Origin of the sequence: Acinetobacter sp. NBRC 110496, assembly GCF_000876115.1 — a bacterium.
Classification (GTDB): domain Bacteria; phylum Pseudomonadota; class Gammaproteobacteria; order Pseudomonadales; family Moraxellaceae; genus Acinetobacter.
Genome location: NZ_BBTF01000008.1, coordinates 1 through 57671, shown reverse-complemented (window position 1 = coordinate 57671; position 57671 = coordinate 1). Strand labels below are relative to the sequence as shown.

Sequence of the window (57671 nt, the reverse complement as noted above, 5' to 3'; positions counted from 1 at the left end):
TATAACGTGATTTTTGAAGGTAACACCGCACTGGCACAAACGGTTTTGACTGATCCTGCACATGGTTTTTATGACCTGTTGGCGCAATATCCGGGCTTTGCCTTTATTGCGGGTGTGGCCACGATTACCGGTTTGCTGTTCTATGTGACGTCTGCCGATTCAGGTGCTTTGGTACTCGGTAACTTTACCACCAAGTTCTCCAATGTTGACAATGACGCACCGCGTTGGCTGAGAATTTTCTGGGCAACTGCAATTGGTTTACTCACGATCGCGATGTTGATGGCGAACGGGATTACAGCTCTGCAAAGCGCCACGGTGATCATGGGTTTGCCGTTTAGTTTTGTGATGTTATTGGTGATGGCGGGCTTATATAAATCCTTGCGTTTAGAGGATTATCGTAAAGCCAGTCGCAGCTTAAATGCGGCACCTGTGGTCGGAAACGTGGACATTCTGAACTGGAAGCAGCGCTTATCCCGTGTCATGCATCATCCGGGCAGTAGTGAAACTCAACGTATGCTCGACAGTGTATGTAAGCCAGCGGTACAGACCGTGGCGGATGAGTTGATCAAGCGTGGCATGAATGTGGAAGTGACGCAGGGCGAGGTCGATGAAAGCGACAGCCTGTACCATCTGGATCTCACCATCTACATCGAAGAAGAGCATAACTTCGTGTACCAGATCTGGCCGGTACGTTATATCGCACCGACCTTTAGTGAGCGTGGTAAACGTGGTAAGCAGTTCTACTACCGTTTAGAGACTTTCTTGTATGAAGGTTCTCAGGACAATGACTTGGTGGGATACACCAAAGAACAGGTGATTAATGACATTCTGGATAAGTATGAACGTCATATGACTTTCTTGCATATCAATCGGATTAGTCCTGGTAACCGTCCTTTGTATCCAGATTCACAAGACTAAACCTTCCATAAAAAAAACCTCACTGCTTGTGAGGTTTTTTTTATGGGCTGAATTATAAGGCGCCGTATTTTTGCCATGTTTCACCCGTTTCATAAGGTGCGTAATGGCTTTTTAGTTCATGCAAGGACTGGCTTTGATAGATGGCGAAGATAATCATGATTAAAAATAAACTGATCAGTTTGATCGCGCGTTTATGTTTATATTCGCCAGAATACAGGTAGAAAATACAATAGAAGGCAATCATCAGATAAGTACAAAACAGCGAGTTAAACAGCAGATAGACCAGTAATACGGCGGTGATGGCCAAGGCAATTCGATTTTTTAAAATATTGGGGCGCAAGCTGAGTACATTCAGGATCAACAGACCCAAAGAGGTCCAGAACAGATAGGCTTGCCCACCAATCACCACAATATAGGTGGACTGTAGCCACAAGAGTACGAGCCATACAAAAACGGAAAAAATGATAAATTTAGATAGGCCAGAAGTGGGCGGCAAAGTATGTTTCATATTACATTGGTTTTTTAAATAGCAGTTTGTTTGGGAAACTAAAAGCGAAAATTCAATAAATCTTTGGTTTTGATCTTTGTTAATACAACACAGAGCAAAGAAAGTGATCCACCAATCAACATTGCAGGCACCACGCTGAAAAAGCGTGTCATCACACTAGACTGCAAGGCGCCCAGTTCATTACTTGAGGTGACAAAGATGCCATTAATGGCAGCAATGCGTCCAAGCATGTCCTTGGGGGGGATCAGTTGCAGTATGGTTTGACGAATAACAATGTTGATGCTGTCACAGGCACCCATAATAATGAGAACTGCGACAGAAAAATAGAGTTGTCTGGTAACAGCAAATAACAGAGTGCATAGTGCAAAGCCTGCCACGGCAATCAACATGATTTGCCATGGTCTGGACTTGGGTGGATAGCGGACTAAAACCACCATCATCAGCAAGCCGCCAAACGCAGGTGCAGCGCGTAATAAACCAAAACCATCGGCACCGACATGCAAAATATCTTGGGCAAAAATGGGGAGCAGCGCGATAATTCCACCAAAGAAAACGGAACCAAGATCGAGAAATATGGCCCAGAAAATAATTTTGGTTTTAAAAATAAATTGTAGTGCTTCTTTCAGGCTTTGTGTGATCGACTCGGTTTGCAGTTGCGGAAACGCTCGTTTTTGTAAACACCACAGCGCGATACAACCGATCAGAAAAAGTGCCACGATCACGGCAAAGGTAATCTCTAAATCGAGATGAGCCAGCAAAAAGCCGCCGATTACAGGGGCAAGAATGCCGCAGGCCTGCCAGCATATACTGGTCCATGTTGCCGCATTGGCATACAGATGTTCGGGAATCACAAAGGGGCGTAAGGAGTTAAAGCAGGGGCTATAAATACCGCGAATACAGCCAAATAAAAACAGGATACTGAAGGTTGCAATCAGTAAGAGGTTGGAACTGATTTTATCCGCCTGAAACAGATCAAAGCAGATCCATAAGCCAAGCGACAGGGGAATGGCTAAACTAAAACTGATTTGCAAAATACGCTGACGGTTAAAGCGGTCAGCAATATACCCTCCCCATAAAGACAGGGCGAGAAAAGGCAAAAAATCCATGATCCCGACCAAGCCGAGAATCAGCGGGTTTTTGGTGATTTGATACAGATGAAACGCCACCAGCACTTCTTGAATCAGTACCGCAAAGGTCAGACAGCATTGATTGAGGGTCAATAACCTAAAGTCACGACTGGCAAATGCAGCAAAAGCAGAATCGGGTACAGCAGAAGGCATAGGGTGAAAAATATAAAAGGCAGAATGAGAAAAGGGAAGAGCCGAAACTCCTCCCTTTTGATTTAGGCTTGGCCTTGCTTATTGTGCAACAGCTTCCGCTTTTTCGACTTTCTTGGCAGGAACCAAGTTTGCAGGTGTCGTATAGTTCAAGCCCAACGTTGAACTTGAATAATGACGGATTTGATCTAACAACGCAGGATCAGTTGAAAGGTCTTTGCCATAAGAACGAACGATCTCATGCAATTTCTCATTCCAAACACCTTTGGTTTGCTCTGGGAATGCTTTTTCAAGCAAGTTGAGCATGATGTAAGGAGAGGTTGATGCACCCGGAGAAGCACCTAATAACGCCGTTACAGACTTGTCTTTAGATGCAAAGATTTCTGTACCGAATTGCAATTTCGCAGGTTTACCCGGCTCTTTTTTGATGATCTGAACGCGTTGACCACCTTGTTGTAAATGCCAGTCTTTTGGATCAGCTTCAGGGTAGTATTTTTTCAACTCGTTGAAACGATCAGCATCAGACATCAACACTTGGCTGACGAGGTACTGAACAAGGTCAGCATTTTGTAGACCAATTGCAGCCATCGGCAAGACGTTGTTTTTGTTGGTTGATGCAAGCAAATCAAGTTGTGAACCATTTTTCAGGAACTTGTTTGAATAGGTTGCGAATGGGCCAAACAACACATATTTTTTACCGTCGATATAACGGGTATCAATATGTGGAACAGACATTGGAGGCGCACCAAGATCAGCACGGCCATAGACTTTGGCTGTGTGTTTTGCAGTGACCGCAGGGTTGTCAGTCACAAGGAACTCACCACCTACAGGGAAGCCTGCATATTGTTGTGCTTCTGGTAAGCCAGTCATTTGCAATAATTTAATTGCAGCACCGCCCGCACCAATAAATACGAAACGTGTTTTAACATGATCAACTTTGCCAGATTTCAAATCTTTGAATGCAACAGACCAAGTGTTGTCGTCATTCTTGCTGATACCAGTTACTTCAGTTGAAGTGCTGAGTTTGAAGTTTGGACTCTTTTCGAGGTGGTTGATCAACTGAGTGGTGATTGCACCGTAGTTCACGTCAGAACCAACGTCCATACGGGTTGCTGCCACTTTTTGTTGAGGATCACGACCATCCATCACCAAAGGTGCCCATTTCTGAATTTCAGCTTTATCTTCGCTCATTTTCATGCCCGCGAATAACGGGTTTTGAACCATGGCAGCATAACGCTTTTCCATGAAGTTCACGTTATCGCCCCACACAAATGCAATATGTGGTACTGGGTTAATGAACGTATTTGGTGTTTCTAACACACCTTGTTTCACTTGGTAAGCCCAGAATTGCTTGGCAATTTCAAACTGGCCAGCCACGTTGATGGCTTTAGAAATGTCCATTTTACCGTCTTTTTCTTCGGTATAGTTCATTTCCATAAAGCCAGAGTGGCCTGTACCCGCATTGTTAAAACCGTTTGAACTTTCTTGTGCAACAGCATCAAGACGTTCATACATGCGGATGTTCCAGTCTGGTTGTAATTCGTTGAGGTAAGTACCTAAAGTGGCACTCATGATCCCGCCACCGATCAGTACAACATCGACAGTAGGTTCGTTGTTGGTGGTTTTAATTGCCTTAGACGCAACTGGTCTAAAAAGAAAGGCAATTGCAATAATAATCAGTACCACGATCAGTACTAATAAATATTTCCAAAATTTTTTCATTCAATTTACCTTAAAAATTAAATGACGCTCTATATGACAAGCGATATAGAGAGAAAGAATTTAAATGATGATACAGACGCAATAAAGGTACATCAGCAAAGGGTTGGCCTTTACACTGATGTCAGAGAGGTTAGTTCATGAATTTTACTTTAATTTAGATGGTGTTTTGGTTGAACTAGTGTTTCAAAATGTACAAATCAAGTCGCTTTAGATTAAATATTGTATTTTTATTGTGTAAAGTTCTAGTAAATCTGAGGTTTATAGTTTAGAGAGATGAGTCACATTTTGACCAGATACGATGATGTGCACAATAAAAAATTGGCTCAGCTATGCATAATGGTGTAAAAATTTTCACAACACTGCCTGATTTATTCCTAGCTACCGCGATCCAATGCATATACCCGATAAGATGGCTACGATAGGCTTATTTTACTCATATTCATGAATATGTTGGATTGGCCTAAATGGTTTAAATTTGAGTTTTAAAGTCTATTATTTGATTGTAAAAATACACTTATATCATAATTTAAAATTAATAAATAATATAGATATTTGAAAAATAACAATAAAATTTCTTTGGCCTGAAGTGTAACATTGACACCCTTAAACCCACCGATTATTCTTTAAGCGCTGGCCTACATCGCCAGCCGGTTTTGACAGACCGTTTCCTAAGTGCATTGAAAAACCTTGTTTTTTTGATGTAGACTCGTTCGTCCCCCTTTTGTAGCGGTAGGGCGAAAGGGGGACGCCTTCGGGCGTGCTGATTCTTAGGTTCAGTCTGTCAACCCTCTTTCTCCCTGCCACCATAATCTTTATGTCTTGGCAGTATTCCGAATTTTGTAGGAGTTGGCCATGCACTGTATTTTTATTCTTCTTCATTAGTCTTTGACGCCGTTTGATTGCCTTTAGGCTTTTCAAGCGCTGCTTTGTCACGACTAAAAAATCATATCAACAATAAAACTTGAGATGCGCTCAAGCCGTCTTAGCGGGTCTTTGCATGCCTTTTTTTGCTTATTGCAGCATAAATGGCTGCTTGATCGGGTTGAGCAACAACAAAAAATTATTCAATCATGGAAATGATATGCCACCTTTTGCTTTGACTTATCGTGCTTTAAAAGTCTTGGATACCTCGCAAACACTGTTTAACCAAGATGGCTTTCATCATGTTGGGGTCGACCTGATTATTGAGGCGTCACAAGTTGCCAAAGGCACATTTTATAAATATTTTCACTCCAAAGAACAGTTGATCGAAATGGTGCTGAATGTACAGAGAACGGCACTCAAAAAAGAAGTGCGTTCAATTATTTATGCCGATAAAAACTTATCAGAACGCGAAAAACTAAAACAGATTTTCTGTCTACATACCGATCTGGAAGGGCTGTACCATTTATTGTTTCGGGCGGTTTTTGAAATTAAAACACGTTATCCAAAGGCATATGAGATCGTGGTGGAGTACCGAAACTGGCTGATTCGTGAAATTTATATGTTGTTGGTAAGAGTGGATATTAATGCTGCAAAAGTAGATGCGCAGATGTTCTTGTTTATGGTGGATGGGGCAATGGTGCGGTTGTTGAGTGGTCATACAGAGGATAAAGACAAGTTGCTGGAAGGGTGGATGGTGGGGATAGGATAAGGGTTGCTTAGTTGTAGCCTTATAGAAACACATTGATGGTGTTGAATGATAGAACAGCGGTCATTTTTAATTTTCCAAAATTTGAATGTTGCCCAATCATATTGGCATGATTATAAAATGGCATCCTACTGTTCCTGTGAAACGGAGGTATCAATGACCAGCTTTAGGAGAACATCTGTTTTTACTTGGGAATGGAAAACCCAAAGCAATACAGCCCTGCAAGACAAACTCTTGTGATCACCTTGATTGATTTTGATCAGACATTATCAAGTGCATCAGATTGCGTTTGCTTAAATGGCTCCTGTTTTGTTTGTTGTCCTGTTCTTGAACTCTTTAAGTATTACGTTTATCCAGTAGATGTATCTGTCAACGATTTTACTGATGGATATCGACTTGCTATCACCATAAATGGCATGAATTGAATGTACGTGGCAGCAACGGAATTTCAAAGCCTGATTTAATGAAGAAAACTCTTTTGCATAGTCGTGATTTCCATGCTCCAGAAGCGCGTATCAGACTAGCCAAAGTTCACTTCATTACATGCACAAAGTATGACAGGAGTCAGGATATGAATGGCAAGGTTCCACTACCCATTGAGCAGAAATCTGCAAAAGATCCCTATCAAGACCCTAAACGCTATCTATGGCTATTTAGTCCTGGTTTGCCTGTCATTGGTCTTGCTGCTGTAACAGGATATGTGCTCGCACCCAAGAAATTAAGATTTCTGGCCGCGGCTGGGCCAGCAATTATTCATGGACTGATTCCTGTTTTGGAAAAAATCATCGGAGAGGATGGCGGTAATGTTCCCGATGAGGCAATTAAAGCGTTGGAGCAAGACCCTTATTATATGCAGCTTGTTGCAGCGTTTATTCCATTACAATATTTGACTACACTGGTCGCGGCTTATGCCGTCAGTCGTAAAGGTACTCCGCTGATTGACCAAATCATGATGGGTGCTACGTTAGGTGCTGTGAACGGTACTGCAGTGGGTACGGCACATGAGCTATGTCATAAGCCGCAGAAAAAATACCACCATCTATCTCACATGGCATTAGCCCCTTCGTGCTATACCCATTTTCGGGTAGAGCATCCATTTGGACATCATAAGCATGTTGCGACCCCAGAAGATGCGGCCTCGGCCCAGCTTGGTGAGTCTTTCTGGCGCTTTCTGCCGCGCTCAGTGATTGGTAGTGTTAAGTCGGCTATCCAGATTGAGAGCGCACGGTTGGCAAGAAAAGGCAAAGGCTGGTGGTCTATGGAGAATGAACTATTACAGGGTTGGGCCATGTCCACAGCTTTCCACGCCAGCTTAATTGCCTTGTTTGGTCGTCGTGTCATTCCATTCCAGATTACTCAGGCGGTATATAGTGTGACTTTATTTGAGGCCATCAACTATGTAGAGCACTATGGCTTGTTGCGGCAGAAACTGCCAAACGGCCAGTATGAGCGCACTATGCCACAGCATAGCTGGAACAATAATAGCTTGATAACGAACCTATTGCTGTATCAGATCCAACGTCACTCCGATCATCATGCGTATCCCACACGTCCTTTTCAGACCTTACGTCATTATAACAATATCCCAGAGCTTCCTGGTGGCTATGCCGGGCTACTTTTACCTACGATTATTCCGGTCTGGTGGTTTAAACTCATGGATCAGCGCGTAGTTGATCATTATCAGGGTGATCTAAGCAAAGCCAATATTTACCCCAAGGCTCGTGCACGAATTTTTGCCAAGTTTGGCAAGAAAGATAGTTTGGCGCTGGAAAGCCAGTAATACGGGCATTGATTAGCCCATCTAGCATGGGTTAAGTTAAATTTTAGATGATCTGTATCCTTAGGTTGACGCCATGATGGTACCGTTAAAGTCCTTACAGTTTCCTATACAGTATCTGGATGTATGCGAGGCACTCATTTGTCCGCACGAAGAGGATCTAAAGGATTTTCATCGGCAATGCGGTGTTCGGTATGAAGAGCGACGCAATCACGGCGGAATGATTGATGGGGAGCAATTTATGCGAGCTTATACCCTGACTCAGCAATACTGCATGTCTGATCGTCCGGCTTTATTCCAGATCCTTGATGCTTTCCCTGTCACGGCACATGGTAAGCTGGGCTTGTTGGCACTTGCATCACGTACGCTTGAAGATGCGCTGAATGCTGCAATTGAGTTCTTCCCGCTAGTGATGCCAGCGTTTGAAGTCAGTCGTCAGAATTTTGGCAATCAGGTTCATGTGAACTTTGAGCGGGTGACTGATTTTGGCGAGCACAATGCATTTTTCACAGAAATGGTAATGGGTGCTCTGCATAGCTTCTTACCATTCATACTCACACCCTTGGATGGCGTGTATGTCAAGTTTGCGCATGCCTCAGTCTATCCAGATGCCTTATATGAAGAGTTCTTCCATCTTTACGTACAGCATGAGGCCGATAAAAATAGCATTGTGATCCCGCGGGCGCTGCTAGAAACTCCACTTTTGACGCAAAACCAAACCTTGCAACGTCAGATGGTGGAGGAACTCCGTATACGGTTCCAAAGAAATCATAATAAATCCGTGAGTTTGCAAGTCAGGCGATTGCTGTATCTTAATCTGGATGAACAGCGAATCATCAATACTGAATCTGTGGCTCAAAGCTTGAAGATGTCATATCGGACATTGGTGCGTAGATTGTCACAGGAAGGTACAACATTCCGGCAACTGTTGGATGAGGTGTGCATAGCCTATGCAAAAGAATTGCTTGAGCACTCACAAAAACCGATCGCGGAGATTGCGCAGCATCTCGGATTCAGTAGTTCGGCAAACTTTGCACGTACGTTCAAACGTCTTACTGGAAAAACGCCTTCAGAGTTCCGCCTGCCACCCCAAATCCCATCTAATGTGAAGAGCATGTCATGACCAAGATCGCCGTTGTACAGCCTACCTTAACGCTCGGTGACGTGGATGCCAATCTGCTCCGTGTCGAAGCGCTGATTCGTGATGCTTATCGTGAGCACGCCCCTGAAATCATTGTCTTACCTGAAGCATTTACTTCACCGAATGTCTATTCACCGATTTTACGTACAACGCCTGAGCCTATTGATGGCAGACCATTTCAACTCATGCGACGTCTAGCCAGAGAACTTGGCATTGTCTTGGCTGGTGGCTTTCTATCTATACGAGGTAAGCATAGCTACGGGACTTATCTGCTGGCAGAGCCTACAGGTCTGGTGCATTTGCATGACAAGGATATTCCCACGGCGTGGGAGCAGAATTTTTATGTGGGTGGCAATGATCATGGCGTTGTTACATGTCAAAGTCTTGGGTGTAAAGTCGGCCTTATGTCTGGCTGGGAGTGGGCTCGTACCGGCACTGCGGCACGTGTGCATGCCGAAAATGTACAGTTGATACTGGGAGGAATGTGCTGGTGGTCATTGCCTCTTAATTGGCACGGTCCTGTAGGTTGGCTCATGCGACGTGAACATGCCCTTTATCAAAGGCAGCAATATGAATTGCCTGGGCAGGTTGCAAGATTGACAGGAGTGCCGATTGCTCATGCTGCGCATGTTGGCAAGATACGATGTAACACTCCGATGCTGCCTGGTATCCGCTGGGAAACCGAAATGATTGGTGAATCGCAAATCTGCGATCGTGAGGGACATATTCTCGCACGACTCAGTTTTGAGGATGGTGAGGGGCATGTAGCTGCAGACGTCACGCTGAATACACCCAAACCGATCGATCCAATCCCAGATCAATACTGGATTTTTGATGTCACGCCGATGACTCATTTAGGCTGGCACGCGGCTAATCTTCATGGCACCTTGGCGTACCAACTGCGTCACAGACTGGGCTGTTTTCCATGGCAAGCATTAGAGTCACATGACTTGCCAAATTTAGTTGCACCAGATTTATAAGTTGCACTGCATGCTAAAGACAAACGGCATACATGGGCTTTTCTCGCTAGAGAGGAAGCAGCAGAATCTCCACTATCAATGTATCACCCTTATCCTTTTGGAGCAGACATGGCTTTTTGGTTTAATTTAAACAAACCGCAAGACGATTCAATATTTGAAACAGCGACGTATCACTATAGCTACGTGATGAGGCTTCCTGTAGATGCTGATCAGGTCTGGGCTGGGCTGACGGCCGACCGTCCTCTGGCGTGGTGCAAAATGCTGAATGGTCAATATACGTCAGAACGTCCCTTTGCAGTCGGCACTACGAGGGCCGTTGGTGTGGTGTTCAACGCCGTGAAATTACGGGAGCGTTTTTTTATTTGGGATGAGGTCAATCGTCGTCATGCGTTTTACGTGGAACAAATGAACACTCCATTTTTGGCGATGTTTGCCGAAGATTATCGGGTCACACCAACTGAAGAAGGTTGTGAGTTCATCTGGCGCTTTGCATTTGAGCCGCGCAAAGGTTTAAAAATGCTGTTTGATCTGGTTGAGCTTCCGAACAAGCTATTTTTGTTTGATAGTTTCAAGCGTGATACGGAGAAGCATTTTAAATCGGGACGGTATTAGTCAGCCCTGATTTGATATCAGGCCTTAACCGTCTTAACTGTTTCCTAGGTGTCCTGTAGTTGAATTAAAACTAGATTCTTTGGAGAACCCATTGTTTTCTCAATATATATTTTTGAGCAATGCTTATGGGTAAACCTGTAATGCTGATTAGTTTGTTCAGCCAGCACTAGATCGGTTGGAGAGGGGTAAATTGATGAGTTTTCTCGGGCTTGTAGTCTGTGCAGTAGATGTAACACTGCCGATGATAAGATTGTTATCTTGCATTTTGTGGTAGTTATTTTGGATGTTCATGCATAGGTCATATCTAAAACAATGCTAGAACTGAAAAAAGTGTTTCTTGCTTGATCTAGGTAAAGCACTGCTTTAAAAACAGTTTTGTTAGAAAACTAGCTGAAAGATCATGGATACCAATAATGGAAATATTGGTATCCATGATTAAGTAGTTCAATCAAATGTCTACTTATTTTATTTCAATGGATAACGTTAAATTCTACCAGCTTAACGCACCACCAGTTTGGTAATCTGTTACACGCGTTTCAAAGAAGTTTTTCTCTTTACGCAAGTCCATCATCTCAGACATCCACGCAAACGGGTTAGTTACACCAGCAAACTGCTCAGGTAAACCAAGTTGCGCTAAACGACGGTTACAGATGAACTTCAAGTATTCTTCCATCATGCTTGCATTCATACCCAATACACCACGTGGCATGGTGTCACGCGCATATTCGATCTCAAGCATGGTACCTTCAAGAATCATTTGAATCACTTCTTCTTGGAACTCAGCCGTCCACAAGTGCGGGTTCTCGATCTTGATTTGGTTGATCATGTCGATACCGAAGTTCAAGTGCATCGACTCATCACGCAAGATATACTGGAACTGCTCAGCAACACCATTCATCTTGTTACGACGACCCATACTCAAGATTTGAGTAAAGCCACAGTAGAAGAAGATCCCTTCAAGAACACAATAGAATGCAATCAAGTTACGCAATAAACGTTGGTCGTTTTCAGGTGTGCCTGTATGGAAAGTAGGGTCACTTAACGATTGAGTGTACTTCAAGCCCCATGATGCTTTACGTGCAACACTTGGAATCTCGCGGTACATGTTGAAGACTTCGCCTTCGTCCATACCCAAAGATTCGATACAGTATTGATAAGCATGGGTGTGAATTGCTTCTTCAAATGCTTGACGCAAGATGTACTGACGGCATTCTGGGTTGGTAATGTGACGGTAGATCGCCAACACCAAGTTGTTTGCAACCAATGAGTCTGCAGTCGAGAAGAAACCCAAAGAACGCATGATGATGGTACGCTCATCTTCAGTTAAGCCATTTTCAGACTTCCAAAGCGCGATATCATGGTTCATGTTGACTTCTTGCGGCATCCAGTGGTTTGCACACCCGTCAAGATACTTCTGCCAAGCCCACTCGTATTTAAATGGAACAAGCTGGTTCAAGTCTGCGCGGCAGTTGATCATTGCTTTATCATCCACCTGAACACGCTGTGCACCCATTTCAAGCTCTTCCAAGCCTGGTGCAACATCGAGGTGTTCTAAGGCAGCAGATGCTCGTGCCAACGAATCGGTGGGATCTGTTGATCGCACGGTATTGGTTCCAGCGGGTTGTGCAGTTGCCATGCGCGGCGATGATTGCTCTGAATCAGATACCACTTGCGTATTAGTCGTTTTTTGCGAGTCGATGGTCGCAGACTTGTGTTCAGGTGTAGTCGGTTTTTGCGAATCATCTTCAAAATCGTCCCAACTAAGGATAGACATATCAATTCTCTCTTCGTTGCTTTATATCTTTTATTTAGACATCTCAAGCAAGGAGATGTCCTACTATACGCTCAATTTGTGTAAGCAAAATTAAGTTTTATTGATTGAGTTTTAAAAAGTGACCAATGGCACCGACAATCCCTAAGACTTATTTTGATTACGCTGTTGTCTACGTATTTTAAAAAACGCGTAAACGAGGGGGATATAAAACACTAGAAAGGCACAAATCAGAACAATCACACCAAATTGATAATTATGACTGAGATGGAACATGATCGATGCCTCTATAGCAACCTCTCTTGCGGAGCTTTAGTTGCTCCTCACCTCTCCTAAACGGAGAGGGAGTTTGTTAAGAGAGGAATAAAATTACTGACAAGCTTCGCAGTCTGGGTTGTCAATTGAACACGCCATTGGCACTGGAGCCGCAGTGGTAAAACCATCTTCTTCAACCGCAGTTTCAGGTTTCTTCTCTGCAACCACTGCTGCTGGTGCTGCAACTACAGGTGCTTCAACCGATGCTGGTTTAACTGCATTGAGTGCGCCAGTATTGATCGTTGATTTCTCTGCTGAAGTTGCACCTAAAGCTCGGAGGTAATAGGTGGTTTTAAGACCACGTAACCATGCCATCTTATAGGTGATGTCCAGTTTCTTACCGTTCGCGCCAGCGATGTAAAGGTTCAATGACTGTGCTTGGTCGATCCACTTTTGACGACGTGATGCAGCATCCACGATCCAGCGAGTATCCACTTCAAACGCAGTCGCGAAGATTGCTTTTAATTCATCAGGAATACGCGCAATCTTTTGTACTGAGCCTTCGAAGTGTTTCAGGTCATTAACCATCACGGTATCCCACAGACCACGTTGTTTTAATGCACGAACGAGGTAAGGGTTGATCACGGTGAATTCACCAGAAAGGTTTGATTTCACATACAAGTTCTGGAACGTCGGCTCAATCGATTGAGATACGCCACAAATGTTAGAGATGGTTGCAGTCGGTGCAATCGCCATCACATTTGAGTTACGCATACCGTCTTTTTGAACTTTGGTACGTAATGAATCCCAGTCTAAACGTTGTGTACGATCAACTTCGAACATACGCTCTGGACGTGATTTCGCAACGATTTCTAAAGAGTCGATTGGCAAGATCCCTTGATCCCACAATGAACCTTTGAATGTTGAGTAAGCACCACGTTCGATTGCAAGGTTGCTTGACGTTTCGATTGCGTAGTAGCTGATCACTTCCATTGATTCATCAGCGAAATCAACCGCTGCATCTGAACCATAAGCAAGATTCATTTCATACAATGCATCTTGGAAGCCCATGATCCCCATACCCACAGGGCGGTGTTTCAAGTTTGAGTTCTTCGCTTGTGGCACGGCATAGTAGTTAATGTCGATCACGTTATCGAGCATGCGAACTGCTGTTTTTACAGTACGGGCAAGCTTCTCACGATCTAACACACCACCTTGAACGTGTTGTACAAGGTTGATCGAACCTAAGTTACAGACCGCGATTTCGTCTTGGTTGGTATTTAAGGTAATTTCTGTACACAAGTTAGATGAGTGAACCACACCCACGTGTTGTTGTGGTGAACGTAAGTTACATACGTCTTTGAATGTGATCCACGGATGGCCTGTTTCGAACAACATCGAAAGCATTTTGCGCCATAAATCTTTCGCACGGACTTTCTTGTGCAACATGTTTTCTTGTTTTGCGACCGCTTCGTAGTGTGCATAACGCTCAGCAAATTCAGCACCCGTTAAATCATGCAGGTCTGGTGTTTCAGAAGGCGTGAACAATGTCCACTCAGCATCTTCAAATACACGTTGCATGAACAGGTCAGGCACCCAGTTCGCTGTGTTCATGTCATGGGTACGACGACGGTCATCACCGGTGTTCTTACGTAGCTCTAGGAATTCTTCAACATCCAAGTGCCAAGTTTCCAGGTATGCACAAACTGCACCTTTACGCTTACCACCTTGGTTCACCGCAACGGCAGTATCGTTGGCAACTTTAAGGAATGGAACCACACCTTGTGATTTACCGTTGGTGCCTTTGATATAAGAGTTCAAGGCACGTACTGGTGTCCAGTCATTACCGAGACCGCCTGCCCATTTAGACAACATTGCGTTATCACGCATTGCGCCATAAATGTCGTACAGGTCATCACCAATGGTGGTCAAGTAACAGCTTGATAATTGCGGACGCAAAGTACCTGAGTTAAACAGGGTAGGCGTAGATGCCATGTAGTCGAAGCTAGACAATAAGTCATAGAACTCGATCGCACGATCTTCTCTGTTTTCTTCATTGAGCGAAAGACCCATTGATACACGCATAAAGAATAATTGTGGTAATTCAAAACGCACGCCATTTGAATGGATGAAGTAACGGTCAAATAAAGTTTGTAGACCTAAGTAAGTAAACTGGTTTGAGCGTTCTGGTTTGATCGCCGCAGCCAATTTCGCAAGGTCGAAGTCAAGCAGGTCTTTAGAAAGCAGATCAAGCTCAATACCTTTCTTCAAGAAGGTTTCTAAAGCATCGCCTTCTAAAGTGTCTGTTGGCAGACCCAAGAACTCTAAACCTGTGCTAACCAATTCGTTACGAAGTAAACGAGCAGTCACATAGGTGTAGTTTGGCTCTTGTTCAATACGGGTACGCGTTGCCATCATCATGGTGGTTGCGATATCGCTTTCTTTTACGCCGTTGTAGAGGTTCTTAACGGTTTCATCCACGATCGCTTGAACATCAATCCCTTCTAAGCCTTCACTTGCAGTTGCAATCGTGGCTGTTAATGCGTCCAAATCCAATGGTTGGAGCTGACCATTGGTATCTGTAATTTGCAGGGTAGGATGATGGTTCGCACCAGTTTGCTGACGAGCGCTTGCGCGTTGGTCGCGATAAATCACATAGGCACGGGCAACTTTCTGTTCGCCCGTACGCATCAGTGCCAATTCAACTTGGTCTTGGATTTCTTCGATATGAATCGTACCACCAGATGGTAAACGACGGTTAAACGTGTTCATTACCATTTCTGTGAGTTGTGTAATACGGTCATGGATACGACTAGAGTCAGTACCTTGTTGACCTTCAACAGCTAAAAATGCTTTCCCAATCGCAACAGAAATTTTCTCGGCATTAAATGTCGCAATCTCACCAGTGCGCTTAATGACCTGAAGTTGGCCAGGAGTAGAAGTGATGATGCTCATGTCAGCATAGCTCCATTATCATCTATTTTTATGTTCATGGACCGTTTGAATCGAGCAAAAAGTATGCCACGATGTTTGAGGGATAAACACAATACTTAGTGGTTAAAGTTTATTTTCAACACAAGATACGGGATTTTTTCCAGCAGATCAATCCTTGACATTTTACTAATTTTTTTTTCATGTCTTAACTGCTGAATTCACAGGGACATAGCATAACAAAGCCATGAAAAAAGGCTTATAGATAACTCTGTGGATAACTCAAAAAACAGACACTTAAACGGCTTTGGGTGAATAAAGAAACAAATTGTTTAACATTGGCACAAAATCTATACTAAATGTTCATCCTGTCGGAAAAAGCATGCAAAACTGAAAAATATATTAAAATTCATAATTTTAATAAAAAGATAACAAAAGGGGCTAGGCGTGTATCAGTTTGGTGAACGCCTACTTGTTTACAATGTAAACGTGTGTATATTGCAAAACATAAACCAATGTATCTGTCAGGTTTTTGATAGGCGGATTCACTCAGATTTTAGGGGCAAACAAATGAGCCAAGAAGAAAAGTTACCGAAGATTTTGATCGTAGAAGATGATGAGCGCTTAGCACGTTTAACACAAGAGTATTTGATCCGTAACGGTTTGGAAGTTGGGGTTGAAACAGACGGTAATCGTGCAATTCGTCGTATTATCAGCGAGCAGCCAGATCTGGTTGTCCTCGATGTCATGTTACCAGGCGCAGATGGTTTAACCGTTTGTCGTGAAGTACGTCCACATTATCACCAACCAATCTTGATGCTGACTGCGCGTACAGAAGATATGGATCAGGTGCTTGGTTTGGAAATGGGTGCCGATGACTATGTGGCTAAACCTGTTCAGCCACGTGTGTTACTAGCGCGTATTCGTGCTTTATTACGTCGCACTGACAAAACCGTAGAAGACGAAGTGGCACAACGTATCGAGTTTGATGATCTGGTGATTGATAATGGCGGTCGTTCAGTGACTTTAAATGGTGAGTTGGTTGACTTCACTAGCGCTGAATATGATTTGTTGTGGTTATTGGCTTCGAATGCAGGTCGTATCCTGTCTCGTGAAGATATTTTCGAGCGCCTACGCGGTATTGAATATGATGGTCAAGATCGTTCAATCGATGTACGGATTTCTCGTATTCGTCCAAAAATTGGTGATGATCCGGAAAATCCAAAACGTATTAAAACTGTACGTAGTAAAGGTTATTTATTCGTTAAAGAAACCAACGGAATCTAAATACTCTAAAGCCTCCTGATCTCAGGGGGCTTTTCCCTTGATAGAAGGGGCCTTGTGCAGCGTAGCTGTTCAGGGGAGATGTTCACTAGCTTGGAATTATTTACCCTATGGTAAGTCGAGTACTGAAAAACAGCATATTTTTGCGTATTTATGCTGGTTTGGTCGTTTTGGTCGTTGTGGTTGCCGCATTTTGTTATTTGCTGGTGCAGATCATTAACTATCAACGTGCGCAAGAATATCGTGAATCTCTTACTGATGGTATTTCCTATGTCATTAGTGAAGGTGTATCTCGTCAGCCAGAAAAACAGCAGAAGTTAGATTGGATTTCCGATGCTTCTGATTTGCTGGAATTGCCGATCTACTATGTCGATGCAGAACGGGTAGAACTGTCTCGCACCGAAAAAAAGCGCATCGCAGAACAAAAATCAGTGGTTCGTTATGATGCCAATAATGGTATAGGTTATATCATTATCGGTTTAAAAGACGATTCTAAGCATTACCTGTATATCAAAGTCGATAAAATTGGCGAACGCCAGATGAAAGCGCTACCGATTTTTGTACTGGATTATTTGATTTTCTATCCAGGGCAGGAGCGTGAGTACTTAGATAAAATCAAAAAGCATTTCTATTATCCGATTGAAATTGCAGATATTAAAGATATCAATCTGGATTCAGAGCAAATTGGTCGTTTGCGCCAAGATCAGAGTGTATTGTTGTATAAAGACAGTGCAACGGTGCGTGGAACCACCATTTCGATTGTTTCTCCTATGCCGAACCATCCTGCGCAAGTGCTGATTTTAGGGCCTGTGCCGATGTTTAACTGGATGCCGTTCCAACTGTCTGCAGGCATTACTTTATTTAGCTTGTTCCTGTTGAGCTTGGGGGTATACGGTCTGATTTTGCCATTGGAGCGAAAAATCCGTCAGGTTCGTTATGCTCTGAACAAGATGAAATCAGGTGATTTGTCCTTACGTGTCCCGATTGAAGGGAGCGATGAAATGGCCAACTTGGCTTCAAGCTATAACAACATGTCGGATCATATTCAGCGTTTGATTGAAGCGCAGCGTGAGTTGATGCGTGCGGTGTCACATGAGTTGAGAACACCTGTAGCGCGAATCCGCTTTGGTATGGAAATGCTGGCAGAAGAAGATGATTATAATTATCGTATTCAACAGGTCGATATGATTGATAAGGATATTGAGGCATTGAATACCTTGATTGACGAGATCATGACCTATGCCAAACTGGAACAGGGCACGCCGTCTTTAGATTTTGAAGACATTGTTCTGGTCGAGGTGCTGGATCAGGTGGCGATGGAAACCGAGGCACTGAAGACGCAAAAAGAAATTGAACTGATTGCACCAGCGTTGTCTTTAAAGGTAGATGCAGAGCGTCGTTACCTGCATCGTGTGGTACAAAATCTGGTCGGCAATGCGGTACGTTACTGTGATCATAAGGTGCGTATCAGCGGTGGGATTCATGCTGATGGCAATGCCTATGTTTGTGTCGAAGATGACGGGCCGGGGATTCTAGAGCAAGAACGCAGTCGTATTTTTGAAGCTTTTGCGCGTCTAGATGACAGTCGTACCCGTGCTTCGGGTGGTTATGGTCTGGGCTTGTCAATTGTCAGCCGGATTGCGTACTGGTTCGGTGGCACCATTCAAGTCGATCAAAGTCCAAACTTGGGCGGTGCGCGCTTTATCATGACTTGGCCTGCCAAGCGTTATAAACAAGTGATTAAAAAATAGAATGAAAAGACAGTTGCTCTTTTTGATGTAATAAAAAGCCAAGGGATATTGCCTTGGCTTTTTTTATAGCAAAATTTTAAGCCCATTCACTTGCTTTTGCATAGCGAGATGCATTGGCAGGAACGGAGGGGGTGCATGGGGCAATTATGCCCATGTTTTTGACCAGTAAGCCTGATGTTCTGTACTGTTCCACTGACCTTTAATTTGGGCAGCCTGAAAAGAGTCTAATGCCTGAACACGCTGCATGTAATTTAAAGTGGCAGGAAATCTTTGCTTGTCTGGAATTAAATTTAACAGGGCTTCTACTAAAAAGACCATCATGATGTCGGCAGCTGAGAAAGCTTCTCCTGCAAACCATGTGTGTGTTGCAAGATGCTGTTCTATCAATGTCATCTGCTGATAAAGGGTTGGATTGAGAAACTGTCGGTCAAAGGATCGCTTTATTATTCTGATTAAAGGTCGTGCAAAAAAAGGTGACCGATCTACCATTCGAGAAAAAATCTGCTTGAGTGCTAAATTCGGCATCAGCGTTGCATCTGCAAAATTTTTCCAATAAAAATATTGCTGTTTATTTACTGAGTTTGTTGGTTGGAGCTGATGAGGCAATCCATTCGCTAGTAGGCTATCTAAGATGGCGGAAGTCTCTGCTAACACTTGGGGCGGGCTATACATATCATCCACCAAAATTGGAACTTTACCCAAAGGATGAATGTCTTTGAGCCACTCAGGTGCCTCGCCATTGGGGGTACGCTCACAAAAAATAAGCGCATAATCGAGTTGTAAGACTTCAAGCAGCCACACGATGCGCTGTGAGCGAGAGTTACTTAAATGGTAGAGTTTTAACATGGATTTTAATCAGTTCTAGTTCATCGTGTCCGCCAGTTGGGGAATGTGGCCCTGGTGTCCAGTTGTAAAGGCTTGCTCTACGGTGTTGGCTGAGGCTGCCGTCGTCAATGTGAGTGACATCGTGATGATGATACTTTGGGTTTGCTGTTTGATTTGCATCATTTATCCTCCGAATGAGAGTGTTATTGTTAGGCTGTCTGTTGTTCTGCATATCGTTGCTGACAAGAAAAAAGCAGCAAGGTTGCTGCTTTTTATAAATAGAGTGAAAAAGAATCGTAATCTAAAGTGTTGGGCGCCGCTTGGTATGAGCTGAATGATTTTTACTCATGCAGAGAGGGATCAGGTTCAATCAGGGGTTTACCTGAGCGTAGACCTTGCAATGCATCAGCATTGAAGTCAATCAGCAGGGCATTATTTTTAATATCGATTTTATAGCCTTTGATGAGTGCTTGATCGCCATTTAAGGTTTCAACTTTATAGCTGTCCGCAATATTCAGAATACTTTCTAGGTTGGTCGTGGTTGCGGCAAAATCTTCTCTAAATACTTCGTAGATGTCTCTTAAATCAAAAATTGCATTATCAGCATCTGGATGTTTTCGAACATAACTTTCGATATGACGCATCAGAAGTTGTGAAAAAAAGAAGTAATCTGAGTCGTGTGTATATTCTAGATGCATGTTTTTCTCCTTTTGTGCTCATTCTAGAATACTCATCTATTACGCGAACTGTGTATAAAGATAATTAAAGTATTTAGCTGAATTGCAACATATTATGTCGAAATGACAACTTGATTGCGGCCCTGACGTTTGGCTTGATACAGTACATCATCGGCCTGTTTGAATAATTGCTCGATGGAGTGCTGATTTTCAGGCTCACAAATACAAATACCGATACTGATTTGGATCGAAAAGCTCTGTTGTGTTGCATATTCAATCGGGGTTTTACTGATTTGTAAGCGAATTTTTTCTGCACAGAGATAAGCTGCATCGGCATCGGTATTGGACATGAAAATAGCAAACTCTTCACCGCCTAAACGCCCGAGCAGGTCTTGGGGTCTGAGCAGGCTTTGAATGGTATGTACACAGCTTTGCAAGGCACGATCACCCATTTGGTGTCCATAGCTGTCATTCACCTGTTTGAAATGATCAATATCAAGCATCAGGAAAGCCGTGGTTTGTCCTGAACTGGTGGCTTGCTGCTGTAATAATTGTACGGACTGCAGAAATTGACGTCGGGTCAGGCTAGAGGTGAGTTCGTCGTGGGCAATGGTGTGCTGTAGTTCTTGAATCAGTTTGGATCTCAAGATATTGATGCTGGAAACAGTGAGCGGTGCAATGGTCATCATAATCAATCCAAGGCGGATCGAAATGGCGTTGTTTAAAAAGTGTTCTGGATAAAGTAGTAGGTAGTTTTGTGAAACATGATAAATCACAAAGGCGCAACTGATTGAGGTGATGATGGCGACTGAGAAATGGCGATAGCTCAGGGCGCACCAGATGAGTGCTGCAATCGGATACAGCAGTGAACCGGGGCCTGCATCGTAATAGCCAATCGCAATCGAAAAAATAACTGCAAACAAGGGCAAGCTTTGTTGCACGGTCTGGGTTTTAAATTCTTTGAGTTGTTGTTTAAACTCAGAGAAATGCGGCGCGCTGATAATTGCGGGGAGCAGTAACAGCGCATTTTGAATCTCTGCGGTAAACCAGTAGCCAAAATCTGTCCAGAAAGAGCCCAGAGCAAATTTGGTATTGAATAAGGGGAGGGTCAGTGCCGCAAATAAAGAGCTGGCCAAAGCACCAATACAGCAAAAGCTAAACAGAAATAGATAGAAATAGCCCTGATGCATGGAACGGATAAAGGCATTAAATCTGATATATAAAGTCAATGTGGTTAAAACATAGAATAGATTGGCAGAGTTCAGGCAGATATTGAGTAAGAACGGGGTGCCTTGTAAGGTGTCCGCCAGCAAATATCCTACGATTGCACCAATAAAACTGATCGGGTGGCGGGTATGCGGAAAGCGAATCAGCAGCCCGAGCAGAACTGAATTGGCAGGCCAGAAAGAGGCGAGAAAAGTCAGGTGTCTGGTGGCGATGCCAATGAGGCAGCACAGCAGAATTACCCCAGTAAAGAATGCGAATAATTGTAAAAGCGAGCGTGGTTTGAGTACTGCATGGGCTTGAGGCATAGAGACGTGTTTCTATGGCGAGATGAGGTCGCGCTATTATATAAATTCTGTTTAAATTTTCACCATAAAACTACGCCAATGCAATGGTTTAGTTTGTGCTGCAATATATTGGGGCATGTTGATTAAAATACGAATGTTTTTGATTCATCCATAAAGAAAAAAATGATCAATATGCTCTTCTTGATTAGATAATTCGATTTTTAGGGGTGAATTAACCGTGATCTTGGATATATCCGTAAATTTGAGGACAAAATCATCCGAAAGACTAAAGCGCTTCAACTAGCATGAGAAATTAGAAATCAGGTACAATTGGCGGGATTAATTTTGTGTTTGGTGTATTTGAAGGCCAATACATACATTCTTTGTTAAAAATAGGCCTGCCAGGAGTTATCCCCGCATGAGTGCCATTACTCCATACGATTGGGCAATAATTGCCTTCGTGATCGGCGTTACATTTCTTTGCGTTTTTATGCTGACAGTTCCCTTACTCCTCGGGGGTAAAGCATGGGGACGTGCAAAGCAAGAGCAGTTTGAGTCAGGTGTCGTAGGTGCGGGCGGTGCTCGTATCCGCCTGTCAGCCAAATTCTATTTAGTTGCAATTTTCTTTGTGGTTTTCGATCTGGAAGCCCTCTATCTCTACGCTTGGGCAACTTCGGTTCGTGAAGTCGGCTGGGTGGGTTTTGCAACGGCTGCCGTGTTTATTTTAGTTTTATTGATCGGTTTGATTTATGAGCTTTCGACTGGCGCACTTAACTGGGCTCCTTCGGATCGTCGTAAAGCAGCGGGTGTTAAAACCAAAATTGGTTCGCCAAATATGAATATTGCTGACATTACGCGATTCAATAACATTGAAGAGTTAGTTGTCGATCCTACTGGTCATATTCCAGCACAGTCTTCTGGTCGTGTTAAATCAAAAACACCGACTACATCATCATTTGAACAGGAGTAAGTCGGGATGAAATATACTTTAACCCGTGCGAATCCGGATGCCGATCAATATCCATTACAAGATCGTCAAATCGTCACTGATCCACTTGAGGAAGAAGTGAATAAAAGTGTGATGATGACACGTCTTGAGGATGTGTTGCATACAGCCGTGAACTGGGGGCGTAAAAACTCTTTGTGGCCATTTAACTTTGGTACGTCATGCTGCTACGTTGAATATGCAACCACATTAACAGGTGTGCATGACTTGTCACGTTTTGGTGCCGAGGTGATTCGAGCTTCACCACGTCAAGCGGATTTGATGATTGTTGCAGGGACTTGCTTTGTCAAAATGGCGCCTGTAATCCAACGTTTGTATGAACAAATGCTTGAGCCTAAATGGGTCATCTCGATGGGTGCTTGTGCTAACTCAGGTGGTATGTACGACATCTATTCAGTGGTTCAAGGTGTAGACAAAATTATTCCTGTTGATGTGTACATCCCAGGTTGTCCGCCACGTCCAGAAGCATTGATCCAAGCATTGATGTTATTGCAAGACCAAATTCAGCTTGAGCGCCGTCCACTTTCAGCGGTTATTGGTGATGATCTTCAGCCTGTGTATAAGCCAAAGATGATGCCAGAACGTGACCGTAAAAATGCGGAACGTATTGCGGTGAAAAACCTACGCTCTATGGATGACATTAAATAATTTTAACGATGAGTTTTTGACATATTCCATGATGAATATGGTCGTCGGGAAAATTGACAAAATTTGTATTAAATAGGAAGCCAAGCCAATGGCTGAAACTGACATTGCTATGCCAGAATCAACTCCAGTTGATTCACGCCCAGCATTTGCAATCGTAGAAGAGCTCAAAACCAAATTTGGTGAGAACTTCTATGTGCAGGCGACTTTTGAAGAGTTTCCAACAGTCTGGGTTGAGCGCGCACGCGTGCAAGAAGTCCTTATGTTCCTCCGTAAAGTGGAACGTCCTTATGTAATGTTGTTTGACTTGTCTGCGGTCGATGAGCGTTTACGTGTTCACCGTGACGGTTTGCCAGCATCTGACTTTACTGTGTTCTATCACTTGTTATCGCTTGAGCGTAATAGTGATATTCGTATTAAAGTTGCATTGAATGAAAATGATTTAAGCATCCCAACCGCAACCAATATCTGGCCAAATGCCAACTGGTACGAGCGTGAAGCTTACGATATGTTTGGTATCGATTTCGCAGGGCACCCAATGCTCCGTCGTATCTTGTTGCCGACGTATTGGGAAGGTCATCCATTGCGTAAAGAATATTCTGCTCGTGCGACAGAATATACCCCGTACATGCAAGACCAAGCGAAGCAAGATTTCGAACAAGAACACTTACGCTTTGTGCCAGAAGACTGGGGGCTAAAACGCGGTAATGATGACGAAGACTTCATGTTCCTGAACTTGGGTCCTAACCATCCATCTGCGCATGGTGCGTTCCGTGTGGTATTACAGTTAGATGGTGAAGAAGTCAAAGACTGTGTGCCTGATATCGGTTATCACCACCGTGGTGTGGAAAAGATGGCTGAACGTCAAACTTGGCATTCATTCATTCCGTATACCGATCGTGTCGACTACTTGGGTGGTTGTGCGCAAAACATGCCATACGTGATGGCTGTTGAGCAAATGGCAGGGATTCAAGTCCCTGAGCGTGCACAAGTCATTCGTGTGATGTTGAACGAGTTATTCCGTATCAATAACCACTTATTATTCTGTGGTACCGCGATTCAGGATGCGGGCGGTATGACCCCTGTATTCTATATGTTCGCAGACCGTCAGAAAGTCTATGACATCGTTGAAGCGATTACCGGTTACCGTATGCATCCGGCATGGTTCCGTATCGGCGGAACAGCACACGACCTTCCAAACAACTGGCAAAAACTTGTTAAAGAATTGCTAGAGTGGATGCCGAAGCGTTTGAACGAGTACTACACTGCTGCGCTTAAAAACTCAGTCTTTATCGGTCGTACCCGCAACGTTGCGCAATACGATGCGAAATCTGCATTGGCTTGGGGTGTGACAGGGACAGGTTTACGTGCAACGGGTATTGATTTCGACGTGCGTAAATATCGTCCATACAGTGGTTATGAAAACTTCGACTTTGATATTCCAGTGGAATACGAAGGCGATGCCTATGCACGTGTACTGGTTCACTTCCGTGAAATTACTGAATCATTGAAAATCATTCAGCAGTGCTTGGACAACATGCCATCTGGTCCATATAAAGCGGATCATCCATTGGCTGTTCCGCCACCGAAAGATAAGACATTACAAGATATTGAAACCTTGATTACGCACTTCTTAAGCGTATCTTGGGGTCCTGTAATGCCAGCGGGCGAGTCTTCATTTATGACTGAAGTTGTGAAGGGTGCGAGTACCTATTACCTCACTTCTGACAAGTCTACCATGAGTTACCGTACCCGTATTCGTACACCAACGTTCACGCATTTACAGCAAATGCCTTCAGTGATTAACGGCAGTTTGGTTTCTGACTTGATCATTTATTTGGCAACCATTGACGTGGTTATGGCTGACGTGGATCGCTAGGGGTAAACGATTATGATGATTTTGACTGATAAAAAACCACGTGTGAATGTTGAAGGGATTTTGACTGCGGACGAAATTCATGACATCGAACATCACATTGGTCATTACCCGTACCCACGTGCAGCATCTTTGGATGCCTTGAAGTGTGTACAACGCCGTAATGGCTGGGTAGATGATGCACAGATGAATGCGATTGCACAGCTATTGACCATGAGCGTAGCGGATCTGGAAGGTGTTGCAACTTTCTATAACCGTATCTACCGTCAACCTGTTGGCCGTCATGTGATTCTATTGTGTGACTCAATTGCATGCTTCTTGATGGGTGCAGAAACTTTGGCAGAAGCGTTCCAGCGCGAGTTGGGTATCCAGTATGGACAAACCACAGCAGATGGTCGTTTTACCTTGCTCCCAATTTGCTGTTTAGGCAACTGCGATAAAGGTCCAACTTTAATGATTGATGAAGATACTCACGGTCTCGTGGACGTTTCATCGGTTAAACAGTTATTGGAGAAGTATGTATGAATACTGAACCAAAACCAATCTATGGCGACGGTAACCCAGAAACGCATCCATTGACTTGGCGTTTGAGCAAACAAGAATTTGTTCGTGCGGCAGATGAGTACGAAGCACTAGAAGGCTATGCTGGCTTTAAAAAAGCCTTGAGCATGCCACCAAAAGATGTACTTGAAGTCATTAAAGCTGCGACTGTTAAAGGTCGTGGTGGTGCAGGTTTCCCAGCAGGGATTAAATGGTCATTGATGGCGCCAAATGATGGCGGGCCACGCTATTTGATCTGTAATGCCGATGAAATGGAACCAGGTACCTTTAAAGACCGTTTGTTGATGGAAAAACTTCCTCATCAATTGATCGAAGGCATGTTGATTGCAGGTTACACCTTAGAAGCAACTCAAGGTTATATCTTCATCCGTGGTGAATATGTTGAAGCGGCTCAATACTTAAATGAAGCATTAGAGCAAATCCGTGCCAAAGGTTACTTGGGTGACAACATCCTTGGAACAGGCTGGAACTTTGATATGCACGTTCACACAGGCGCAGGTCGTTATATCTGTGGTGAAGAAACTGCATTGATCAACTCGCTTGAAGGTCGCCGCGCCAATCCGCGTACCAAACCGCCATTCCCGCAGGTAGCAGGGGCATGGGGTCGTCCAACGATTGTCAACAACGTTGAAACCTACAATAACTTGCCAGCGATCATGTTGCGTGGCCCAGAGTGGTATATCAACCTGTCTGCGGGTAAATCAAAAGATCCAGGCACCAAAATTTATGGTGCATCAGGCAAAGTTAAATTCCCAGGCCTTTGGGAACTACCATTTGGTACAACTGCGCGTGAAGTGATTGAAGAGCATGCGGGTGGTATGCGCGACGGTCTAACCCTGAAAGCATGGTTACCAGGTGGTGCATCAACCGACTTCTTGGCTGCCGAACACATTGATTTGCCAATGGATTCAGAAACGATCATGAAAGCAGGTTCTCGTTTGGGAACGTGTTTACTCATGGTGGTGGATGAAACCCAATGTATGGTTTCTGCAACACGTAATTTAGAAGAATTCTTTGCGCGTGAATCATGTGGTTTCTGTACACCATGCCGTGATGGTTTACCTTGGGCAGTGAAAGCGCTTAAAGCACTGGAAGCAGGCGAAGGTAAGAAAGAAGATATCGATCATTTACAAGAACTGACGCGTAAATTATGGATCGGTAAAACTTTCTGTGCTCACGCACCAGGTGCGATGGAGCCGCTTATGGGCGCACTTAAATATTTCCGTAACGAGTTCGAAGCTAAGGTTAAAACCCATGCTCCAGCTCTAGACGTAGAACAAGCTTAAGGAATTCGACTATGGCTACAATTCATGTCGATGGAAAATCGTATGAAGTTAACGGCTCAGAAAACTTGCTTCAAGCATGTCTCAGCCTTGGCATCGACATCCCGTATTTTTGTTGGCACCCATCCTTAGGTTCTGTTGGTTCTTGTCGTCAATGTGCGGTGACCCAGTATGCAAATCCTGAGGACACACGTGGACGCTTGGTGATGTCATGTATGACACCTGCTGCCGACAATACCTATATTTCGATTGAAGACAAAGAAGCAACGGATTTCCGTGCGTCGATCGTTGAATTCTTGATGACCAACCACCCACACGACTGTCCAGTCTGTGAAGAAGGTGGTCACTGTCATTTACAAGATATGACGGTGATGACGCAACACGATCGCCGTCGTTATCGCTTTACTAAACGGACTCACTATAACCAAGAGTTGGGTTCGTTTATTGCGCATGAGATGAACCGTTGTATCGCGTGCTATCGTTGTGTGCGTTATTACAAAGACTATGCTGGTGGTACCGACTTTGGTGTCTATGCCAATGCGTCACGTGTTTATTTCGGTCGTCCAGAATCAGGTACTTTAGAATCTGAATTTTCGGGTAACTTGACTGAAGTGTGTCCAACAGGTGTATTTACCGACAAGACCCATTCAGCACGCTATAACCGTAAATGGGACATGCAATATGCGCCAAGCGTATGTTTCGGCTGTTCTTCAGGTTGTAACATCTCTCCGGGTGAGCGTTATGGCGAAATCCGTCGTGTTGAAAACCGTTTCAATGGTTCTGTGAACCAATACTTCCTGTGTGATAAAGGTCGTTTCGGTACAGGCTATGTCAATCGTGAAGATCGTCCACGTCAACCACAGTTCCGCAATGGTGAAACTGTTGCAACCGTAAGCGTTGATCAGGCGCTTGATCAAGTGATTGCACAGCTGAAAGGCAAAAAAGTGTTAGGAATTGGTTCTCCACGCGCAAGCTTGGAATCAAACTACGCACTGCGTGAATTGGTTGGACAAGACAACTACTCAACAGGGATGTCTCAAAAAGAGCAGAACTTGGTTGAGTTAGCCGCATCAATCATGCAAACACAGGGTATCTATAACCCGAACATGCGTGAAATTGAAAGCTATGATGCAGTATTGATCTTGGGTGAAGACTTAACTCAAACTGCACCACGTATGGCCTTGTCTGTGCGCCAAGCTGCGAAAAATAAAGCCAAAGAAATGGCTGCTGCAACACGTACGCCAGACTGGTTGGCTGAACCGGTACAACGTATCGGTCAAGATGCAAAATCACCAATCTATATCCTTGCTGCAACGCAAACGCGTTTAGCGGATGTGGCAACAGGTGAAGTGGTTGCATCGCCAAATGATATCGCACGTTTAGGTTTTGCAGTTGCTGCTGCGGTGAAAGGTGAAGCACTCTCTGGTTTAGCGGATGATGCCAAAGCATTTGCGCAAACCATTGCGGACACCTTGAAAGCTGCGAAAAAGCCATTGATTATTTCGGGCACCAGCTTACAAGATCCTGCCATCATGGAAGCTGCGGCACAAGTTGCGCAGAACCTCGGTGCAAATGCAGGCTTGTCATTGACTGTTCCTGAAGTGAACTCAATGGGCTTGGCATTATTTGGTGGATTAAGTCTAGAACAAGCATTTGCAAAAGACTTTGATACTGTGGTTGTGGTTGAAAATGACTTAACCCGTCGTTTACCAGTGGCACAAGTCAAAGCTGCACTGGATAAAGCTGAAACTGTGATTGTATTGGATCATAGCGAAACTGAAACCTTGAAACTTGCAGATATCGTACTTTCAGCAGCAAGTTTTGCCGAAGGTGATGGTACTGTCGTGAGCCAAGAAGGCCGTGCACAACGTTTCTACCAAGTGTATGACCCAAGCTACTACACGCCAGAATATGCGATCAAAGAATCTTGGCGCTGGTTACATGCCATTGAGACAGGTCTCAAAGGCAAAGCAGTAGACTGGACATTGCTGGATGATGTGATTGAAGACATCGTGAAGAATGTACCAGTACTTGCAGCAATCGAAGATGTTGCACCAGATGCGGGTTACCGTATCCATGGCTTGAAGATTGCACGTGAACCACGTCGTTATTCAGGTCGTACTGCAATTCGTGCGCCGTTATCGATTCACGAACCGAAACAGCCGACTGATCCGGATTCAGCATTAACGTTCTCGATGGAAGGTTATGTCGGAACTCAGACTGCATCTTCATTGGTACCTTTCGCATGGTCTGCGGGCTGGAACTCACCACAAGCTTGGAACAAATACCAAGATGAAGTGGGTGGTCATTTAAAAGGTGGTGATTCTGGTATCCGTCTATTCGATCGTTTAGCTAAACGTCCTGCACGTAGCTATGTTGCACCAACCGCTGTGGTGGTGAACCCTGAAAGTTTCCGTCTTGTGCCAATGCACCATATCTTTGGTTCTGGTGAATTCACTATCAAAACACCTGCAATGGAATCTCGTATTCCTGAAGCGATGTTTGCGGTGGGTGAGCAAGATGCGACTCGCTTGAATGTTCAGGATGGTCAACGAATTACCGTGCAAGCGGGTGAAACCAGCATCAGCTTACCTGTACAAGTGATCGAATATTTACCAACAGGCTATATCGGTTATCCAATTGGTTTAGCACCAACAGTTTCATTGGCAGAGCCTGTGTCTGTGGCGGTAGGAGTGTAATTCATGAATCAAGAAATTATACGTCAAACGCCACTTTGGGCTGAGAACTGGCCAATCGCTTATTCAGTGATTCAAGCCGTGGTGATCTTGCTGGTGGTGGTTTTGGTTGCTGCGTTAATGTCATTTATTGAGCGTCGTCTCTTGGCATTATGGCAAGATCGTTACGGTCCAAACCGTGTTGGTCCTGGCGGTATGTTCCAGATTGTTGCCGACATGCTCAAGATCATGTTCAAAGAAGACTGGACACCAAAGTTTGCTGATAAGCTCACGTTCCGTTTAGCACCAGCCGTTGCGATGGCAACTGCGGTACTTTCGTTTATGGTCATTCCAGTAAGCCCTACACTGGGCGTTGCGGATATGAGTATCGGTCTATTGTTCTTTATGGCAATGGCGGGTATTGCAGTCTATGCAGTGTTATTTGGTGGCTGGGCGTCTAACAACAAATACTCATTACTTGGTGGTCTTCGTTCTGCCGCTCAAACCATTTCTTATGAAGTGTTCTTGGGTATCTCGTTGATGGGTGTGGTTGCAATTGCAGGCTCATTCAACCTTCGTGAAATCGTTGAAGCACAACGTGATATGTGGTTCATCATTCCTCAATTCTTAGGTTTCTTGATCTTTGTGGTTGCGGGTGTTGCCGTTACGCATCGTCATCCATTTGACCAACCAGAAGCTGAGCAAGAATTGGCCGAAGGTTACCATGTCGAATATGGTGGTATGAAGTGGGGGATGTTCTTCGTTGCGGAATATGTCAACGTGGTATTGATCTCTGCCTTGATCGTCACCTTATTCTTCGGCGGATGGCTTGCACCATTCAACTTGGAAATTCCATTTGTTCCACCATTATTCTGGTTCGTGATTAAAACAGCATTCTTTGTAATGATGTTTGTCTTGGCACGTGGTTCGTTAATGCGTCCTCGTTATGACCAAGTGATGAACTTTGGTTGGAAAGTTTGTTTGCCATTGGCGTTGGTCAACTTGTTAGTGACTGGTGCTGTGATTCTGATGAATCAGGCCTAGGACAGCAGGGAGTACAAAATGTATAAAATTCTAGCTGGCTTTGGATCGATTGTACGTTCGTTATGGATGGTGTTCAGCCATGTCACACGTAAACGTGACACGATCTTATATCCAGAAGTACCAGGTGAACAAATTGCACCTCCACGCTATCGTGGTCGTATCGTATTAACACGTGACCCGGATGGTGAAGAGCGTTGTGTGGCATGTAACCTGTGTGCGGTTGCTTGTCCTGTTGGCTGTATTTCATTACAGAAAGCGGAAAAAGAAGATGGACGTTGGTATCCAGAATTTTTCCGTATCAACTTCTCACGCTGCATTTTCTGCGGGATGTGTGAAGAAGCATGTCCAACGACTGCCATTCAGTTGACCCCGGATTTCGAACTGGGTGAATATGTACGTCAAGACTTGGTTTATGAAAAAGAAAACTTACTCATTTCTGGACCGGGTAAATATCCTGACTACAACTTCTACCGTGTTACCGGTATGGCGGTAAGTGGCAAAGAAAAAGGTCAAGCACAGAAAGAAAGTGCACCAGTAGATGTACGGAGCTTATTACCATGATGTGGCCATTTTATTTGATGGCACTTGTGGCCATCGTTTCGACGATTCGTGTTGTAACCAATACGAATCCAGTGCATGCACTGTTAAGTTTGATCGTTTCTCTTCTAGCGGTTGCTGGTATTTTCATGATCGTGGGTGCGCCGTTCGCGGCTGCCCTTGAGATCATCGTTTATGCTGGTGCCATCATGGTCTTGTTCGTTTTTGTTGTAATGATGCTGAATCTTGGACAAGAAACCATTGAACAAGAGCGTAAATGGTTGAGTTCAGACGCTTGGGCTTTTCCTGCACTGATGAGCTTTTTATTGGCTTTGATCTTGGTGTGGATGCTGGGTGGTGAATACACCACAATTTCTGCACCTATGGGGACAGAAATTGTAGGTCCGAAAGCTGTCGGTCAAGCGCTATTTACTCACTATCTATTATTGGTAGAAGTTGCCGCGATGTTATTGCTTGCAGCACTGGTTGCAGCATTCCACTTAGGCAAACGTGAACCAGGTGCAGAAGAGGATAAAGAATAATGGGACACATCCCTTTAGAACATGGTTTGATCGTTGCAACCATCCTTTTTGCACTGGGTTTTTACGGTGTAATGGTGCGACGTAACCTTTTATTTATGCTAATGAGCCTTGAAGTGATGATGAATGCCGCTGCGCTGGCATTCGTTTTAGCGGGTAGCGTTTGGGCGCAGCCAGATGGACAGATCATGTTCATTCTGATTTTGACGCTTGCTGCAGCAGAGGCATGTATCGGTCTTGCGATCGTCCTTCAGTTTTATCATCGCTTCCATCATCTGGATGTGGATGCTGCTAGTGAGATGCGCGGATGAGTACATTATATTTAACCATTTTATTTCCGCTCATTGGTTTTATCCTCTTGGCGGCAGGGCGTAATAAACTGTCTGAAAACCTGGCAGCTATTATTGGTGTTGGTTCAGTCGGTTTGTCTGCGTTATTCGCTTTAATTGCGGGTCTTGCATTTACCAGCAGCGGCCAAACTGTTTTTGTTCAACATTTATGGACATGGTTCAGTGTTGGCGGTTTTGAGCCAGGTATCAGCTTGCACCTTGATGGTTTGTCATTACTGATGACAGGCATGATCACGGGTGTTGGTTTCCTGATTCACATCTTCGCATCTTGGTATATGCGTGGTGAAGAAGATTACGCACGTTTCTTCTCTTATTTCAACCTGTTCGTTGCCAGCATGTTGTTGTTGGTACTCGGCGATAACCTGGCGTTATTGTTCTTGGGTTGGGAAGGTGTAGGTCTGTGTTCATACCTGTTGATTGGTTTCTACTACTCGAACCCTGCAAATGGTTGGGCAGCAATCAAGGCATTTACCGTAACACGTGTGGGTGACGTTTTCTTACTCATCGCACTGTTCTTGCTCTATCAACAGTTTGGTACGTTGAATACCCAGTACATTGTTGAAAATGCAGCGACTGTGATGACACAAAGTTCATCATTGTCGATCTGGACAGCATTGATGTTGTTCTTGGGTGCGGCAGGTAAATCAGCGCAAATTCCATTACAAACTTGGTTAGCCGATGCGATGGCTGGTCCTACACCAGTATCTGCATTGATCCACGCTGCGACCATGGTCACAGCAGGTGTGTACTTATGCTGCCGTATGTTCTCTGTGATGGAAATGGCGCCAGCAGTGATGCAGTTCATTTCGATTACTGGTGCTGTGACTTTGCTGGTTGCTGGCTTTGCGGCCTTGGTTCAAACCGATATCAAACGTATCTTGGCTTACTCAACCATGAGTCAGCTCGGTTATATGTTTATGGCGGTGGGTGCGGAAGCATACCAAGCGGGCTTATTCCACATGTTGGCTCACGCATTCTTCAAAGCGTTATTGTTCCTTTCTTCAGGTGCCGTAATTCTTGCATGTCATCATGAACAAAACATTTTCAAAATGGGTGGATTACGTCATAAGATTCCATTTGTATTCTGGTGTTTCGTGATCGGTGGTGGCGCATTGGCAGCACTTCCAATCGTGACGGTTGGCTTCTTCTCTAAAGATGCGATCTTGGGTGCAGTCTATGCACAGTCGGCTATTGCCAATCTTCCGCTTTACCATACCTTGTACTGGGTGGGTGTAGCAGGTGCATTCTTAACCTCTATTTATACCTTCCGTTTAATCTGGGTGGTGTTCTTTGGTGAAGAGAAAACCCATGCACATGCGATTCATGGTGTGACTTACTGGGCGCCGCTTGCAATCCTTGCTGCGTTGTCAACAGGTATTGGTTACTTCCTGCAAGCGCCAGTTGCAAAATTGTTGACTGCTGCAAGCATTCCAAGTTTTGTGATTCCTGAAAGCTTAGAAGCGGCTGTTGCACATGCTGAACATTTAGCAAGTGGTGTTGCCCTTGTTGGTTTAGCTGTCGGTATCTTCTTATTTGCCTTTGCGTATGGTGCAGTTAAATCATTTGCTCAGACCTCTCTGGGTTCAGGTTTAGCACATATTTGCCGTACTGCATTTGGTTTCGATGCTTTGTATAACATCGTATTTGTAAAACCTTATTTATTGATTGCGAAAATTTTAGGTCGTGATCCTGTTGACGGGTTATGGTTGTTACTGCCTGCCATTGTGAAGGGTGGGAATAGCTTTACCAGTTCGCGTCAAACTGGTTCATTACGTGAATACGCATCAAGCATGTCACTCGGTGTAGTGGTGTTATTGATGATCTTGATCGTGATTCAGGTTGTGGGGAAATAAAATGGAAAACAATTTAATTTTACCCGCACTGATTTTAGTTCCTTTCATTGCTGGTTTTATTTGTTGGTTGGTTGATAAATACGACCAACATTTACCGCGTTGGATTGCCTTGATTGGTATGCTCATTACCTTTGGTTTGGGCATTGCACTTTGGCAAAGTGGTACATTTAGCTACGAGTTGGGCAGTAAAGTTCCGACTTGGGCGGCTGAATTCCATCTTCCTTGGATTCAGACTTTAGGCATCAGCATTCACTTGGCAGTGGATGGTTTATCTCTGCTTATGGTGTTGCTGACTGCATTACTGGGTGTACTTGCAGTAGGCTGTTCATGGGGCGAGATCCAAAAGAACGTAGGTTTCTTCCATTTAAACCTCCTGTGGAGTTTAGGTGGGGTCATCGGTGTATTCTTGGCGATTGACTTATTCCTGTTCTTCTTCTTCTGGGAGATGATGCTGGTACCAATCTACTTCCTGATTGCGTTATGGGGTCATAAAGGTTCGAATGGTCGTTCACGTGTTTACGCTGCAACCAAGTTCTTCCTCTATACACAAATCGCGGGTTTGATCATGTTGATCGGTATCTTAGGCTTAGTGGTCTATGGATACATGATGACCGGTATGATCGGCTTCGATTACAACTACCTTTTGGCCGTTGCGAACCACTTACCACCTGAAGTTGCTTATGCATTCATGCTGTGTTTCTTCATCGGTTTTGCGGTGAAATTACCTGTCTTCCCATTACACGGTTGGTTGCCTGATGCGCATGCGCAAGCACCAACAGCGGGTTCTGTGGATTTAGCGGGTATTTTGATTAAGACAGCAGCATACGGTTTGATTCGTTTCGTGATTCCATTCTTCCCGGCAGCTTCAGCGCAGTTCGCTGACATTGCCATTATTTTGGGCTTGATTGGTATTTTCTACGGTGCATTCCTTGCGTACCAGCAAACAGACATGAAACGTTTACTTGCGTACACGTCGATTTCACACATGGGTTTCATCTTACTTGCAATTTATGCAGGTAATATCCTGACCTTCCAAGGCTTAATGATCATGATGTTGGCACATGGCTTGTCATCTGCGGCATTGTTCATTATGTCGGGTCAAGTGTATGAGCGTGTACATACCCGTGACTTGCGCTTGATGGGCGGTCTTCGTGGTCAACTGCAATACCTGCCATTCTTCTTGATGTTCTTTGTTGCAGCACTCGTGGGTGTACCAGGTTTAGGTAACTTTATTGGTGAATTCCTGATCCTGATGGGTTCATTCAAAGCCTATCCAGCCTTCACCATTATTGCTGCAGTAAGTTTGGTGTTTGCAGGTCTTTATGGTCTGATTCTGATTCACAAAGCGTTATTTGGTGAACCAAATTCAGAACAAAAGCAGCACTACACGACACCATTGAAAGATTTATCTGCACGTGAAGTCAGCATTTTGATGGTCTGTGCGATCGGTTTGCTTTGGTTAGGTCTTTATCCACAAACTTTCTTGGATATGTCTCATTCAAGCATGCAGTGGTTGGTCAATAGTTATTTGCCAGTACAAGAAGTTGTTGAAACTGTTCAACAGGCTACAACCCAACTAGAACATGTGGAGATGCAATAAATCATGAACTTCACAATTTCTTTTTCTGAGCTTATGCCGCTAGCGCCAGTGATGATTGTGGCTTTGACTGCAATCGTAGTGATGTTGTTGACTGCGATTAAACGCAATCACAACCTTATTGCGACAACTTCGGTTGTCGGTTTAAACCTTGCTGCGATTTATATCGGCTATACCGTATTTAGCGGACACTTTGTGCCGGTTAACGTGATGGGCATGTTTATGGTTGATCCATTTACCATGCTCTATCAATTCCTGATTTTGATTGCTGCTTTGGCGTGCTGCACCTTGTCTCATGCTTATATTGAGACTTATAAGGAAAACCGCGAAGAACTGTATATCTTGTTACTGTGTTCAGTGACAGGTGCAATGTTATTGGTGGCAAGTTCGCATTATGCAGCTTTCTTCATCAGCTTGGAGTTGATGTCGATTCCTGTATACGGCATGTTGGCCTATACCTATCAACGTGGTCAGTCTTTGGAAGCAGGGATTAAATACCTAGTGCTTTCAGCAACTGCTTCTGCTATGTTGTTGATGGGTATGGCATACATCTATGCTTATACAGGTTCCTTGTCATTCTATGATTCGGTACAAGCCTTGTTTACGGCAATCCAGCAACCCATGGTGTTGTTGGGCCTTGGCTTAATTATTTTTGCGGTTGCGTTTAAACTTTCACTTGCGCCATTCCATAAATGGACGCCAGATGTGTATGCGGGTGCACCAGCACCAATGGCAACCTTTTTGGCAACAGTTGCGAAAGTGGCAACGATTGGTCTATTTGTACGCTACCTACTGACTTCTGGTGCAATTCTGGTTGAATCATTAGTAACTGTGTTAACCATTATCGCGGTATTGTCGATTGTGGTAGGTAACTTACTTGCAGTACGTCAAGTGAATTTGAAGCGTATCTTGGGTTATTCATCAATTGCGCACTTTGGTTACTTGTTGATTGCTTTAATCAGCATGACTTATGCAAGCTTAGGCAGTGTAACAGTTTATGTGATTACTTATGTGCTCACCACAATCGGTGCGTTTGGTGCTGTGGCATTAATGTCGAGCCCATATAACAACGTAGATGAAGCACAAAGTCTTGCAGACTATCGTGGTTTGTTCTGGCGCCGTCCGATCTTGACTGCAACTTTAACCGTGATGATGTTGTCTTTAGCGGGTATCCCATTAACAGCGGGCTTTATTGGTAAGTTCCTTGTGGTGATGGCTGCAGTAACAACACAACACTGGTTCTTGGCTGCGATGATCGTGGTGGGTAGTGGTATCGGTTTGTACTATTACTTGCGTGTGATGGTGGTGATGTATATGACCCCACCAGACGTACCTCGTATTGATGCTGATGCGCATTGGGGAACCAAAGTCGGTGGTCTGATGGTACTTGCTGCTGCGTTATTGGTATTCGTACTCGGTGTCTATCCAGACCCAATGATTAACTTGGCATTGAAGTCAGAGATTCTTTCTCCATTGCACTTTATGATGTCTCAACAACAGTAATCGTCGGATTTGTACAAAAAAGCCTCCAAAGTTGGGGGCTTTTTTATTGATGAGTAAAAAAACACTTTATAATAGAACGAGATTAACATTACCTAGGTACTCACTCGTGTCGATTCAAGAAATTCGTCATCCGCTTATTCGCCATAAACTTGGTTTACTACGTCGCTCTGACATCAGTACCAAGAATTTTCGTGAATTAGCGCAAGAAGTCACGATGTTACTGACTTATGAAGCAACAAAGGATCTTCCTGTTGTTGATCATGAAATTGATGGGTGGGCAGGGAAAGTCTCAACTCAACGTATCGCAGGGAAAAAAATCACCATTGTACCGATTCTACGTGCAGGTATTGGTATGCTCGAAGGTGTACTAAGCTTGATTCCAAGTGCTAAGGTCAGTGTCTTGGGGTTGGAACGTGATGAAGCGACTTTAGAAGTGCGCACCTACTACAAAAAGTTAGTGCCTGATGTTGCTAATCGTTTAGCCATGATCATTGATCCAATGCTGGCAACAGGAAATTCTTTAATTGCAGCAATTGATGTCTTGAAAGCAAGTGGCTGTAAAGATATCCGTGTCATGATTTTGGTCGCTGCACCAGAGGGCATTGCCAAAGTTGAAGCTGCGCATCCAGATGTCCGTATTTATACCGCTTCGGTTGACCAAGGTCTGAATGAAGAAGGTTATATTGTTCCTGGTTTGGGCGATGCTGGTGACAAAATTTTTGGTAGCGTGCAAAAAGACTAATTTTTGTCATATTGAGAAAAAGAGACTGAGTCCAACCGTAGAGCATTTCAGGAAGGATTGAAAGTCTCTTTTTTATTTCTATATACTGTAATGATTGCATTGAGAACGTAGGATAAAGGTCATGGCACAAGAGTTCTATCAAGGAAAAGTCAAACAATATAATCCTGATAAAGGATTTGGTTTTATTGCAACTTCTGAAGGAGATATCTTTTTTCATATCTCAGATTTTCCTGCAGAAGAAGGCGAGCCGAAAAGAAATGAAAAAGTGAAATTTGTCGCGCTGGAAAATGATGGAAAGTTTAAAGCAACACAAATTGAGCGTATTGATCCTAATCCAGCGAAAACCAAGAAGACCAAAATTGCCAATCACAATAAGTCGATTACCACAGAGTTGCTGTCAAATTTTCGACGCTAATTGTGATGATTGATATTTTTCAATCTTAGAATTTGGTTTAGGTACATGATAAAAGGGGCTTTCTAGCCTCTTTTTGATTAGAATAGGGTGCAATATAAAAATAGAGTGTTGATGATGTTTCTTGAGGGAAAAATTAAAAAATATAATGCAGAGAGAGGTTTTGGTTTTATTGAATTAGACGGGGATCAAAAGGATCTATTCTTCCATATTGGTGATTTTCCACAAGCAGCGGGTGAGCCTCGACTGGGAGAAAAACTTAAATTTATTATGGTGGAGGACAGGGGAAAATTTAAAGCAGCCAATATTGTTCGTTTGGATTTAAAACCAGCACCAGTCAAGTATGCTTCTCCATCTAGCAGTATTTTGATGAAAACCGTTAAGTTAGATCGTACTCAGTCAGCGACCAAAGCTGGAAAGCTATTTACGGTTGTTGGCTTAATTGTCATTGTGATTTTAGCGGCTTTGGTATTTCAGAAATATCAGTCTTATCAGCAATCAAAAAAATTAAGAGCAGCACAACTGATCGAGGAACAAAAGCAGATTATTGCAGAACAACGCAACGCAGTTAGTGACCTACCTGAAGTAAAGCTGTCAGCAAAAACAGAGAGAGCTTTGCAACATGATCAGAGACAGCCGACCCAAGCAGCACCAGCAACAACTGCTGTAGCTACTCAGTTTAGCTGTGATGGGCGTGAACATTGTTCGCAAATGCGATCTTATGAAGAGGCTGTCTTCTTCTTAAGAAATTGTCCGAATACCAAGATGGATGGAGATGGTGACGGTATACCTTGTGAGCGTCAATTTGGACACTAAGCATGCAAACCATGATATTTAACGATATGCTGCCGATATCTTTGAATTCTGATCATGAGATTTTGGAGATTCAATAAATAATAGTTATTATTTTGTTAATGATTTTTATTATCATTTGTAAATTTGTCTTATATACTGTGGTCAAATTTTTATCGGGGTTTGATCAATTGAAAAAGAACATATTATTTCTATCTCTCATTGCTTTACCAATGTTCGCGGTTGCTGATGATGGTACCGTGTTACCGACCATTACCGTGAAAGCTGATTCACAGGCAACAGATGCAACAGGCAAACTCAAAAAAGACACAACCTTAGGTATCCTTGGTGAGAAAGCAGTATTGGATACACCTTTTAGTATCCAGTCTTACACAGAACAGGCGATTAAGGATAAACAAGCTGACTCGATCGCAGGCATTTTGAAAAATGACCCAAGTATTCGTACCACCACCAACAGTGGCCATTTAAACGAAAACTTTATGATTCGTGGTTTTCCTGTGACATGGGAAGATGCCAATATCAATGGTTCTTATGGGATGTCACCGAGTGGTCGTACTCCGACTGATATTTTGAGCTCTGCCAGTGTACTCAAAGGTCCCAATGCATTAATTGCAGGGATGGCACCGGGCGGTAGTATTGGTGGTGTGGTAATGGCCACCACTAAGCGTGCCGATCGAGATTTGACCCAAGTTTCGGCCATGTATGAAGATGGCGGCTATTATAAATCAGGTTTTGATGTTGCCCGCCGTTTTGGTGAAAACAAGGAGTTCGGAGCACGCGTCAGTGCGACTTATGGACAAGGTGAACATATTGTTGATGGCCTAGAAGATAAAAATACTGCAGCAGTTTTGGCTCTCGACTACACCACGGACCAAGCTAAAATTAACTTTGATGCCTATACCACACGAGATAGCCGTGAGGGTGGCTCACCTGCCATGATCTCTTTTTCAACTTTGAAACGTGTTTTAGCTGCACCAGATGGCAAACTGAATTATTTCCCGCATTTAGAAGGTATGCAAAGTGCTAACTATGTAGGTTTATCGGGTGAATATAAGCTTCTACCTAATTTAAAAGCATTTGCAGGCGCTGGTTTTAATGAACGTGAGTATCGTGGACATTTATTTGGTACGCGTATGGTTGTGCGTGATCTGCCAGCCAACTCAATGGGAATGAAGAATCCTGCTTTGGTTGGGGCGAATGGTGATGCACTGGCACAATATTATCGTGTTGGTTCAAAGGAACATAACACGACCTTTAATGCGGGTTTAGAAGGTCAAATTTTCACAGGTGATATTTCTCATACTTTGGCATTCCGTGCTGATTATCTCAAACGTAAATACAGCCAACATAAAGGGCGGGGGGCAACAGAGGTTTATTTCCCAACTAATATTTACAATCCAAGCAATGAAGGGCATATGCCAAATACGTGGCCAGAGATTGTTCCTACTGCGGATGATGTGTATGTCAGTTATAGCCTAAGTGATCAAATCTCTATGCTGGATGACAAGCTACAGTTTATTTTAGGTGTGCGTTATCAAGATATGAATTTAAAGGCACTCACGACGAATCTACCACCACTGAAGGCTGATAAAGTATCTCCAAGTGCAGCTATTGTTGTGAAACCTTTTGGTGAAGAAACCTCGTTCTATGTGAGCTATGTTGAAGGTTTGGTTCGAGGTGCAAAGGTATCTAATGAGGCAGATGCGAATTACAGTAAAACCTTTGCGCCATTTGAAAGTAAGCAATATGAAGTAGGTGCGAAATATCAAGGAGATCGTTGGTTACACACTTTAGCGTTATATCAAATTAAAAAACCAAGCACGATGATAGATACAAGCTATCGCGACCCAAATAATAAAGCCATTACCCAAATCACAACCGATGGTGCGAAGACCGAATCCAAAGGGGTTGAATACGGCTTTTCAGGTAAAGTTACGGATGATCTAATTGTTTACGGTAATTTGGCTTATATCGATACCGAATATAAAAAAGGGATTTCAGGCGGTGTGAATCTTTCAGGTAAAACGATTGAAGGTACACCTGAATTTACTGCTGGTGTTGGGGTTGACTACCAAATTCCAGTGGTTGAAGGCTTAAGTGTCAATGCTTTCGTGACTTATGTGGATGACCAATATTTAACGGCTGATAACACACTCAAGTTATCTGATTATACGCTGGTTGATTTAGGCGCGAAGTATGCGACTAAACTCGGAGGTGTAAACACAACTTTCCGTGCGAATGTTGATAATGTTGCAGATAAAAAATATTGGGATGGTGTATTCACTAGCGGTTTTACCACAGTAGGAGCAGGCCGGACTTATAAGTTAGGGGTGAGTTTCGATTTCTAAATCGAGCTGTAATAAAAAACGCTTCTGACTAGAAGCGTTTTTTATATATTCGAAACAATTAAACTTTATTTTCACAAAACTGCAAAAAAGCTTTCAGTCCTGGTCCTTGATATTTCTGGCGATGCACTAGCATATATAGCGGTCGTGTTAGTTCCCAGAAAGGTGTATCCAGTATCACCAGTTGGCCTTTTTCTTGCAGCGGTTCAATCGCTAATCTTGATACACAAGACATGCCTAAACCACCTGCGACGATTTTTAGAATCGCTTCATTATGACCTAGGGTTAAGCGGATGTTGGCGTCGGGAAGGTCTTGTAAAATGGCATTATCAAATACTTCACGAGTACCCGAACCTTCTTCACGCAAGATCCATTCCACATGATGAAAATCAGTTGGGCTGAGAGGGCGATTCAACTTGGCTAGTGGGTGATCCGGCGCACAGCAAACTGCAAGCTCATCATCACGCCAGTGAATGCATTGTAATTGTGGCAGATGACAAGAGCCTTCGATTAAAGCCAAATCCAACTGGAATTGATTGACTGCTTCAATCATTTGACGGGTATTGCCCACTTGTAACTGTAAATGTGCTTGTGGATGGCATTGTAAAAAATTAGCCATCAGATCAGGCATTAAATAATCACTGATTGTTAAAGTTGCACCAAGGCGTAAATCAATACTTTGTAGCTCACCTTTTGCTGCCTGTTCAAAAGCATCGCAACGACCGAGGATCTCTAAGGCTTGCGGCAACAGGAAACGCCCGAGATCATTGAGTTGTAACCGTTTACCCAAGCGATCAAATAAGGGGGCGCCGAGGCCATCTTCCAAATCAGCTAAGGCCATACTTGCCGCACTTTGTGTGAGTCGGACAGCATCACTCGCTTTGGTTACAGTTCCCTCTTGAGCGACCGCCACAAAAACAGCCAATTGGCGTAATGTCATGCGCATGTTAAAAGCCTTAACGTATTGAGGATCTCATCTATTTAACAGATCCTAAGAGTATTCATGATTTATCTGATCATGCTAACATGAGCGCACTGTTTCGTGCCACGTTCTCATCATGTCAATTGAAAAATTTAGCGTAGAAAAGGTTTTATCTGTACACCGTTGGACTCATAATCTTTTTAGTTTCACCATGACTCGCCCTGCTCATTTTAAATTTACCGCAGGGCAGTTCGCCCGTATTGGTTTAATGGTTGAGGGCGAATTGGTGGTACGTGCTTATTCTGTGGTTTCTTCACCTTTTGATGAAACTTTAGAATTCTTTTCAATTGTGGTGCCAGAAGGTGCTTTTACCTCGAATCTGCAACACCTCAAAGTTGGTGATGAGTTGTATCTGGAAAAAATTCCATACGGTTATTTGACCTTGGCGCGTTATCAACAGCCATTACCACAAGACTTATGGTTATTGGGAACAGGCACTGGACTGGCGCCGTTTTTGTGCATGTTACAAGACTTTGAAACCTGGAAAAAATATCAGCAGATTAATCTGGTCTATAGCGTGCGTACTGAATCTGAGCTGGCATATGTCGAGCGTATTCAGGAAATAGCAGATTTCTTTGGTGAAGGGCATACAGGCTTTAAGTTTATTCCAATTATTACCCGTGATCCGAATGCGGCACTGCATGACCGCCTGCCTGTTTTAATTGGCAATGGTGAATTAGAAAAAGCAGCAGGATTCTCTTTTAACCGAGACAGTAGTCATGTGATGTTATGTGGTAATCCACAAATGGTGGAAGATACCAAAGAAGCGCTGAAGCAACGTGGTCTGATTATGAATCGTCGTGGTGAAGGCAATATTGCCGTAGAGAATTATTGGTAATGGCGGCATTGTCGTGCTGCTAGGATGATTAAGCGTGTGTAAGTAAGTGGATATGTCTTAATGTACAAACATATCCATAAATTCACGGATTTCTTGAATGGCAGTATCGACGTCCGTGGTTAACCACGTTGGTTCAAACAAGCCGATATAATGTTCCAGACGATCTTGTGGCACCACAAGACGCACTGGGCAATCTTCTTCAAGTAAACGCCAAGGCAGAATCGGGACTTCGTTGTCGAGGAAGGGTTGCACATTGCGAATATCGACAATCATGGCATTGATGCAGTCGGGTAATGGCATCACTGAGAATTCTTCGGTACGCCGACGGAAGTACTCTAAATCTCCCCATTTCAGAATATAGCTTGGCTTATTAAACTCAATAATTCCAATCAAATGTTCATCGCGTGTGTGATGTAAAAAACATTGATGGGTGACATCAGTGTCTAGATCAAGAGAAACGCTTTGTTGGCTATAGGACATAAAGCAAAACATTAAAGAAATGAAGCCGAGCATTATAGCTTATTTTTATCGCATTCTAAAAGCGACTATATTTTAAACAAAAAAATAATAAAAAAAAGTAGAGTTCTGCAACTGGCGCAACGATAGTCCGAAGCTTTTTCACACAATGCTACATAGCGGATTGCTAATATAAGACTTGAAAAGTAAAAGGATGAGGGCTGCTATCATGCATGATTTTAGTAAGCCACAGCCTCATGTGGCAAGCAAAGAAGAAATTACCAAAAAGAGAAGATTACCTGTTTATATTTTGATTATGGTTGGGATCTTCCTGATTGCACTACTTGTTTATATGGTTGCTGATCATTCAGCTAATCCAACTGCACAAGTGACAATGGCACATATGCAGTCGGCTATTCTGAATGCTTAGGCAAGCGTATTTTAGACCAAGACTCAATTTACCATAAAGCTCATTGGTGTGAATCAATGGGCTTTTTTGAAATATTATGAGACCTTTTTGTTGTATTAGTGCAGCCATTGATTGATTGGAAAATAGACAAAAACTAAGGTGGAAGCATCCATAAATCATGTTCTTTAATTGCAGAACGTTCTTGGGTGGATGTGTATCAAGATTTAAAAACACAACATAAGGATAACAACATGAATGAATTTTTGAATGACCCCTCCAATCGAGGAGGATTTGATGCAATGTATTACTGGGATCAGTTTCATCCTATCTTTGCTGCAATTGTCATCCTACTGGTAGGATGGATTGTTGCTTTAGTGATTGCAGCAGGTGTGAAAAAATTACTGCAAAAACTTGATACCAATCATAAATTGTCCTCTGCAACTGGCCGTACTCCAAATATCGAAAATCTAGTCTCCAAACTGGTGTTCTGGTTCGTGATGATTTTGGCTGTGGTTGGTGCACTCAATGTGTTAAATATCAGTGGTGTTAGTGACCCATTTAGCAATATGGTGGGGCGTGTCTTGGCCTATATACCAAACTTGCTTGCTGCGGCAGCAGTTGGATTTATTGGCTGGATCATCGCAAGGTTGGTTCGGGCTGGGTTGAGCAATGTACTTGCCAGAACTGAACTGGACGAGAAACTAAGTAGTGAAGTCGGCGTTAGCTCACTCAGTAGCAATATCGGTGAGATTTTTTATTGGCTGGTATTATTACTGTTTTTACCCATCGTTCTATCAATTTTGGGTTTAACTGGTTTATTGATCCCTGTCCAGAACATGGTGAACGAATCGATCGCCTACCTTCCTAATCTGTTTATTACTGCGGTCATCATTTTTGTTGGATATATTCTCGCGAAAATCGTGCGCGGGATTGTCGAGGGACTGAGTAATAGTCTTGGCTTGCAAGCCCAAGCCGAGAAAGTGGGTTTATTTAAAAACTCGAATGTCGCTAAGTTTTTAGGTTCATTCGTCTTTGCCATCATTATTATCACCACCTTAATTGTGGCCTTTGAAGCATTGGGAATCCAAGCGATTTCTCAACCAGCAACAGCGATGCTGAATCAAATTATGTATGCAATTCCACAAATTATTGCAGCAGGTTTGATCTTGATCGTGGCGTATATCGTATCGCGTTTTGTTGGACGCTTAGTGGCTGAACTCGTTTCTGGCGCAGGTGTCGATGAAATCCCGATGAAGCTTGATTTACAACGCTTCTTGGGACAGACCCGTGTTTCTGATGTTGTCGGTTATCTGATTGTTTTCTTTACCATGTTATTTGCAGTGTCAGAAGCAGCTAACCGACTTGGCTTAGAGCAGGTTAGTGTACTGATTGCCATGTTTATCCAGTTCGGCGCCAGTATCTTGCTTGGTGCGGTTATTCTGGTGATTGGCTTCTGGTTGGCCAATGTAGTTGCCAATATTGTTCAACGTGGTGAATATAACAGTTCGCGCTGGTTGGCGAATTTGGTTCGTATACTCATTATGGGTTTAGTGATTGCAATGGGCCTAAAAGCTATGGGCATTGCAGATTCGATTGTGAATTTGGCCTTTGGTCTCACTTTGGGTTCCGTTGCGGTGGCCTTTGCCTTGGCTTTCGGTTTAGGCGGTCGTCAACCTGCGGAACGTTTGCTGAGTGATTTACTGGATAAAGCCAAAACTGAAGCAAAACAGCCGAATCCTTTACATAAGCAGGAGGTTGCACCGGGCAATACGGTGAATCCAGTGGCTCCAACGCCGAATAATACGTTGAATCCAACCCCACCAACACCGCCGTATTCGGATGAATAGAAAAAATAATCTTTGATTTTTTTGATTAATTCGACCACTCTAAGCAGGGTGGTCGTTTTGTTTGTATCAGCATTATTGGGTGTTATTTGGGATTATAATTGGGTATTTTAGTGGGTCTAAATGCTTTAATGAAGGAATTTGACCTCAAAAGCAATTCATTTATAGCTCAAGTATCAATAGTCTCTAAATAAAAAATCGATAGGAGAATGAAATGAAGAGACCAAATCGAGTATTTGCACCGATTATTATTGCAGGAATTACGGTTGGATTTCTGGCGAGTGCTTATAAGTTTGTGGTTGCTAAATCAAACTCTTCTAAAGAGAAACAAATTGAAAATACGCAGCAGATCACCACTTCAGAAGCGGCAAACTCTTCGGAGCCACACAATTAAAGTGGACTTATTGGATGAAGCCCACTGTACTGTAGCGAGAAAGCCTTAAACAAATTGTGCTGCAGCTTGTGCAGAAGACCATGCCCACTGGAAATTATAACCGCCGAGATGTCCAGTCACATCAAGGACTTCACCAATAAAATAAAGGCCTTTCTGCTTTTTACTTTCCATGGTTTTGGATGACACTTCACTGGTATCCACGCCGCCAAGCGTGACTTCAGCAGTACGGTAGCCTTCAGTTCCCGATGGCTTTACCGTAAATGCATGCAATTGTGTAGCAATCTGTTCCAGTTGCACATCACTGATATTGCCAATTGCTATTTCACTTTGTTCTGCCCAAATCAATTGTTGTAGTTCAAGCACGATGCTTTTGGCGGTAAATTCACTGATTAAGGTACGTAATAACACTTTAGGCTGTGATTTTTTCTTGTCTTTAAAGAATTGCACAAAATCTTGGCTTGGGAAAAAATCAATATTGAAGCTTTCTCCCACTTGCCAGTAGTTTGAAAGTTGTAATGAGCTTGGACCACTAAGACCACGATGAGTAAATAGCAACGCTTCAGTAAATTGATGGCGATCATTGATCAGTGTTGCATCTAAGGCATTGCCACTTAGGCGGGTGGTGACTTCTTTGAAATGATCTGAGAAGGTGAAAGGAACCAGACCAGCTCGGGTTGGGAAGACATGATGACCAAACTGTTGCGCCAGTTCATAGCCAAAGCCTGAACCACCTAGGGTGGGAATGGATAAACCGCCAGTTGCCACCACCAAAGACTCACAACGATAGGTGCCTTGGCTGGTTTCCACGATAAAATCTGAATCTGCCTGAGCCTTGACTTGCTGTACTTCGCAATGGGTTTGGATCTGTACATGTTTGGCTTTGCTACATTCTGACAGCAAAAGTTCCAGAATTTCTTTTGATCCTTTCAATGTAAACAGTTGCCCATGTTTACGCTCTTCGTACTCAATCCCATATTCACAGACCAAACCAATAAAGTCCCAGTTGGTATAACGGGTCAGTGCAGAAATGACAAAGTGCGGATTTTCAGACAGATAATTGGAGGGTTCAACCTCCAGATTGGTAAAGTTACATTTACCACCACCAGACATTAAAATCTTTTTGCCAACTTTATTGGCTTTTTCCAGTACAACTACTGAACGCCCACGTTTAGCCGCTTCCGCAGCCAACATCAAGCCTGATGCACCTGCACCTAAAACAACAACATCAACTTGATGAACCATGAGCAATACTCGATCGACGAAAAGCGGGCAATTATAAAAGATTTATGCAGCTTTTAGTATGTTTTCAACTTCCCTTGCAATCCTCCAGTATGGATCGCCAAAATACGGCTGTTTTCTGGAAAATACTGCTGCTGGATTAAATCGAGTAACCCCATCATCATCTTCGCGGTATAGACCTGCTCCAAAGGAATTGCATATTGCTGCTCAAAATGCTGTATAAATTGCAGCAGCTCGATGGTGGTTTTGGCATAGCCCCCACAACAATAAGCATCGGTTAAAGACCAGTTGCTTTTATCAGTCCACTGCTGAATATCCTGTTTCAGGAAGTCGCCCTTCAATGCAGAAAAGCCCAAAATCTGTTGTTGTGATGAGCTACTTTCAATTAAGCCCGCAATGGTGCCACCTGTTCCGACGGCACAACAAATCACATCATAATTCTCTCGGTCATGTTCACTCAAAATCTCCTGTGTCCCTTGCAGGGCAAGTGCATTGCTGCCACCTTCTGGAATAATAAAGGCTTGAGCATATTGCTGTTGTAACTGTTGCAAATATTCGGCTTCATGACGCAGCCGATATTCAGCTCGGCTGACAAAATGCAATTGCATGCCAAAATCTTGCGCTGTCTGTAGGGTCGGGTTTAAGTCACGGGTCGCAAGCTCTTCACCTCGGATCATGCCAATACTCTGAAAGCCGAAGCGCTGGGCGGCATAGGCGGTTGCGGCAATATGATTGGAGAATGTACCACCAAAAGTCAGTACTTCGGTCAAACCTTGTTGTTGAGCTGCGAGTAGGTTGTACTTTAGTTTATAAAATTTATTGCCTGAAATTTGCGGATGGATCAGATCCAAACGCTTAATGGTCAGTTGAACCGAACTGGGAAGCGTTAATGTTTGATAGGGGGTGGGAAAAGCAATGTGATCAAACATTTTCGAACAAGAGAAATGGATTTGATCACATTGTAAATGGATTTGATTGAGAATGTCAGTGTTGCATTAGGAGTCGGTATCTACAGAGCTAATCACCGACATGCCCGGACGTAAGTTTTCGATGCCTTTTTGATTTGGGTCAATGGCGATACGAACAGAAATCCGTTGTACCACTTTGGTGAAGTTACCTGTGGCATTGTCGGGTTTAAGCACGCTGAATTCTGAACCTGCCGCAGGGGAAATCTGTTCAACATGTCCTGTAAATTTCTGATGATTCATCGCATCGACAGTGAAATAGGCTTTTTGCCCGATTTTCATATTGGCAATTTGAGTTTCCTTAAAGTTGGCAATCACCCACGTTTGCGTTGGAATCAGATAAAGCAGCTGTGTTCCTGCCGCAACATATTGACCGACGCGCGGATTAACCTCACCCAATTGTCCGTCTAGAGGGGCAACAATGGTGCTGTAGTCTTTGGTGGTATTGGCTTGGTCAAGTTGCGCTTGTGCGCTATTCACTTGTGCTTTTAAGCCAGACTGCGCCACTTGCGCTGTTTTTAAGGCTTCTTGTGCCACCAAGATATTGGCTTCAGCCTGTTTGAGTAAGGCATGATTATTTTGTGCATCTGCCGCGGCTTTGTCTTGTTCAGATTTGGATGCAGCGCCACTATCGCCCAATTGTTGATAACGTTTTAATTGCGCCACAGATAAATCATATTGCGCCTTGACCTGATCCAGCTTGGCTTGTGCAGCCACAACATCGGCTTGACGTTGCGCAATCGTTTGGGTTTGATTGGCAAGACTGTTTTCTGCCTGCTCGACACCTGAGGCCGCCTGTGTGACCTTTTGGTCGTAGGTGGTGGCATCAATATGCATCAACACCTGACCTTGTTTGACTTGGTCAAAGTCTTTGACCAGTACATCTTTGATATAGCCATTAATCTGCGAAGACAGGATGGTGGTTTTACCTTTCACATAGCTATTGTCCGTTTGTTCAACCGCCGTATGGAATGGGCCAATGCGCCACGCCCATAAGATAATGGTGATGCCAACCAATAATACCAGTAGCATCCACCACAGAGTCGAACGTTTGGTCTTGATCAGTTTACTGGTCGGTGGTGGAGGTGGCGGAGGCATTTGTGTCACTGTTTCAGGTGCCTTTACTGCTGGAGCTGTTTCATTTTGCCCAGTAGTTTGAGCCTGATTATTTTCGGGTTTATCTTGTTCTGACATCATCTTTTCTCAATCAAAAAGGACTAACTGGCTGCTTGCAGATTTTTTCGGGTTTTGTATTTATCCCGTGCATATTTAAATAGCCCCCAGAGCAATAACACCACTGCAAAGATACCATTCAATACGATGACATCGTTATAGGCGCGGACTTGGGCTTCACGAGTCACCACTTTATTCAGGTTCTGTAAGGCTTGGTTGTTTTGCAAAACTGGATCATTGCTATTGATCATGGCACTACGCTGATAGCTTTGTAAGCGTTGTGCCACAATCGGATCGGTTGGATTAAGGTTGCTGTTAATTTCAACTTTGTAATCATAGGTATGGCGTTGCTGGTAGGTATTAAAGAAGGAAGAGCCGACCAAACCACCAAAGTTCTGTGTTGCTGAAAACAATACAATGAAGGTCACCACATATTGTGGACCACGCTGTAAAGTGCGCATAAAACCCATCAGCAAGAGCGGGCCAATGAAGACACCACCTGCAAAGCTGACGAGAAACTGACTGCGATAGAAGTTGGCGGGTCGCACATCACTGGTCAGGTGATAATCCAGTGCACAGGCGATTAAAATTAAAATCTCAGCAAGGAATAAATTGAGAATAACGCGTTCGCGGTGAAAGGTCAGGGCACTAAACACGGAACCTGCTATTGTTCCGCAGAAGATCACCACATACAGCGGTACAAACTGGTCGGGACCCATTCCCATGGTTTTCAGGAAATTGACTGCGGCATAACTTTGCTCTGACATCAGTAAGCGTAAGGCAAAGGCACTGACCACGAAACTGAGTAAATCGCCTGCCGCTAACCAACGGGTCATAATCAGGGGGTTCGAACGATAATGCTCGTAGGTGAGACCGATCACAATCAAACAAAAACCCACGATCAAGGTATAGGCGAGCCACGGGCTATCAAACCACCATAAAATTGGCCCTTGGGTGAGTACAATACAGAGGCAGGCAAAACCCGGTGCGAGTAGGGCAAAGGTAAAGAAGTCCTGCTTCTCAAATACTTCCATACGTAAGCTGCGTGGTAGCTTTAACGCCACCACCATGGCAAAACAGCAAATCGCCAGACCTAATTCAAAAGTATAGATCACATCCCACTGGTTGGCACTCAGCAGAAAAGGAGAGATAATCCATGCCAATGGCAAACCCAGCTGCTGAAAGCCAAACGCGAGATAGATCCCTTTGGCCATATCTGCTTTGCCGAAGGCTTGCATGGTGTAATACATCCCTAGTGAACTGAGCGGAGCAGCGGCCAACCCTGCGATAAAACGCACAAATAGTGCCATTTCATAGGTTTTGACAAAGATATGTAGAACCAAGACACCAATAAAGACCAGTAGACCTATTTCAGAAAACAGACGCAAGCCATATTGCTGTCGTGCCTTAAACAAGATGAGGTTAGAACTGACATTGGCCATGACATAGGCTGCGGGTAACCATGCTGCCTGCGATGGGATTAGCCCATATTCACCTTGGAAGATCGGCAGGTTTGCAACAATAAAACCATTACTTAAACTGGCTGCGATACAAATCAATAAACCAATAATGAAGTAGGCAAAACGTTTTGGTCTGGCATGCGCAATTGCAGCAGGCGAACCCGGCAAAGTTGGACGCTCATCTGCTGACCAATCCGGAGGAGTCTCAAGATAGCGAGGGCTTTTATCCATGTTATTCCTCGAACTAAACTTTAATGCCGTTTAATAATAATTCTATTGCGCGTTTTGCCAGCCGTACCTGATCAGAGGCATGATGTCCTTGAAATGAAGACCCCAAGATCGCCGTAATCATCCCGAAGTCTTGGGGGGTAAGATCAGGACGACACAGTTGATGCTGTATGGCCTGATCAATCAGGGGTTGTAATGCTTTATCGCGTCTTTGATAAATGTTTAGCATGATTGGGTCTTTCCGATCAATAATGCGCCAGTAATCAATCAGTACAACTAAATGGGGCAGTTGTTCGATATGGCCTTCAATCAAACGGATAAAACCATCATTAAAAGCTAATAAAGCGTGTGAGCGTTGTTCCAGACGGGTAATGGCACGTTCTAATAAGGCCGCAACCAGTGCTTTGCGATCAGCAAAATTACGATAAAACGTCGCACGCCCGACACCCGCATGATCAATGATGGCTTGCAAAGGCACATGAACGCCTTGCTTGCGAAAGATTTCTTCGGCGGCATTGAGGAGTTCATCACGATTATGTGCTGCCAGCTGCTGACGTTTTGCCATGATTAAAATTCGTGGGAGATTGAATGTAAATTAAACGGACATTTTTGTCCGAAGTAAATATCTACGGAAACTTTATTTTGTTTAATTTAGGTTAAATAGTAGCAACATCGTACTGTTATAACAGCATACAATGTTAAAAAATAAGCGTAAATTACTCATGTATAAAAAATACAAATAGGTGAAACATGCCAAGATTCATACATCATTTGCTCAGAGGAATAAAATATCGACCGTATTTATCGGCAACCTTTGCATTAGGTCTTTTACTTTTTGCTACCCTGCATTTATTTACACCATGGCATTGGGCAACCTGTTTATTGCTTGGCTGGAATATTGCGATTTGGCTGTATCTATTTCTGACCTTGAAAATGATGTGGCATCTGGAGGCGACACTGATCTTAAATCGTGCCAAGCAGCAAGATGAAGGGAAATGGATGATCCTGATTGTCGTGTTGATTGCCATCGTAATCTGTTTTATTGCGATTGTGATGCAATTGGGGCATGTACCGAAAGATCAGCCCGTTTTAAAAGGTGTGCTTATTTTGCTCACCATCGGGACGATTTTTTCAACGTGGTTATTGCTCCATACACTCTTTGCGATTCATTATGCCCATGACTTTTATCTGGCGAAAAGTCGTCATCAGGAACCGGGCCTGGATTTTCCCAAAACTGAGCAGCCAGATTATTTGGATTTTATTTACTTCAGCTATATCATTGGAACTTCTGCACAAACTGCAGATATTTCCATTACCAGCTCAGCCCTACGGCATCTTAATATTTTTCATTGCGTGCTGGCCTTTATTTTTAATACCGTAATTTTGGCGGTTACGATCAATGTCGCCGCCAGTTTGATTGGCTTATAATTGATAACTTATTTTTATATCTAGTTATAAAATTGATTATTTTAATTTTTGCATAGTGTTGGTTATTTTAAAAAGAGACCAAGCTCGCAAGGATAAGAAGATGAATACCCAGCATCAAGTTAATCAGCAACAATATCAAAATAAATCCCAAGCTTATTTAAACAGCACAGTACATGCGCAAGGAATAGAGTTTGCGAAAATGCAGCACTTGATCCAGTCATCTCAATTGAAGAAGGTCTTGGACTTAGGCTGTGGCGGCGGGCATGTCAGTTACCAGATTGCAGCATTTGCAGATCAGGTGACGGCCTATGATTTAACACCGTCGATGGTTGAACTTGTTGCTGAACAAGCCAAGCAAAGGGGCTTTGATAATATAACGGTTCAGCAAGGTGCTGCGGAGTCTTTGCCTTTTGCCGATCAAAGTTTTGATTGTGTGATGACCCGATATTCAGCACACCATTGGCAAAATGTGGCACAGGCGATGGCAGAAATACATCGTGTCTTGGCGCCACAGGGTAAAGTGATCATCGTCGATATTTTAGGGCATTCCAATCCGGTGATGGATACATTTTTTCAGACGATTGAAACGATTCGGGATCCAAGTCATGTACGCAATTATAGTTTGCAGGAATGGATGCGCTTTGCTGAATCTACAGGTTTTAGGATTGAGACCGTTGAAAAGCAGTATTTAGATTTAGAATTTACAAGTTGGACGGCGCGCATGCAAACCCCTGAATATGCGATTCAGACTATTCGTGCTTTACAAAAAAAGGCATCTGATCAAACCCAGCAATATTATCGTATTCAAGCAGATGGTTCGTTCAGCAGTGAGGTGATGTATTTGGTTCTTTCTCGATGTGGTCAATGAAGTAGATCATCAAGATCTACTTCATTTTTATCAATTTATGCTTGCTTAATGAAAGACTGTTTCTAAAGCTTTTAAACCGACTTTAGGATCGAGCAGACCGTTATAAATTTCTGGAACTTCACGATTTACCCCCAAGAGTTGATAAATGGCAAGCATGGCACCACGGATGGAATACTCCACGGTAAACACCACATCATCTTCCAGTTCCACAAATTGACCCAAGAAGGCAAAATTGACCGCATTTTCTGGAATCAGTAAGGGGCGATCGCCCGCTTTGCGACAGGCAAAGAGGGCAGAGGCATAAGGCATCATCACCGTGGTTATATCACTATGCGCCAGTACATGATCCAAGATATCGTCGAATCCGAGCTGATGAATTAACTCAATCACAATCTCTTGCCCAGTGGCTTCACTCATTGGTTTCTTGATGTAGTCACCGATGTGGTCAATTTCAAAACCATAGCCCCACAAAGTGAATTTACCTTCAGGTAAGTCGGCAAAATGCGGTTGTGCAGGCACAACAATGGATAAATGCCAGCCCGATTCAAACCAGGTCATCAGTGCGCCTGTTCCCGGTTCATTGCCTGTGTATTCGATGATACGTTTCAGCAAGACATCATCGTGCAGCGTCAGGGTAAAAGACTTCCATTTATGTTCGTCGATATTGCCATTGAAAGTCATTGGGCGACCAAAATCAGGTGCTTTTTGTGCAAGGGTTTCCCATAAACGCCAACCATGATCCTGTCGATCACGAATTAAGGCAGGCACATCATGCTGACCGCCATAACGTGAATCTGCTGTAATAGAACCTAAAGTGAAAAGTGCCAAATCATGTTCACCCAATACAATCTGTTCCGTGCCTTCTGGCAGGTTGAGATACAATTTGCTTGCCTTACGCTCTTTACTCTGTGCATCTTCAATAAAATCAGCGTCAGTGACATAAGTACCAAAACGCACATCTACGCCTTGTTCGACCAGCCAACGTTGTAAGGGATAAATCATCGAGTCATATTGATTGTATTTGGTGCGTTTAACCCCTGCTAGCGTATGAATACGCGGTAATTCTTGAATAAAACGTAAGAAATAACGACGTAATTCTGCTGCGCTATGCCATTTCTGGAAGGCAAAGGTGGTGCGCCACATCCGCCAAAAATTGCTTTGGAAAAAAGCATCATCAAAAAACTCATCAATACGACGGCTACCAATCCGATCTTCTTTGAGTGCCAACAGACGTAGCATCTGGGCACGATTCAAGGTAGATAAACCGAGCTTTTCGGCTTCTGCAATGACATGATTGGCATCAATTAAACGGGCTTGGGCGTGGGTTTTAATTTTTTCATTAAATTCACGGCATTCTTCCCGAACCGAAATAGTGGGATCTTCGAGTGAGGGGATGCTAGAGAATAGATCCCATGTGCAGAGGTAGGTTTCATCGGTCAGCATTCGTCCACCACGCGTCACCCAAGCATGATTGGGGTTGAGTGGGTTATGACCACCATCCATTGAACCCCCTGAAACCTCAAGCTCTTCTAAAATATGAATGTTTTGGGCTGGCACTTTGGCATCCCGAATGGCAAAGGCTGCCGCTGCCATACCTGCAATACCGCCGCCAATGATCCAGAGATGTGAATGTGAAGGGTCTAAAGTTTTCAGTTTCTTCGTTTGCATCTGATGTGCCCCGTTGTTTATCGTTATGAATGAAAATGAATTTAATTCCATAATTTTATTATGGGATTTAATCTTCTAAAAATAAATGAAAGTTACAGTAAAAAAGATGACAAATTTTGATCATAAAATTAGTTTGATAGAAAAAATGGATGCTGAGTTTATGAGTAATATAAATATGCTATTTTTAAGTGTTTGATATTAAAAATAAATTGAGTGTTTGCTCTAGATTGTGACTTCCCTGTCGGGTAAGGCATATGTAAGTGCCAATAAATTGATAAGATGAGTCAAAATTTTTATATCTTCTTGCTGAGATTTTTCAGTAAAATTAGTATTTGAAAATTATTCTAATCTAGAGGTTTCACTTGGAATCGTTATTGATTTTAGGCTCAATTGCTTTGGCATTAATGTTGGGTGCAATCAGCCCTGGCCCTACCTTTATTTATGTCGCCAAAAACTCAATTGCGATTTCGCGTAAGCATGGACTGTTTACCGCTTTGGGGACAGGGACGGGCGCTGCGCTATTTGGTTTTCTTGCAGTCATGGGCTTACAAGCCATTTTACTGGCTGTGCCTTCTGCCTATGTCGCGTTAAAAATATTTGGTGGCCTGTACTTGCTTTGGCTAGCGTATAAAATCATTAAACATGCCAAAGAACCGATGGAAGCAGTCAATGGCACTGTGAACCGTATGAGTTATGCACAAGCTTTTCGCTTAGGGCTGATTACCCAACTCAGTAACCCGAAGATTGCGATTATTCTTGCCAGTATTTTTACCGCCTTATTACCGAAAGAGATTCCAAGTTATTACTATGTGGTGTTGCCAATGCTGTGTTTCTTTATTGATGCAGGTTGGTATTCGTTGGTTGCGGTGGCATTGTCAGCAGAAGGGCCACGCAAAGTTTATTTAAAATCTAAATCGATATTTGATCGTATCGCAGGTGGGGTCATGACCTTGCTGGGGTTAAAGTTAATCTTTGGCATGAAATGATGCAGCAATAAAAAAGCGACCGAGAAGGTCGCTTTTTTATTGCCTAGAATCAGCTTATGCAGCTTAATCTTTAAAGTGTACAGGAATCCATTGATAGCTTTTTCCATCAGCAGAATAAATATGCCCAATCCCCGGGAAAGGTAAATGCGGAGCTGCAATGGTTTGGCCGTTTTTGGCGAAATCAGCAAACTGTTTTAAACGTGTTTCAACCGCTTTTTTCGGATCAATATCGTATTCAATCGCTGTTTTCGGTTGATCAAACTGTACGGTATGTGAATGCACGATATCCCCAATAAACACCACGCTTTCACCTTTGCTCTTTAATTCATAGCTAAAGTGCCCTGGCGTATGTCCCGCCGTATTGATGACTTTAAAACCTTGAATCTCATCACCCAGTTTATAGGTTTTAAAGCGTTGCTTGGCTTGGTAAGGGGCGATGGCCTGTTTAATGTGCTTCACCGTTCCTTCATAACCCGCTTGTTTGTCTTTTGGAAGCTTGGCTGCTTGTTTCGGGTCTAGCCAGTAATTGGCTTCGGCATTGGAAACGTACACAGTTGCATTGGGGAAGTTGGCAACGCCATCTTTACTGATGCCACAGACATGATCAGGGTGTAAATGTGTGAGTAAAATGGTATCGACCTGTTCAGGCTTGTAACCCGAAGCGACCAGATTTTTTAGGATCGAGCCCAAATGTGGGCCAAAACAACTGGCTGCACCGCTATCCACTAAAACCAGTGATTTTCCGGTATTGACGAGGAAAGCATTGATGGAAGTCTGTACGCCTTTTTCTTGATCGGCGTAGTATTTTTTCAAGATTTGCTGGACTTGTTGCGGTGAGATATCTTTAAACAAGCTTGGCGACATAAAGTTGGTGCCATCGAGCAGGGCGGTAATTTGTACGTCACCGACTTGATGTTGATAGAAACCCGCAACCTGTTTTTGTTGTTCAATAATCGGCAGGGTTTTGCTGGTTCCTGCATGGCTGAGTAAAGGGAAGCTACAAAGGAATGAGGCTGAAAGGAGTAGGGCTGTTTTTTTCATTTATAAATATTCTCTAAATTAGTTGAATTGTCTATTTTTTAGCATGCATATCTGTAGATTTAAAGTCAATAAATCCTCAAAAGAAAATCATTTTACTCTTCAATTGAATATCAGAATAAATAATCTCTATATGCTTTTTAAATCAGTAATATCTGCATAAAAGACAAAATTGAGTGAATGTTACTTTAATTTTTTCCATTCAATCATTGCACAAATTATCGTAATTGGCAGAATTAAAATGAATTGTAGATACAAAAAAGGCAACAATGATTGTTGAGAAAACTGTACGAGTAGGAAAAGGAGGGGTGCCCACAGAAGACCACTGAAACAACCATAAGCAA

At 43.4% G+C, this 57671-nt stretch carries 50 protein-coding genes (1 of these 50 running past the window's edge); 32 read left to right on the top strand and 18 right to left on the bottom strand.

Annotated elements, in window-relative coordinates:
• A protein-coding gene (locus Aba26S_RS06350) for a choline transporter (protein WP_005272995.1) crosses the window boundary here: on the top strand, positions 1–918 show its 3' end. Its footprint begins 1143 nt before the window's first position; the window shows 918 of its 2061 coding nt (coding positions 1144–2061); its start codon lies off the left edge, out of view; the stop codon is at positions 916–918.
• A 52-nt stretch (positions 919–970) separates the two neighbouring features.
• Here the strand turns inward: Aba26S_RS06350 and Aba26S_RS06345 are convergent, their stop codons facing one another.
• The 3 genes from Aba26S_RS06345 to mqo all read right to left on the bottom strand — a co-directional run bounded on the left by Aba26S_RS06345 (position 971) and on the right by mqo (position 4425).
• Positions 971–1426, bottom strand: a complete 456-nt coding sequence (locus Aba26S_RS06345) for a hypothetical protein (RefSeq protein WP_005239510.1) — start codon at positions 1424–1426, stop codon at positions 971–973.
• 38 nt (positions 1427–1464) lie between these two features.
• Positions 1465–2706, bottom strand: a complete 1242-nt coding sequence (locus Aba26S_RS06340; RefSeq protein ID WP_043970824.1) for an MFS transporter — start codon at positions 2704–2706, stop codon at positions 1465–1467.
• Between the two features lie 78 nt (positions 2707–2784).
• The gene (gene mqo / locus Aba26S_RS06335; protein ID WP_043970823.1) at positions 2785–4425 is read right to left on the bottom strand and encodes a malate dehydrogenase (quinone); all 1641 of its coding nucleotides are present in this window, start codon (positions 4423–4425) and stop codon (positions 2785–2787) included.
• Between the two features lie 1081 nt (positions 4426–5506).
• On the opposite strand from mqo, the gene Aba26S_RS06330 reads away from it, so the two are divergent.
• The 5 genes from Aba26S_RS06330 to Aba26S_RS06310 all read left to right on the top strand — a co-directional run bounded on the left by Aba26S_RS06330 (position 5507) and on the right by Aba26S_RS06310 (position 10565).
• Positions 5507–6058: a TetR/AcrR family transcriptional regulator gene (locus Aba26S_RS06330; RefSeq protein WP_043970822.1), complete on the top strand. Its 552-nt coding sequence runs from the start codon at positions 5507–5509 to the stop codon at positions 6056–6058.
• A gap of 568 nt (positions 6059–6626) precedes the next feature.
• Positions 6627–7835 (top strand): alkane 1-monooxygenase, encoded by a 1209-nt coding sequence (locus Aba26S_RS06325; protein ID WP_043970821.1) that lies wholly within the window; start codon positions 6627–6629, stop codon positions 7833–7835.
• 73 nt (positions 7836–7908) lie between these two features.
• Complete coding sequence (locus Aba26S_RS06320) at positions 7909–8955, top strand: AraC family transcriptional regulator (RefSeq protein ID WP_043970820.1); 1047 nt, start codon at positions 7909–7911, stop codon at positions 8953–8955.
• Positions 8952–9953 (top strand): carbon-nitrogen hydrolase family protein, encoded by a 1002-nt coding sequence (locus tag Aba26S_RS06315; protein ID WP_043970819.1) that lies wholly within the window; start codon positions 8952–8954, stop codon positions 9951–9953. Before Aba26S_RS06320 ends, Aba26S_RS06315 begins: the two co-directional genes overlap by 4 nt.
• Before the next feature lie 108 nt (positions 9954–10061).
• The gene (locus Aba26S_RS06310; RefSeq protein ID WP_005239488.1) at positions 10062–10565 is read left to right on the top strand and encodes an SRPBCC family protein; all 504 of its coding nucleotides are present in this window, start codon (positions 10062–10064) and stop codon (positions 10563–10565) included.
• Positions 10566–11055: 490 nt separating this feature from the next.
• Here the strand turns inward: Aba26S_RS06310 and Aba26S_RS06305 are convergent, their stop codons facing one another.
• The 3 genes from Aba26S_RS06305 to Aba26S_RS06295 form a co-directional block, all read right to left on the bottom strand.
• Positions 11056–12339, bottom strand: a complete 1284-nt coding sequence (locus Aba26S_RS06305) for a ribonucleotide-diphosphate reductase subunit beta (protein WP_005239487.1) — start codon at positions 12337–12339, stop codon at positions 11056–11058.
• Between the two features lie 141 nt (positions 12340–12480).
• The gene (locus tag Aba26S_RS06300) at positions 12481–12612 is read right to left on the bottom strand and encodes a hypothetical protein (protein WP_004655460.1); all 132 of its coding nucleotides are present in this window, start codon (positions 12610–12612) and stop codon (positions 12481–12483) included.
• Positions 12613–12705: 93 nt separating this feature from the next.
• Positions 12706–15546, bottom strand: coding sequence for a ribonucleoside-diphosphate reductase subunit alpha (locus Aba26S_RS06295; RefSeq protein ID WP_005239485.1), 2841 nt, complete (start codon positions 15544–15546; stop codon positions 12706–12708).
• 546 nt (positions 15547–16092) lie between these two features.
• Between Aba26S_RS06295 and bfmR the strand changes: the two genes are divergently transcribed.
• Together bfmR and bfmS are read left to right on the top strand one after the other, a co-directional pair.
• Positions 16093–16809 (top strand): response regulator transcription factor BfmR, encoded by a 717-nt coding sequence (gene bfmR, locus Aba26S_RS06290; RefSeq protein WP_004655457.1) that lies wholly within the window; start codon positions 16093–16095, stop codon positions 16807–16809.
• Positions 16810–16916: 107 nt separating this feature from the next.
• Positions 16917–18557, top strand: a complete 1641-nt coding sequence (gene bfmS, locus Aba26S_RS06285; RefSeq protein ID WP_043970817.1) for a sensor histidine kinase BfmS — start codon at positions 16917–16919, stop codon at positions 18555–18557.
• Between the two features lie 144 nt (positions 18558–18701).
• On the opposite strand, the gene Aba26S_RS06280 is transcribed toward bfmS, so the two are convergent.
• The 3 genes from Aba26S_RS06280 to Aba26S_RS06270 all read right to left on the bottom strand — a co-directional run bounded on the left by Aba26S_RS06280 (position 18702) and on the right by Aba26S_RS06270 (position 21591).
• Entirely contained in the window at positions 18702–19403 is a 702-nt protein-coding gene (locus Aba26S_RS06280; protein ID WP_043970815.1) for a glutathione S-transferase, read from the bottom strand.
• Between the two features lie 320 nt (positions 19404–19723).
• A complete protein-coding gene (locus Aba26S_RS06275; RefSeq protein ID WP_005239477.1) occupies positions 19724–20080 on the bottom strand; it encodes a hypothetical protein in 357 nt (118 codons plus the stop codon).
• 92 nt (positions 20081–20172) lie between these two features.
• A complete protein-coding gene (locus Aba26S_RS06270; RefSeq protein WP_005239476.1) occupies positions 20173–21591 on the bottom strand; it encodes a GGDEF domain-containing protein in 1419 nt (472 codons plus the stop codon).
• Between the two features lie 397 nt (positions 21592–21988).
• On the opposite strand from Aba26S_RS06270, the gene ndhC reads away from it, so the two are divergent.
• The 17 genes from ndhC (at position 21989) to Aba26S_RS06185 (ending at position 41354) form a co-directional block, all read left to right on the top strand.
• A complete protein-coding gene (ndhC, locus tag Aba26S_RS06265; protein WP_005239474.1) occupies positions 21989–22540 on the top strand; it encodes an NADH-quinone oxidoreductase subunit A in 552 nt (183 codons plus the stop codon).
• 6 nt (positions 22541–22546) lie between these two features.
• The gene (locus Aba26S_RS06260) at positions 22547–23224 is read left to right on the top strand and encodes an NADH-quinone oxidoreductase subunit B family protein (RefSeq protein WP_004655450.1); all 678 of its coding nucleotides are present in this window, start codon (positions 22547–22549) and stop codon (positions 23222–23224) included.
• An 88-nt stretch (positions 23225–23312) separates the two neighbouring features.
• A complete protein-coding gene (nuoC, locus tag Aba26S_RS06255; protein ID WP_005239472.1) occupies positions 23313–25100 on the top strand; it encodes an NADH-quinone oxidoreductase subunit C/D in 1788 nt (595 codons plus the stop codon).
• Between the two features lie 12 nt (positions 25101–25112).
• Positions 25113–25622, top strand: a complete 510-nt coding sequence (nuoE, locus tag Aba26S_RS06250) for an NADH-quinone oxidoreductase subunit NuoE (RefSeq protein ID WP_004804770.1) — start codon at positions 25113–25115, stop codon at positions 25620–25622.
• Positions 25619–26944 (top strand): NADH-quinone oxidoreductase subunit NuoF, encoded by a 1326-nt coding sequence (nuoF, locus tag Aba26S_RS06245; RefSeq protein ID WP_005239469.1) that lies wholly within the window; start codon positions 25619–25621, stop codon positions 26942–26944. The genes nuoE and nuoF overlap by 4 nt, the downstream gene beginning before the upstream one ends.
• Before the next feature lie 11 nt (positions 26945–26955).
• Positions 26956–29640 carry an NADH-quinone oxidoreductase subunit NuoG gene (nuoG, locus tag Aba26S_RS06240; RefSeq protein WP_043970809.1) on the top strand — a complete coding sequence of 895 codons (2685 nt, stop codon included), beginning with the start codon at positions 26956–26958 and terminating at the stop codon, positions 29638–29640.
• 3 nt (positions 29641–29643) lie between these two features.
• Positions 29644–30660: an NADH-quinone oxidoreductase subunit NuoH gene (gene nuoH, locus Aba26S_RS06235; protein ID WP_005151242.1), complete on the top strand. Its 1017-nt coding sequence runs from the start codon at positions 29644–29646 to the stop codon at positions 30658–30660.
• Positions 30661–30678: 18 nt separating this feature from the next.
• Positions 30679–31221, top strand: coding sequence for an NADH-quinone oxidoreductase subunit NuoI (nuoI, locus tag Aba26S_RS06230; protein ID WP_005239465.1), 543 nt, complete (start codon positions 30679–30681; stop codon positions 31219–31221).
• Positions 31221–31739, top strand: coding sequence for an NADH-quinone oxidoreductase subunit J (gene nuoJ, locus Aba26S_RS06225; protein ID WP_171057844.1), 519 nt, complete (start codon positions 31221–31223; stop codon positions 31737–31739). The genes nuoI and nuoJ overlap by 1 nt, the downstream gene beginning before the upstream one ends.
• Complete coding sequence (gene nuoK / locus Aba26S_RS06220) at positions 31739–32047, top strand: NADH-quinone oxidoreductase subunit NuoK (protein WP_004655436.1); 309 nt, start codon at positions 31739–31741, stop codon at positions 32045–32047. Before nuoJ ends, nuoK begins: the two co-directional genes overlap by 1 nt.
• Positions 32044–33939, top strand: coding sequence for an NADH-quinone oxidoreductase subunit L (nuoL, locus tag Aba26S_RS06215; RefSeq protein ID WP_005239461.1), 1896 nt, complete (start codon positions 32044–32046; stop codon positions 33937–33939). Before nuoK ends, nuoL begins: the two co-directional genes overlap by 4 nt.
• 1 nt (position 33940) lies before the next feature.
• Positions 33941–35539 (top strand): NADH-quinone oxidoreductase subunit M, encoded by a 1599-nt coding sequence (gene nuoM / locus Aba26S_RS06210; RefSeq protein WP_043970805.1) that lies wholly within the window; start codon positions 33941–33943, stop codon positions 35537–35539.
• A gap of 3 nt (positions 35540–35542) precedes the next feature.
• Entirely contained in the window at positions 35543–37039 is a 1497-nt protein-coding gene (gene nuoN, locus Aba26S_RS06205) for an NADH-quinone oxidoreductase subunit NuoN (RefSeq protein ID WP_043970803.1), read from the top strand.
• Between the two features lie 106 nt (positions 37040–37145).
• On the top strand, positions 37146–37781 hold the full coding sequence (gene upp / locus Aba26S_RS06200) for a uracil phosphoribosyltransferase (RefSeq protein ID WP_005239456.1): 636 nt from the start codon (positions 37146–37148) through the stop codon (positions 37779–37781).
• A gap of 121 nt (positions 37782–37902) precedes the next feature.
• On the top strand, positions 37903–38196 hold the full coding sequence (locus Aba26S_RS06195; protein WP_005239454.1) for a cold shock domain-containing protein: 294 nt from the start codon (positions 37903–37905) through the stop codon (positions 38194–38196).
• A gap of 114 nt (positions 38197–38310) precedes the next feature.
• Entirely contained in the window at positions 38311–39009 is a 699-nt protein-coding gene (locus Aba26S_RS06190; protein ID WP_043970801.1) for a cold shock domain-containing protein, read from the top strand.
• Positions 39010–39107: 98 nt separating this feature from the next.
• Positions 39108–41354, top strand: coding sequence for a TonB-dependent siderophore receptor (locus Aba26S_RS06185; protein ID WP_005239451.1), 2247 nt, complete (start codon positions 39108–39110; stop codon positions 41352–41354).
• Between the two features lie 58 nt (positions 41355–41412).
• On the opposite strand, the gene gigC is transcribed toward Aba26S_RS06185, so the two are convergent.
• Positions 41413–42297, bottom strand: coding sequence for a LysR family transcriptional regulator GigC (gene gigC / locus Aba26S_RS06180; protein ID WP_005239449.1), 885 nt, complete (start codon positions 42295–42297; stop codon positions 41413–41415).
• A 112-nt stretch (positions 42298–42409) separates the two neighbouring features.
• Here gigC and Aba26S_RS06175 point away from each other — a divergent pair, with 112 nt between their 5' ends.
• Entirely contained in the window at positions 42410–43171 is a 762-nt protein-coding gene (locus Aba26S_RS06175) for a ferredoxin--NADP reductase (protein WP_005239447.1), read from the top strand.
• A 57-nt stretch (positions 43172–43228) separates the two neighbouring features.
• Here Aba26S_RS06175 and Aba26S_RS06170 read toward each other — a convergent pair whose 3' ends face one another.
• On the bottom strand, positions 43229–43651 hold the full coding sequence (locus Aba26S_RS06170) for a hypothetical protein (protein WP_005191251.1): 423 nt from the start codon (positions 43649–43651) through the stop codon (positions 43229–43231).
• 205 nt (positions 43652–43856) lie between these two features.
• Here Aba26S_RS06170 and Aba26S_RS06165 point away from each other — a divergent pair, with 205 nt between their 5' ends.
• The 3 genes from Aba26S_RS06165 to Aba26S_RS06155 all read left to right on the top strand — a co-directional run bounded on the left by Aba26S_RS06165 (position 43857) and on the right by Aba26S_RS06155 (position 46274).
• Entirely contained in the window at positions 43857–44057 is a 201-nt protein-coding gene (locus Aba26S_RS06165; RefSeq protein WP_005239445.1) for a hypothetical protein, read from the top strand.
• Between the two features lie 230 nt (positions 44058–44287).
• Positions 44288–45883 carry a mechanosensitive ion channel gene (locus Aba26S_RS06160; RefSeq protein WP_005239444.1) on the top strand — a complete coding sequence of 532 codons (1596 nt, stop codon included), beginning with the start codon at positions 44288–44290 and terminating at the stop codon, positions 45881–45883.
• Positions 45884–46094: 211 nt separating this feature from the next.
• Positions 46095–46274 (top strand): hypothetical protein, encoded by a 180-nt coding sequence (locus Aba26S_RS06155; protein ID WP_043970796.1) that lies wholly within the window; start codon positions 46095–46097, stop codon positions 46272–46274.
• 45 nt (positions 46275–46319) lie between these two features.
• Here the strand turns inward: Aba26S_RS06155 and Aba26S_RS06150 are convergent, their stop codons facing one another.
• The 5 genes from Aba26S_RS06150 to Aba26S_RS06130 all read right to left on the bottom strand — a co-directional run bounded on the left by Aba26S_RS06150 (position 46320) and on the right by Aba26S_RS06130 (position 51904).
• Positions 46320–47516 carry an NAD(P)/FAD-dependent oxidoreductase gene (locus Aba26S_RS06150; protein ID WP_043970794.1) on the bottom strand — a complete coding sequence of 399 codons (1197 nt, stop codon included), beginning with the start codon at positions 47514–47516 and terminating at the stop codon, positions 46320–46322.
• A gap of 53 nt (positions 47517–47569) precedes the next feature.
• Entirely contained in the window at positions 47570–48442 is an 873-nt protein-coding gene (locus Aba26S_RS06145; RefSeq protein ID WP_043970792.1) for a 1-aminocyclopropane-1-carboxylate deaminase/D-cysteine desulfhydrase, read from the bottom strand.
• A gap of 66 nt (positions 48443–48508) precedes the next feature.
• Positions 48509–49576, bottom strand: coding sequence for an HlyD family secretion protein (locus tag Aba26S_RS06140; RefSeq protein ID WP_227501358.1), 1068 nt, complete (start codon positions 49574–49576; stop codon positions 48509–48511).
• Positions 49577–49695: 119 nt separating this feature from the next.
• Positions 49696–51342, bottom strand: a complete 1647-nt coding sequence (locus Aba26S_RS06135; protein ID WP_043970790.1) for an MFS transporter — start codon at positions 51340–51342, stop codon at positions 49696–49698.
• A 13-nt stretch (positions 51343–51355) separates the two neighbouring features.
• Positions 51356–51904, bottom strand: a complete 549-nt coding sequence (locus Aba26S_RS06130; RefSeq protein ID WP_005239435.1) for a TetR/AcrR family transcriptional regulator — start codon at positions 51902–51904, stop codon at positions 51356–51358.
• Between the two features lie 185 nt (positions 51905–52089).
• On the opposite strand from Aba26S_RS06130, the gene Aba26S_RS06125 reads away from it, so the two are divergent.
• Positions 52090–52767, top strand: a complete 678-nt coding sequence (locus Aba26S_RS06125; RefSeq protein WP_005239432.1) for a DUF1345 domain-containing protein — start codon at positions 52090–52092, stop codon at positions 52765–52767.
• 100 nt (positions 52768–52867) lie between these two features.
• On the top strand, positions 52868–53635 hold the full coding sequence (locus tag Aba26S_RS06120; protein WP_043970788.1) for a class I SAM-dependent methyltransferase: 768 nt from the start codon (positions 52868–52870) through the stop codon (positions 53633–53635).
• A 45-nt stretch (positions 53636–53680) separates the two neighbouring features.
• On the opposite strand, the gene Aba26S_RS06115 is transcribed toward Aba26S_RS06120, so the two are convergent.
• On the bottom strand, positions 53681–55303 hold the full coding sequence (locus tag Aba26S_RS06115; RefSeq protein WP_043970786.1) for an oleate hydratase: 1623 nt from the start codon (positions 55301–55303) through the stop codon (positions 53681–53683).
• 362 nt (positions 55304–55665) lie between these two features.
• Here Aba26S_RS06115 and Aba26S_RS06110 point away from each other — a divergent pair, with 362 nt between their 5' ends.
• Entirely contained in the window at positions 55666–56289 is a 624-nt protein-coding gene (locus Aba26S_RS06110; protein WP_005239427.1) for a LysE family translocator, read from the top strand.
• Positions 56290–56352: 63 nt separating this feature from the next.
• Here Aba26S_RS06110 and Aba26S_RS06105 read toward each other — a convergent pair whose 3' ends face one another.
• Positions 56353–57330, bottom strand: a complete 978-nt coding sequence (locus Aba26S_RS06105; RefSeq protein WP_043970784.1) for an MBL fold metallo-hydrolase — start codon at positions 57328–57330, stop codon at positions 56353–56355.
• Positions 57331–57671: the final 341 nt, after the last annotated feature.

What these genes read in the sequence shown, in the direction of transcription:
- nuoK (WP_004655436.1), top strand. Translation starts at nt 31,739, where the DNA reads ATGGGACACATCCCTTTAGAACATGGTTTGATCGTTGCAACCATCCTT.
- Aba26S_RS06165 (WP_005239445.1), top strand. Translation starts at nt 43,857, where the DNA reads ATGCATGATTTTAGTAAGCCACAGCCTCATGTGGCAAGCAAAGAAGAA.
- Aba26S_RS06295 (WP_005239485.1), bottom strand. Translation starts at nt 15,546, where the DNA reads ATGAGCATCATCACTTCTACTCCTGGCCAACTTCAGGTCATTAAGCGC.
- mqo (WP_043970823.1), bottom strand. Translation starts at nt 4,425, where the DNA reads ATGAAAAAATTTTGGAAATATTTATTAGTACTGATCGTGGTACTGATT.
- Aba26S_RS06130 (WP_005239435.1), bottom strand. Translation starts at nt 51,904, where the DNA reads ATGGCAAAACGTCAGCAGCTGGCAGCACATAATCGTGATGAACTCCTC.
- Aba26S_RS06280 (WP_043970815.1), bottom strand. Translation starts at nt 19,403, where the DNA reads ATGTTAAAACTCTACCATTTAAGTAACTCTCGCTCACAGCGCATCGTG.
- Aba26S_RS06345 (WP_005239510.1), bottom strand. Translation starts at nt 1,426, where the DNA reads ATGAAACATACTTTGCCGCCCACTTCTGGCCTATCTAAATTTATCATT.
- Aba26S_RS06150 (WP_043970794.1), bottom strand. Translation starts at nt 47,516, where the DNA reads ATGGTTCATCAAGTTGATGTTGTTGTTTTAGGTGCAGGTGCATCAGGC.
- nuoH (WP_005151242.1), top strand. Translation starts at nt 29,644, where the DNA reads ATGAATCAAGAAATTATACGTCAAACGCCACTTTGGGCTGAGAACTGG.
- Aba26S_RS06145 (WP_043970792.1), bottom strand. Translation starts at nt 48,442, where the DNA reads ATGTTTGATCACATTGCTTTTCCCACCCCCTATCAAACATTAACGCTT.
- Aba26S_RS06125 (WP_005239432.1), top strand. Translation starts at nt 52,090, where the DNA reads ATGCCAAGATTCATACATCATTTGCTCAGAGGAATAAAATATCGACCG.
- Aba26S_RS06260 (WP_004655450.1), top strand. Translation starts at nt 22,547, where the DNA reads ATGAAATATACTTTAACCCGTGCGAATCCGGATGCCGATCAATATCCA.
- nuoN (WP_043970803.1), top strand. Translation starts at nt 35,543, where the DNA reads ATGAACTTCACAATTTCTTTTTCTGAGCTTATGCCGCTAGCGCCAGTG.
- Aba26S_RS06195 (WP_005239454.1), top strand. Translation starts at nt 37,903, where the DNA reads ATGGCACAAGAGTTCTATCAAGGAAAAGTCAAACAATATAATCCTGAT.
- gigC (WP_005239449.1), bottom strand. Translation starts at nt 42,297, where the DNA reads ATGCGCATGACATTACGCCAATTGGCTGTTTTTGTGGCGGTCGCTCAA.
- nuoJ (WP_171057844.1), top strand. Translation starts at nt 31,221, where the DNA reads ATGTGGCCATTTTATTTGATGGCACTTGTGGCCATCGTTTCGACGATT.
- Aba26S_RS06170 (WP_005191251.1), bottom strand. Translation starts at nt 43,651, where the DNA reads ATGTCCTATAGCCAACAAAGCGTTTCTCTTGATCTAGACACTGATGTC.
- Aba26S_RS06330 (WP_043970822.1), top strand. Translation starts at nt 5,507, where the DNA reads ATGCCACCTTTTGCTTTGACTTATCGTGCTTTAAAAGTCTTGGATACC.
- nuoG (WP_043970809.1), top strand. Translation starts at nt 26,956, where the DNA reads ATGGCTACAATTCATGTCGATGGAAAATCGTATGAAGTTAACGGCTCA.
- Aba26S_RS06320 (WP_043970820.1), top strand. Translation starts at nt 7,909, where the DNA reads ATGATGGTACCGTTAAAGTCCTTACAGTTTCCTATACAGTATCTGGAT.
- Aba26S_RS06155 (WP_043970796.1), top strand. Translation starts at nt 46,095, where the DNA reads ATGAAGAGACCAAATCGAGTATTTGCACCGATTATTATTGCAGGAATT.
- Aba26S_RS06160 (WP_005239444.1), top strand. Translation starts at nt 44,288, where the DNA reads ATGAATGAATTTTTGAATGACCCCTCCAATCGAGGAGGATTTGATGCA.
- Aba26S_RS06115 (WP_043970786.1), bottom strand. Translation starts at nt 55,303, where the DNA reads ATGCAAACGAAGAAACTGAAAACTTTAGACCCTTCACATTCACATCTC.
- nuoC (WP_005239472.1), top strand. Translation starts at nt 23,313, where the DNA reads ATGGCTGAAACTGACATTGCTATGCCAGAATCAACTCCAGTTGATTCA.
- nuoM (WP_043970805.1), top strand. Translation starts at nt 33,941, where the DNA reads ATGGAAAACAATTTAATTTTACCCGCACTGATTTTAGTTCCTTTCATT.
- Aba26S_RS06275 (WP_005239477.1), bottom strand. Translation starts at nt 20,080, where the DNA reads ATGCATCTAGAATATACACACGACTCAGATTACTTCTTTTTTTCACAA.
- Aba26S_RS06325 (WP_043970821.1), top strand. Translation starts at nt 6,627, where the DNA reads ATGAATGGCAAGGTTCCACTACCCATTGAGCAGAAATCTGCAAAAGAT.
- bfmR (WP_004655457.1), top strand. Translation starts at nt 16,093, where the DNA reads ATGAGCCAAGAAGAAAAGTTACCGAAGATTTTGATCGTAGAAGATGAT.
- Aba26S_RS06140 (WP_227501358.1), bottom strand. Translation starts at nt 49,576, where the DNA reads ATGCCTCCGCCACCTCCACCACCGACCAGTAAACTGATCAAGACCAAA.
- Aba26S_RS06310 (WP_005239488.1), top strand. Translation starts at nt 10,062, where the DNA reads ATGGCTTTTTGGTTTAATTTAAACAAACCGCAAGACGATTCAATATTT.
- ndhC (WP_005239474.1), top strand. Translation starts at nt 21,989, where the DNA reads ATGAGTGCCATTACTCCATACGATTGGGCAATAATTGCCTTCGTGATC.
- nuoF (WP_005239469.1), top strand. Translation starts at nt 25,619, where the DNA reads ATGAATACTGAACCAAAACCAATCTATGGCGACGGTAACCCAGAAACG.
- Aba26S_RS06190 (WP_043970801.1), top strand. Translation starts at nt 38,311, where the DNA reads ATGTTTCTTGAGGGAAAAATTAAAAAATATAATGCAGAGAGAGGTTTT.
- Aba26S_RS06315 (WP_043970819.1), top strand. Translation starts at nt 8,952, where the DNA reads ATGACCAAGATCGCCGTTGTACAGCCTACCTTAACGCTCGGTGACGTG.
- Aba26S_RS06185 (WP_005239451.1), top strand. Translation starts at nt 39,108, where the DNA reads ATGATTTTTATTATCATTTGTAAATTTGTCTTATATACTGTGGTCAAA.
- bfmS (WP_043970817.1), top strand. Translation starts at nt 16,917, where the DNA reads ATGGTAAGTCGAGTACTGAAAAACAGCATATTTTTGCGTATTTATGCT.
- Aba26S_RS06105 (WP_043970784.1), bottom strand. Translation starts at nt 57,330, where the DNA reads ATGAAAAAAACAGCCCTACTCCTTTCAGCCTCATTCCTTTGTAGCTTC.
- nuoL (WP_005239461.1), top strand. Translation starts at nt 32,044, where the DNA reads ATGAGTACATTATATTTAACCATTTTATTTCCGCTCATTGGTTTTATC.
- nuoE (WP_004804770.1), top strand. Translation starts at nt 25,113, where the DNA reads ATGATGATTTTGACTGATAAAAAACCACGTGTGAATGTTGAAGGGATT.
- Aba26S_RS06120 (WP_043970788.1), top strand. Translation starts at nt 52,868, where the DNA reads ATGAATACCCAGCATCAAGTTAATCAGCAACAATATCAAAATAAATCC.
- Aba26S_RS06135 (WP_043970790.1), bottom strand. Translation starts at nt 51,342, where the DNA reads ATGGATAAAAGCCCTCGCTATCTTGAGACTCCTCCGGATTGGTCAGCA.
- nuoI (WP_005239465.1), top strand. Translation starts at nt 30,679, where the DNA reads ATGTATAAAATTCTAGCTGGCTTTGGATCGATTGTACGTTCGTTATGG.
- Aba26S_RS06340 (WP_043970824.1), bottom strand. Translation starts at nt 2,706, where the DNA reads ATGCCTTCTGCTGTACCCGATTCTGCTTTTGCTGCATTTGCCAGTCGT.
- Aba26S_RS06305 (WP_005239487.1), bottom strand. Translation starts at nt 12,339, where the DNA reads ATGTCTATCCTTAGTTGGGACGATTTTGAAGATGATTCGCAAAAACCG.
- Aba26S_RS06175 (WP_005239447.1), top strand. Translation starts at nt 42,410, where the DNA reads ATGTCAATTGAAAAATTTAGCGTAGAAAAGGTTTTATCTGTACACCGT.
- Aba26S_RS06300 (WP_004655460.1), bottom strand. Translation starts at nt 12,612, where the DNA reads ATGTTCCATCTCAGTCATAATTATCAATTTGGTGTGATTGTTCTGATT.
- Aba26S_RS06270 (WP_005239476.1), bottom strand. Translation starts at nt 21,591, where the DNA reads ATGCCTCAAGCCCATGCAGTACTCAAACCACGCTCGCTTTTACAATTA.